The organism is Gemella sanguinis ATCC 700632 (genome assembly GCF_000701685.1).
Classification (GTDB): Bacteria; Bacillota; Bacilli; order Staphylococcales; family Gemellaceae; genus Gemella; species Gemella sanguinis.
Map to the genome: position 1 here is coordinate 115344 of NZ_JNJO01000003.1, position 57671 is coordinate 173014.

Here is a 57671-nt window from a genome sequence, read left to right on the forward strand (position 1 = left end):
TGGATGTTCCAGAAACAATTGAAATGCTTAAAGAAGTAATACCGAAAATTCCAATTTTTGGTATTTGTATGGGACACCAACTTATTTCTTTAGCGTCAGGTGCAAAAACTTATAAATTAAAATTTGGACACCGCGGAGCTAACCACCCAGTTAAAAATCTATTAACAGGAAAAGTTGATATAACATCACAAAACCATGGTTATAGTGTTGATATAGAATCATTAAAAGACACAGACTTAGAACTTACTCATTTATCAGTAAATGATAAAACTTGTGAAGGTGTAAGACATAAAAAATATCCAGTCTTCACAGTTCAATATCACCCAGAAGCATCACCAGGGCCACATGATCCTAACTATCTATTTGACCAATTTATAGATAATATGAAAGCTTTCAAAGAAAGTAAGAAAAAATAATAGTAAATAGATAAGTATAAAAGTTTAGTAGTAAGATAATAAGGAGAATAACAATGCCAAAACGTAATGATATAAAAACTATTTTAGTAATTGGTTCTGGACCAATTACAATAGGTCAAGCTGCAGAATTTGACTACGCTGGAACACAAGCATGTCTTTCATTAAGAGAAGAAGGATATGAAGTAATATTAGTAAACTCAAATCCAGCGACTATTATGACTGATAAAGAAATTGCTGATAAAGTATATATGGAGCCTCTTACTTTAGAGTTCGTTAGTAAAGTTATCCGCAAAGAAAGACCAGATGCGCTATTACCGACATTAGGAGGGCAAGTAGGACTTAACCTTGCTGTAGAACTTCACAAAAGTGGTGTATTAGACAGATATGGGGTAGAACTATTAGGAACTAAATTAAGTTCAATTGAACAAGCAGAAGACAGAGAACTATTTAGAAATCTTATGAATGAACTTAATGAACCAGTACCTGAATCTGATATTATTACAACAGTTGAAGAAGCTTATGAGTTCGTTCGTGAAATAGGGTATCCGGTAATTGTTCGTCCAGCATTCACAATGGGAGGAACAGGTGGAGGAATCTGCTATAACGATAAAGACTTAGAAGAAATCGTAAGTAGTGGACTACACTATTCACCAGTAACTCAATGTCTATTAGAAAAATCAATCGCAGGATTTAAAGAAATTGAATATGAAGTAATGCGTGACTCAAACGATACAGCAATCGTTGTATGTAATATGGAAAATATTGACCCAGTTGGTATTCATACAGGGGACTCAGTAGTAGTAGCTCCATCACAAACGTTAACTGATAGAGAATACCACATGTTACGTGATGTATCTTTAAAAATTATCCGTGCGCTAAAAATCGAAGGTGGATGTAACGTGCAACTTGCACTTGATCCAGAATCATTTAAATACTATATTATCGAAGTAAATCCAAGGGTTTCTCGTTCATCAGCTCTAGCTTCAAAAGCTACAGGTTACCCAATAGCGAAAATTGCAGCAAAAATTGCGGTAGGATTAACACTAGATGAAATTATAAACCCAGTTACTAAAAATTCTTATGCATGCTTCGAGCCAACATTAGACTATGTAGTAAGTAAAATTCCAAGATTCCCATTTGATAAATTCGAGAATGCTGATAGAAAATTAGGAACTCAAATGAAAGCAACTGGAGAAGTTATGGCAATGGGTAGAACTTATGAAGAAAGTTTACTAAAAGCTATTCGTTCTCTAGAATATGGTGTGCATCACTTAGGATTACCAAACGGTGATGATTTCACATTAGAAGAAATATTAGATAAAGTAAAACAAGCTGGAGATGAGAGATTATTCTTTATCGGTGAAGCTTTAAGACGTGGACAAAGTACACAAGATATTCACGATATAACTAAAATTGATATGTTCTTCTTAGAAAAAATGCAAAACATTATTGATATTGAGCATGAATTAAAAGAAAATGTAGGTAATACTGATTTATTAGAATACGCTAAAAAATATGGTTTCTCTGACAAAGTAATTGCACATAGATGGAATACTACAGAAGAAGAAATCTATAAACTTCGTCAAGAAAATAATATTGTACCAGTATTCAAAATGGTAGATACGTGTGCTGCAGAGTTCGTTTCTGAAACACCATACTTCTACTCAAGTTATGAACAAGAACAAGAGTCAATCGTTAGTGATAAGAAAAAAATTATTGTACTTGGATCAGGACCAATAAGAATTGGACAAGGGGTAGAGTTCGACTACGCAACAGTTCATGCGGTAATGGCTATTAAAGATGCTGGTTATGAAGCTATTATAGTAAATAATAACCCAGAAACAGTATCAACAGACTTCACTATTTCTGATAAACTTTACTTCGAACCACTTACTCAAGAAGACGTAATGGCAATTATTAACCACGAAAATCCAATCGGAGTAGTTGTTCAATTCGGTGGACAAACTGCAATTAACTTGGCAGATAAATTAGAAAAATATGGAGTGAAAATTTTAGGAACTGCATTAGAAGAAATTGATAATGCGGAAGATAGAGATAAATTTGAAGAATTACTTCATAAATTAGATATTCCTCAACCATTAGGAAAAACTGCATTTGATGTTGAAACTGCGGTTCAAAACGCTAAAGAAATCGGATATCCAGTATTAGTTAGACCATCATACGTACTTGGTGGACGCGCGATGGAAATAGTTTACGAAGAATCAGAATTACGTCGCTATATGAAAACAGCGGTTAAACTTACTCCAGAGCACCCAGTATTAACAGACCGTTACCTAGTTGGTAGAGAAATAGAGGTTGATGCAATTAGTGATGGAGAAACAGTAATTATTCCAGGTATTATGGAACATATTGAAAGAGCTGGGGTACACTCAGGGGACTCAATCGCAGTATATCCTCCTCAAACACTGACAGAAAGTGAAAAAGAAAAATTAATTGAATATACAATAAAACTAGCAAAAGGATTAAATATTGTTGGATTACTAAACATTCAATATGTAATTAGTAAAGGAGAAGTATTCGTACTTGAGGTAAACCCACGAAGCTCACGTACAGTACCATTCTTAAGTAAAATTACAGGAGTTCCTATGGCGAAACTTGCTGCAGGAGCAATAATTGGAGAGACTCTAAAATCTAAAGGATACGAAACAGGCCTTCTACCAGAAAGCAAAAATGTTTATACGAAAGTTCCAGTATTCAGTTTCCAAAAACTTAAAGATGTAGATACTACATTAGGACCTGAGATGAAATCAACAGGAGAAGTAATGGGAAGTGATGTTACACTAGAAAAATCACTATATAAAGGATTACTAGCAGCTGGAATCAAAGTAAGTGATCAAGGAAATATCTTATTTACTATCAGTGATGATGATAAAGAAGAAGCGCTAAATATAGCTAAACGATTCTCTGATATCGGGTATAATCTACTTGCGACAGAAGGAACAGCTAAATTCTTGGAAAATAATGGATTAAGAGTAACTGCTGTTGGAAAAATTAACCAAAGCGACTATAGTGTGTTAGATGCAATCTATAAAGGAGATGTTGATGTAGTAATTAACACAACATCAAAAGATAAAGATGTTACAAAAGATGGATTCAAGATTCGTCGAGTTGCAAGTGAACAAGAGATTGTATGTTTAACATCATTAGACACTGCAGATGCATTATTAAAAGTATTAGAATCAATTTCATTCCACATTCTGCCACTTTAGGAGTTAAGTATGGATTACGTAAAAATTTTAAAGTATGGAAAGATAATAAATTTAACTTTTTATATAGAACATGATAAACCATTTGAAATTGGTGAAAAGATGAATGGAATATATGAAAAAGCATATATGAATGGTTATAACTGGGAAGCATTTCTAAATTATTATTTAGAGAAAAACTCTCCTGAAGTATTAGAAGGAATAGAGATGGATCCAGAAGTGGGAATCCTTACAGCATATTATGATAATACTTTAGGAAATGAAGAGAAGGCAGAAAAGTTAAAAAATATCATTATTGATCTAATTGAAAATGAAGAAAAGTTATACAAAGTATTAAAAGATGAAGGTTCAAAAATCAATTGGGATTAATACTTTAAAAAAGTAAAGATAGAAAAGGTTAGAAGTTATCAGTAATTAATAAAACTACTGAGATTAAGGTTAGTAAAAATACATAGGGAGGAATCTTAAAAATTGATGTTAACAATTATATTTTTAAGTGACTCCCTTTTTTAGAAAAAGGAGTGGGTTGATGGATACTTATTTAACGACAGTAGTAAGTAACGAACAAATTGCGGATAAAATTTTTAGAATAGAATTGCAAGGTGATATAGTTAAGGAAATGAATACACCTGGACAATTCGTTAATATAAAGGTAAGTAATAGTTATGAATTTTTATTAAGAAGACCTATTTCAATTTGTGAAATTAATAAAGAAAAAAATACTTTTGTTATGGTCTATAGAGCAGATGGTGCTGGAACAAAGAAAATTTCACAATTGAAAAAAGGCGAAGAAGTGGATGTCTTAGGTCCACTAGGAAAAGGTTATGATGTTTATACACTAAAGGAAGGTCAAACTGCATTACTAGTTGGTGGAGGAATAGGAGTGCCACCATTATATGAATTAGCTAAGCAGTTTAAAAATGAAGGAATTAAAACAATACATATTTTAGGTTTTAATAATAAAAAAGATGTATTTTATGAAGATAAGTTCTCTGAATTAGGGACAACATATGTAGCAACAGCAGATGGTACATATGGAGAAAAGGGATTTGTAACAGATGTTATAAAAAAATATGATATTGCATATGATAAATATTTTAGTTGTGGGCCATTTGCAATGCTTAAAGCATTAACAACAATGGATGAAGAAAAAATAGGGTATATTTCTTTAGAAGAAAGAATGGCTTGCGGTGTTGGAGCTTGTTATGCATGTGTCTGTGAAAAACAAGATGGAAGTATTTCACGTGTTTGTTATGATGGACCGGTATATGAATCAACAGAAATAGCATTATAGGAGGAAGTATGAGCGAAAGATTACGAGTAAAATTACCCGGATTAGATTTAAAAAATCCAATAATGCCAGCATCAGGTTGTTTCGCATTTGGCTTAGAATATGCTAATTTTTATGATTTAAGTCAACTTGGAGCGATAATGATAAAAGCTGCAACAAAAGAACCTCGATTTGGAAATCCTACACCACGTGTTGCTGAAACATCTAGCGGGATGTTAAATGCAATAGGATTACAAAATCCTGGAGTACATGAGATAATGGGAACAAAATTAAAAGAATTGGAAAAATATGATGTTCCGATAATTGCTAATGTGGCTGGAAGTGAAATAGATGACTATGTTTATGTAGCTGAGCACATTAGTAAAGCGCCAAATGTTTGTGCTTTAGAACTAAATATATCTTGTCCAAATGTAAAACATGGTGGTATTCAATTTGGTACAGATCCAGAGACAGCAAAAAATCTTACAAAAAAAGTTAAAGAAGTATCTAGTGTACCAGTATATGTAAAACTATCTCCTAATGTAACAGACATAGTCTCTATGGCTAAAGCAGTAGAAGAAGGTGGAGCTGATGGTATTACTATGATAAATACATTAGTAGGTATTAGACTAGATAGAAAAACTGGGAAACCAATAATAGCTAATGTAACAGGAGGTTTATCAGGACCTGCAGTAAAACCAGTTGCTATTAGAATGGTATATCAAGTATCTCAAGCTGTAAACATTCCTATTATAGGAATGGGTGGAGTAATGGATGAGTGGGATGTTATTGACTTTATCTCAGCAGGTGCAAGCGCAGTAGCTGTAGGTACTGCAAACTTTGCTGATCCATATGCTTGCCCAAAAATTATAAACAAACTTGAAAGTGCTCTTGATGAACTAGGAGTCGAGCACATACTTGATATTAAAGGACGAGCTTACAAATAATAAAACTATATTAAAGGAGACAAATTGATGAAAAAAGACGTAATTATTGCATTAGATTTTCCAACATTAGAGGATACATTAAATTTCTTAGATAAGTTTGATGATGAAAAACTATTCGTTAAAGTTGGTATGGAATTATATCTACAAAATGGTCCAGTAGTTCTTGAAAAAATTAAAGAATTAGGACATAAAGTATTTTTAGACTTAAAACTACATGATATTCCAAATACAGTCTACGGAGCTACAAAAGGGTTAGCTCAGTTCAAAGTAGATATTCTAACTGTGCATGGTGCAGGAGGATATGAAATGTTAGCTGCAGCTAAAAGAGGAATGGTAGAAGGTGGAAGCCCTGATACAAATGTAATAGCAATAACTCAGCTTACATCAACATCTGAAGAAGCGATGAAAGAAGAACAATTAGTAGCGGCTTCATTAGAAGAGAGTGTAATAAATTACGCAAAACTTGCTAAAAAAGCAGGACTTGATGGAGTTGTTTCATCAGTTTGGGAAGCTAGAATCATTAGAGAAAACTGTGGTGAAGACTTCTTAAAAGTAACTCCTGGTATACGTCTAGAGACTGATGAAGTAGGGGATCAAAAACGTGTTGCGACACCAACTGTTGCAGCAAGTGAAGGTAGTACACATATAGTAGTAGGCCGTTCAATTACAAAAGCTAAAAACCCAAGAGAAGTTTATAATCTAATTAAAGAACAATTTACTAAGTAATAAAATATAGAAGCTAAGGAGAATTAAAATGACTTTAGAAAGAAAAATAGCTAAAAACTTACTAGAAATAGAAGCAGTTGCCTTAAGACCAAATGATTATTTCACATGGACTTCAGGAATTAAATCACCTATTTACTGTGATAATAGAATAACAATGTCATATCCAAAAATCAGAAGAGAAATCGCTGCTGGATTAAGTGAAGTAATTAAAAAGAATTTTCCAGAGGTAGAAGTAGTAGCGGGAACAGCAACAGCAGGTATTCCTCATGCTGCATGGGTAAGTGAAGTGTTAGATTTACCTATGATTTATGTTAGAGACTCAGCAAAAAAACACGGTAAAACTAACCAAATCGAAGGAAGATTACTAGAAGGACAAAAAGTTGTTATTATCGAAGACTTAATTTCTACAGGATTATCTTCATTAAAAGTTGCTAAAGCACTAGAAGAAGCAGGTGCAGTAGTACAAGGGGTAGTAGCAATCTTTAGTTACGAACTTAAAAAAGCTCAAGATGCTTTTGCAGCGGACAAAGTAGAATACCACACATTAACTAACTATAACTTTTTAATTGAAGAAGCGGTAGCAAGTAATTACATTAAACAAGAAGATGTAGAAAAACTTCTTGAATGGAGAAATAACTTATAACATACTAAAAAGCACGTAAGGATTATATTACGTGTTTTTTATATTCATAAAAATAATGACTATCACTTTCACATATGATATAATTAAATAATATTATAAGGTAGTGAGGTATAGAAAATGGATAATATTATTGATGTAACAGTTCCAGTAGCAGAAGTTGTTGACAAACACCCAGAAGTTTTAGATATTTTAGTAGATTTAGGATTTAAACCATTAGCTAATCCAATAATGAGAAATACTCTAGGAAGAAAGACTTCATTAAAAATGGGTTCTAAGTTAGCTGGTATAAAAATAGAAGATATAGTTGCTACATTAGAAGCTAATGGATATGAAGTAGTAGGATTAAACTAATGACAAAAACAAGAATAGAAGTATTAAAAGATATTTTATTAAGATTGCATAACGGAGCAAGTGCGGATTCTGTACAAGATGAATTCAATGAACATTTTACAGGTGTATCAGCTATTGAAATAAGTTTAATGGAACATGAACTTATGAATTCTGATTCAGGTGTAACATTTGAAGATGTTATGAAATTATGTAATGTTCATGCAAATCTATTTAAAGGTGCTATTAAAACAGTAGAAGTAGAAGATAGTGAACACCCTGGTCATCCTGTGCAAGTATTTAAACAAGAAAATCTAGCGCTAAGAGCGGCTATTATTCGAGTAAGACGTATACTAGAAAACTATAAAAAGGTTGAAAACACACCATCTCAAGAAGCCGTGCTAAAAGGTCTTGGGCGTCAGTTAGCTCTGTTAGGACAGTTTGATATTCATTATAAGAGAAAAGAAGAGTTAATGTTCCCTATTATGGAGCGTTATGGTCATGATGCACCACCAAAAGTAATGTGGGGTGTGGATGATGAGATAAGAGACTTATTTAGTGACGCTCTACATGAAGCTCATAAACTACCTAATAGTGATATAGAAGTAGTTAAAGAAAAATTTGAGAAGTTTGTTAAAGAATTTGAGGAAATGATTTTTAAAGAAGAATCAATTTTACTTATGATTTTATTAGAAACATTTAATCAAGATGACTGGCTAACTATCGCAAAAGAAAGTGATGCTTATGGATATGCAATTATTACACCAACTGAAGAATGGGTACCTAAGAGAGAGGATTTTGAAGAACCTGTAGAAGAAATTTGCCAAACAGAAATAACTGAAGAAGGTGTAATGCAAAAAGTTATTACAACACCAGAAGGTGAGATAACTATTTCATTTAAACCAAATAAAAAAGAAGAAAAAGTAGTTGATAGAACTACTCCTCAAAAATTTGGTAAAGGATACTTATCTGTAGATCAAGCAGATTTAATATTAAATCATCTACCAATGGAAATCACTTTTGTTAATAAGGACGATATATTCCAATATTATAATGATCATTGTCCAGAACAAGATATGATATTTAAACGTACACCTAGTCAAGTAGGGAGAAATGTAGAACTTTGTCATCCACCAAAATACTTAGAAAAAGTAAAAATAATAATGCAAAATTTACGTGATGGTAAAAAAGATAAGTATGAAATGTGGTTCAAATCAGAATCTCGTGGGAAATTTGTTCATATAGTTTATGCTGCAGTTAGAAATGAGCAAGGTGAATTCGAAGGAGTTCTAGAATATGTTCAAGATATTCAACCATATCGTGATATAGACACAGATTTGAATAGAGACTTATAAGAAAAGAGCAACGTTAAAAAATTACTTAACGTTGCTTTTTAATTTAAAATATTTTGTCGAAAACTTGTTTTTTTGCTTTCATGCTAGTTAGAGTAATAGCAACTATAATTAATATCGCATAAATTACTCCCAAAATATGAGATATGTTTGGATACTCTAACAACAAGAAAATAGTAGCAGTATTTAATATTATTAGTCCAATAATACAAAAGAATGCAATTATCCCAAGTAATATCTGACTCATTCCTCGAGTACTAAGTTCAAGTATATTATTCCAGTTTAAATAGAGTTTATTAAAATCTCTAGTAAAACTATAAAATGCTATAGCTATACCGGTAATGATATATGAAAAAATAGTAATAATAAATAATTCAATTGATATTCCAGCCAATATAAGCATTATCATGAACATAATAACACCTAAAGAAATTTGAAGGAATGTACTTACAATAAATTTTGTTTTTATGTATTTTTTAAAATCCATCGGTAAAGATTTCAAGTGATAGTAATCTTGTTTTTCAAGAGAGATTGCAACACCTGTAAAACTGATAGGATTAAACATCATAAGTAAAGCCATTGAAAATCCAAAACAAATTGCAAAAGGATAGAATTCTATTCCAAGTTGGATTCCACCTTCACGTCTTATTTGTATTATAGCTCCGGCAAAAATTATAATAGATAATAGATAACTAGAGAAAATATTAGCAAGAAGTGTACCATGACTAAATAGATTAAAATTACGTTTGATTAATTTTGCATTTAGAGAGGTGTGTTTAGAACTCCTTTCTTTGTGTTCTTTTTGTTTTGAACTTAAAGTTGTTTTATGAACACCAGCTATTCTATGAATATCATTTAAATATTTTTTAGCCACTAAGGTATTCACTAAAATAACTATAACAATAGTAATGATAATCAAGATAAGTAAATTCATATAAGATTCTTTTGTTAGTATATCAAAGAAAAAGTCTCCTCTATATTTTGTTTGCAGTAACATTAAATCATTAGAAACAAGTTCTTTAGATAAGATAACATACCCTGCTCCTAATAGTAATCCGAAGATTATAATAATACCATTAATTTTATTTTTATTTTTTTCAAAATTAGGTATGTATGTAATTGTGGATAAAAGTAATGTTAGTCCTCCAGAAATAATAATAATTATGCATAATGAGTAAATAAGTGAAATTATAATCTGGATTAATGAAAATTCTGTATTAACTGCTATAATAAAGTTAATTACAATCACAGGGATAAATAATCCAGATAGTTGGAAAAGTAATACTAAAAATTTTCCAATAAATAATTCTTTTTCACTAACGGGTAACGGTAGTAAAGAATGGGTATCTTTACTTTCATAAAACATATTTAAAAATGTTGTTGATAGTGTTAAAGCAGTCATTATAATTAAAAATAATAATATGTATTTATAAGAAGGACCTTCTAGAACACTGCTAAACATTGAATTACCGAATAATATATAGAAGACGACTATATTAAGTATATTTAAAAGTAATAGATTATTAAATATTTTCTTTCTAATATCAGCAGTTCCCTTATATTTTTTTCTATATTTTGCTGTTTGCATAGGATTAATATACATTAAGTTAGTAAAAAATAAATTTTTTATGATATTCAAGCGCATATTAAACACCACCTAGATTATATCGATTAGAACTTTTGATTAGGTTAAGATAAATTTCTTCGAGTGAGTTTCCTTCGTGTTGTGCTCTTAACTCATCAAGTGTTCCGACAAAAATAAGTTTACCATGGCTAAGAATACCAATTCTATCACATAGATGTTCTGCAACTTCTAAGACATGTGTAGAAAATAATACGCTATGACCTTGTTTTGTATGTTCTTTCATAAGATTTTTCAAATCAAAGGATGCTTGTGGATCAAGTCCAGTCATTGGTTCATCCATTATCCAAAAGCGAGGGTTAGATAAAAGGGCAGCTATAAGAAAAACTTTTTGACGCATACCATGAGAAAATGAATTTATTTCTTGATGTTCAACACCTATCATGTTAAATAACTTAGAGTATTCGTATATACGCTCTTCTGTTGTTTTTTCATCAAGTTCATAAAGGTTGGCAATTAGAGACCAATATTCATATGGGGATAACGTTAAAAATATGTCAGGGCTATCAGGGACATAACCTATTTGCTTTTTACATTCTAGTCGATTATCACGTAAGTTCATATTATCAAAGAAAATATCTCCGCTACTAACTTCAATTATACTAGTTAAAGCCTTTATAGCTGTAGATTTTCCAGCCCCGTTGTGCCCTATTAGCCCAAATATTTCACCATCGTTAATAGCAAGATTAAGATTGTCTAATGCCAATTTAGAGTCGTATTGCTTTGAGACATTTTTGAATTCTATCATAAATGTATTTCCTCCTACTAAAATTAAGTATTTTAATTATAACAGTTATAAAGACTAAAAGATAGTATTTATAAGAATAACAAGCTTGTATTTTTTTAAATGATTTTTATAGAAGAAGGGGAAATAAATAGATAATTACATTCTAGATACACCTGGAAATGTGAGTTTGAAACTTAAAGTTTGATACACCTGGTAATGTGTAAAAATAAAAGCTTGAAATATAAAGGATAAAACATCTTAAAAAAATTCAAAAAAATACTTGACAATGAAAAACAAAAGTGTTATTATTTTAAAAGTGAGTGTTTAGGCACTCTGTGTAAAGCCGCTATGGCTTAAAATTTATTTTAAAAATATGAACCACCTGGATGAGTGATTCATAAAACTATCGAGGAAAGGAGGAAACCATAGAAATGCCAACTATTAACCAATTAGTTCGTAAACCTCGTAAATCAAAAGTATCAAAATCAGATTCACCAGCTCTTAACAAAGGGTATAACTCTAAGAGAAAGAAAGAAACTAACATTTCTTCTCCACAAAAAAGAGGAGTTTGTACTCGTGTTGGGACTATGACACCTAAAAAACCTAACTCAGCTTTACGTAAATATGCACGTGTTCGTTTATCAAACCAAATCGAAGTGACAGCATATATCCCAGGTATCGGACACAACCTACAAGAACACAGTGTTGTACTTATTCGTGGAGGACGTGTAAAAGACTTACCAGGGGTACGTTACCACATTATTCGTGGAGCTTTAGATACTGCAGGAGTTAACGACCGTAAACAAGGACGTTCTCTATACGGTGCTAAAAAACCAAAAGAGAAAAAATAATAAATAGAAAATAATTTGATAAAAGAATTTCGTGAAAGGAGGCAACATTATGCCACGTAAAGGTCCAGTTGCAAAACGTGATGTTTTGCCAGATCCAATTTATAACTCAAAATTAGTTACAAAATTGATTAACAAATTAATGCTAGATGGAAAACGCGGTACAGCTCAAAAAATCCTATATTCTTCATTTGATATCATCAAAGAAAAATCAGGACGTGATGCTATGGAAGTTTTCGAAGAAGCATTAAACAACATTATGCCTGTACTTGAAGTACGTGCTCGTCGTGTTGGTGGTTCTAACTACCAAGTACCAGTTGAAGTACGTGCAGAAAGAAGAATTACATTAGGTCTTCGTTGGTTAGTTAACTACTCTCGTTTAAGAGGAGAAAAAACTATGGAACAACGTTTAGCTAATGAAATTTTAGACGCAGCAAATAACACTGGTTCAGCTGTTAAGAAACGTGAAGATACTCACAAAATGGCTGAAGCTAACAAAGCATTTGCTCACTATCGTTGGTAATTATAAGGTGAATATCAAGCTATTTTATAGCTTGAGTTTTTCACTATAGAAGACAAATTACTCAAAAACTTTAAAAAATATGAAAGGAGAAAATTGACTCATGGCTAGAGCATTTTCTTTAAAAGATACTCGTAATATCGGTATCATGGCTCACATCGACGCAGGTAAAACTACTGCAACAGAGCGTATTTTGTTCTACACTGGGAAAATCCACAAAATCGGAGATACTCACGATGGTAACTCTCAAATGGACTGGATGGAACAAGAACAAGAACGTGGTATCACTATCACATCTGCTGCAACAACTGCTGAGTGGAAAAAACACAGAATCAACATCATCGATACACCAGGACACGTAGACTTCACTGTTGAGGTTGAACGTTCTCTTCGTGTACTTGATGGATCAGTTGCTGTACTTGATGCACAATCAGGTGTTGAACCTCAAACAGAAACTGTTTGGCGTCAAGCAACTACATATGGAGTTCCTCGTATCGTATTCGTTAACAAAATGGATAAAACAGGAGCAGACTTCCTATACTCTGTAGGAACAATCCATGACAGATTACAAGCAAACGCACACCCAATCCAACTTCCAATCGGAGCTGAAGATCAATTCGAAGGTGTTATTGACCTTGTTGAAATGAAAGCTATCTACAACGAAGGAAGCGTAGGGGAAAATCTTGTAGAAAAAGAAATTCCAGCGGAATTACAAGATCAAGCAGAAGAATACCGTGAAAAATTAATCGAAGCTGTTGCAGAATTCGATGAAGAATTCATGGAAAAATACTTAGGTGGAGAAGAAATTTCAGTAGAAGAGCTTAAAGCTGCTATTCGTAAAGCTACTTTATCAGTAGAATTCTTCCCAGTAGTATGTGGATCTGCATTCAAATATAAAGGGGTACAACCAATGCTAGATGCTGTAGTAGAATACCTACCATCTCCATTAGACGTACCAGCAATTAAAGGTATTGACCCATCAACTGATGAGGAAGTAGAAAGACATTCTTCAGACGAAGAACCATTCTCAGCATTAGCTTTCAAAGTTATGACTGACCCATTCGTAGGGAAACTTACTTTCTTCCGTGTATACTCAGGTATACTTTCATCTGGATCATACGTTAAAAACTCAACTAAAGGTAAACGTGAACGTGTAGGACGTATCCTACAAATGCACGCTAACACTCGTAACGAAATCTCTGAAGTATATGCTGGGGATATCGCTGCAGCTGTTGGTCTTAAAGATACTACAACTGGGGACACACTTTGTGATGAGAAAAACGAAGTTATCTTAGAATCAATGGAATTCCCAGAACCAGTTATCCAACTTTCAGTTGAACCAAAATCAAAAGCTGACCAAGATAAAATGGCTACAGCATTACAAAAACTACAAGAAGAAGACCCAACATTCCGTGCAGGAACAGACGAAGAAACTGGACAAGTTATCATCGCTGGTATGGGTGAGCTTCACTTAGACATTATCGTTGACCGTATGCGTCGTGAATTCAAAGTTGAATGTACAGTAGGTGCTCCAATGGTATCTTACCGTGAAACATTCAAACAACCAGCTCAAGTACAAGGTAAATTCACTCGTCAATCTGGTGGACGTGGACAATACGGGGACGTATGGATTGAGTTCACTCCAAACGAACCAGGTGCTGGATTTGAGTTCGAAAATGCTATCGTTGGTGGGGTAGTTCCTCGTGAATACATCCCAGCAGTAGAAGCAGGACTTAAAGATTCTATGGCAAACGGTGTATTAGCTGGATACGAACTAATTGACGTTAAAGCTAAATTATTCGATGGATCATACCACGATGTCGATTCATCTGAAATGGCGTTCAAAGTTGCTGCATCATTAGCTCTTAAAGAAGCTGCTAAAAAATGTAACCCAGTAATCTTAGAACCAATCATGAAAGTTGAAGTAGTTATGCCTGAAGAATATCTAGGAGATATTATGGGTGATATCACTTCACGTCGTGGACGTGTTGAAGGTATGGAAGCTCGTGGTAACGCACAAGTAGTAAGTGCTCAAGTACCACTATCTGAAATGTTCGGATATGCAACTTCTCTACGTTCTTCAACTCAAGGACGTGGTACTTACTCAATGGTATTCGACCACTACGAAGAAGTACCAAAATCAATTTCTGAAGAAATTATCAAAAAAAATAAAGGATAATTAAAAATTATTCTTTATAGTTGCAATTTTTGTTGTAACATTATAAAATATAGTTATCATAGATTGCTATGTGACTGATTTTAAAAAATAAATTTTATTAATTTGAAGGAGACATTTTTAAAATGGCAAAAGAAAAATTCGACCGTAGTAAAACACATGCGAACATCGGAACAATTGGTCACGTTGACCACGGTAAAACAACTTTAACAGCAGCTATCGCTACTGTATTAGCTAAAACTTATGGTGGAGAAGCTAAAGACTACGCTTCAATCGATAACGCACCAGAAGAAAGAGAACGTGGTATCACAATCAACACTTCTCACATCGAGTATGAAACACCAACTCGTCACTACGCACACGTAGACTGCCCAGGACACGCTGACTATGTTAAAAACATGATCACTGGTGCTGCGCAAATGGACGGAGCTATCTTAGTAATCGCTGCTACAGATGGACCAATGGCTCAAACTCGTGAGCACATCTTATTATCTCGTAACGTTGGAGTACCAAAAATTGTTGTATTCTTAAACAAATGTGACATGGTTGATGACGAAGAGTTATTAGAATTAGTAGAAATGGAAGTTCGTGAACTATTATCTGAATACGGATTTGAAGGAGACGATCTACCAGTAATCAAAGGTTCTGCTCTTAAAGCTCTTGAAGGTGACGCTGATGCTGAAAAAGCTATCATCGAACTTATGGAAACAGTTGACGAGTACATCCCAACTCCAGAACGTGATAACGCTAAACCATTCATGATGCCAGTTGAGGACGTATTCTCAATCACTGGACGTGGTACAGTTGCTACAGGACGTGTTGAACGTGGACAAGTTAAAGTTGGAGACGTAGTAGAAATCGTTGGATTAACTGAAGAACCAGCTTCAACTACTGTAACAGGTGTTGAAATGTTCCGTAAATTATTAGATTACGCTGAAGCAGGAGATAACATCGGTGCATTATTACGTGGTGTTGCTCGTGAAGATATCGAACGTGGACAAGTTTTAGCAGCTCCTAAAACAATCACTCCACACACTCAATTCGTAGCTGACGTGTACGTATTATCTAAAGAAGAAGGTGGACGTCACACTCCATTCTTCACAAACTACCGTCCTCAATTCTACTTCCGTACTACTGACGTAACTGGTGTAGTTACTTTACCAGAAGGTACTGAAATGGTAATGCCTGGGGATAACGTATCAATCAACGTAGAACTTATTTCTCCAATCGCGATCGAAGAAGGAACTCGTTTCTCAATTCGTGAAGGTGGACGTACTGTAGGTTCAGGTGTTGTAACTTCAATCGTTAAATAATTTTAATTGATTAAAATAAAAACAAGGTGATTTTTCACCTTGTTTTTTTATGCTTTAAAAATGTAATTATTGGTTGTATATTTAATAAAAATATGGCAATTGTGTTATTTTGAATAATCTATTGCACAAAAATTATCACGGGTGTATAATAAAAGTGTAAATGGTATTAATAGGGGAGGATGATACTATGGACGCGATATATTCAATAATAGCTACCGCTGTGTATATAGCTATTATAGCATTACTCACTCCGAGTTTTTCTAGGGAAAGGGAGTAAAAATTTTAAATCGAGGTTAAGAAATTAGCCCCGATTTATAATTTATAAAAAAAAAAATTAAAAAAGTTGTTGACAAGTAGTAAAAGATATAATATAATTAATAACGTAGCAAATAAATATAACAAATGCGGGTGTAGTTTAGTGGTAAAACCTCAGTCTTCCAAACTGATGTTGTGAGTTCGATTCTCATCACCCGCTCCATTTTTTTATATAAAGGATTTTTCCACAGTAGCTCAGTTGGTAGTAGCATCTGACTGTTAATCAGAGGGTCGTAGGTTCGAGTCCTACCTGTGGAGTAAAGTACGGCTGTGTATGCAGCCGTATATTTTTTTGTAAAAAGCTATAAATAAGTATTATCAAAACTGATTTTATGGTATAATTAATCATGATATGTCTATAGAAACAGTATGATAATACTAATAAAAAAAGAAGAAATATAAAGAAAATTATAATAGGAGATTAATATGTTTTTAGATGAGGTAAAAATATACGTCAGATCTGGTGACGGTGGTAATGGACTTGTAGCCTTTAGGCGTGAGAAGTACGTACCAAAAGGTGGACCAGCTGGAGGAGACGGTGGACGTGGAGCTAATGTTGTCTTTATAGTAGATGAAGGACTTAGAACTTTCATGGATTACCGTTATCAAAAGAAATTCGTTGCACCAAATGGTGAGAATGGAATGAGTAAAGGAATGCACGGTAGAAAATCAAAAGATTTATACCTAAAAGTACCACCTGGAACTGTTATTCGTGATACAGATACTGGTGAAGTACTAGCTGACTTAGTAGAACATGAACAAGAAGTAATAGTTGCTCGTGGAGGACGTGGAGGACGTGGAAACTGTCGTTTCGCAACACCTTCAAACCCAGCACCTGAAATAGCTGAAAATGGTGAACCAGGAGAAGAAAGAAACTTAACACTTGAGCTTAAATTAATGGCTGATGTTGGGTTAGTTGGATTCCCATCAGTAGGTAAATCAACATTACTATCAATAACTTCAAAAGCAAAACCAAAAATTGCGGATTATCACTTTACTACTTTAGCACCAAACTTAGGTGTAGTAGAAACAAAAGATCACCGTAGTTTTGTAATGGCTGACTTACCTGGACTTATTGAAGGAGCAAGCCAAGGTGTAGGATTAGGGCACCAATTCCTACGTCACATCGAAAGAACTAAAGTAATAGTTCACGTTATTGATATGTCTGCAACAGACGGTCGTGATCCTTATGAAGATTATAAAGTAATTAACGCAGAGCTAGGTGAATATAATATGCGTCTACTAGAACGTCCACAAGTAGTAGTAGCTAATAAGATGGATATTCCAGTAGCTAGTGAAAACCTAGTAGAATTTAAAAAACGTCTAGCTGAAGACGGAGAAGATGTTGATATCGTAGAAATTTCAGCATTTACAAGAAATAATATAGATAACTTATTATATAAAATCAGTGATATTTTAGATAACACAGATCCAAATACGCTTTACGAATTAGATACTGAAGAAGAAAGCATGGAAAACCGAGTTATTTATAAACATAAACCAAAAGATGAAACATTTAAAATTACTCGTGATGATACAGGAGCATATGTTGTTAGTGGACCTGGTATCGAACGTGCATTCTTAATGACTGACTTTAACCGTGATGCATCTGTAAGACGTTTTGCTCAACAAATGCGTTCTATGGGAGTAGACGATGCTTTACGCGAACGTGGATGTAAAAATGGAGATACAGTTAAAATACTTAAAGGTGAGTTTGAATTTGTAGAGTAGGAGAAATACCATAATGGATAATGAAAAAGTATATTACATAATTAGAGAAGATGTGCTTCCTGAAGCTGTAAAGAAGACTATAATTATGAAAAAAGCTTTAGAAGAAAATCCAAAATTATCAATTTTGGAGGCATCAAAAAGATTTGATTTAAGTAGAAGTGCTTTTTATAAGTATAAAGATACTATTTTTCCAATTCAAGAATTACAAAGACAATCTATATTATCACTTTCAATAGATGTTGATGATATACCAGGAATTTTAGGAAGAGTGCTTTCAGTAGTAAATGAAGAAAAATGTAGTGTACTTACAATTCACCAAACAGTACCGATTAATTCTCGTGCTACTATTATTATCTCACTAGAAATTGATCCTGTTCACACAAATATAGAAAAACTAACTAAGAGAATACAAAATCTTGAATTTGTCAATAAAATTAAAGTTATTGGCGTTAGTATGTAAAAAATATAATAAAGTATATAAAAAAATAGGAGAACTGGAGAGGAATGTAGTTTCCTAGTCAGTTCTCTTTTTTCGTTATAAAAGGAGAATATATGCAGAAAAATGAAATATTCACTGGAAAAGTTATTGATTATACTCATGATGGTTTAGGAATTGTTAAAATCGATAGTTTTCCAATCTTCATTGAAGATGTCATTGAAGGTGAAGAAGTAGAATTTAAAATTATTAAATTAAAAAAGAATCTTGGTTATGGTAAAGTACTTAAGATTATTGAAAAATCAAGTAATAGAGTAGAAGGTATTCCAAAAACTTCAGGAGCTAATTTAGTACATATGAGCTATGAAGAGCAGCTAAGATTTAAGACGAAAAAAGTTCAAAATGTTATGAATAAAACATTAGGACAAAATAGTGTTGAAGTATTAGAAACACTAGGAATGAAAGATGGATATCATTATAGAAATAAATCTGTTATTCCAGTTCAAAAAGTAGATAATGAAGTAAAAATGGGTTACTACAAACCACGTAGCCACGATGTAGTTAATATAGAGAAGTGTTTTATTCAATATGATGAACACAATAAACTTATGAACTATACTAGAGATTTAATTGCTAAAATGAATCTTTCTATTTATGATGAAAAAACACATAAAGGTGCGATTCGCCATATAATGTTTAGAACGAATTCTAATAAAACTGAAATAATGGTTGGGATAATAGTAAAAGAAGTATTCCCAGGCCTTGATGAGTTTGTTAAGAAGATAACTGAATTTGATTCAAGAATAATAAGTGTAATGCTGAATACTAACAATAAAAAAACAAATGTAATTTTTGGGGATAAAACTGAAAACTTATATGGAAAAGATTATATAACTGATACTTTAGGAGGAATAGAATTTAAGATTTCTTTACGCTCATTCTATCAAGTTAATCCAGTTCAAACAGGAGTACTATACAGTAAAGCATTAGAATTAGCAAAATTAAATCAAGATGACACTATAATAGATGCATACTGCGGAATAGGTACAATAAGTTTATTTGCAGCACAAAAAGTGAAAAAAGTTTATGGTATTGAGATAGTAGAAGCAGCAGTATTAGATGCACGTGAAAATGCGAGAAATAATAATATAACTAATGCAGAATTTTTACTAGGTAAAAGTGAAGATGTCATTAAAGATTTAATTTCAAAAAATGTGGAAATCGATGCAGTAATAGTTGATCCACCACGTAAAGGATGCGAAGAAAGCTTCTTAAGAGACTTAGCTTCTATAGGAATAGAAAAGATAGTTTATGTGAGTTGCAATCCAGCAACTCTAGCACGTGATATGGAAATTATGAGAGATCTTGGTTATAAACTTGGAGCGGTTCAACCAGTGGATATGTTCCCGGGAACGTATCATGTAGAGACGGTAGCACTTTTGTCCAAACTTGATGTCGATAAGCACATAAGTGTTGAAATTGAGTTGGATGAGATGGATTTGACAAGTGCGGAGAGTAAAGCAACATATGCTCAAATCAAAGAATATGTTTGGAATAAATTTCAATTAAAAGTTTCAACATTATATATTGCACAGATAAAAAGGAAATGTGGAATAGAATTACGAGAACATTACAACAAGTCAAAAAAGGAGAAACAAATTATTCCACAGTGTACACCTGAAAAAGAAGAAGCCATCATGGATGCTTTGAGACACTTCAAAATGATTTAATAGAAAAGAATGACAGCATATGACTTTCTGCATTTATTACATTCCTACTTGGTATTGGAACGGCGTTGTTGTATATCATTATGGTGTTCTGCTTATTTTGGGCGTTAGCTTCTTTTATTGCAAGTTTAAGAGTAAGTTAACATATTTTTAGAAGTGTAAGTTGAATGATTGGTAAAATAGCAGGTATATATCTCTAAGTGTTATAATATATTATTAAGATGAAATATATTAGTTATTTAAAGATAAGAGAAACGAACGGGCAGAGGGGGGGAATTAAAACAAAATTATATTAAAAGAACACGCTAATTATGAAACTGGGATTTGTTATGAATCCCAGTTTAATTTTTGACTTTTACATGATTTATACATGTGATATTATCAAAAATGTTGTTTATAAGGTTATTGATAAGGAGTTGACCACATGAGTGATGTAATAAGCTGTTAGATGAAGCTATTAAAGAAACCGAAAACTTGTACGAAGGAGAAGTCTTTATTTTTAAGGAATTGTTTAAAGGATATGTATGGAACAGGATACCGAGAAAGGAGTGTACTAATGTCTTAGTAGGTGTTTTTGAGATATTTTAAATAATATAAAAAACACTTGAATAAATGCTCATATAACTATTGACACAAGAGAAAAATAATAATATAATAAATATACAACGTATGAATGCTTGTCCAAGTAATCAGATGAAATGATTTAAAAAGAGGTGATAATATGACTAAAAAATTTAATTCAATTGAAAGATGTGACTGCAATGCAATTCATGAGGATATTGTAAATCAAGTTAGAGATAAAATGCCTCAAGAAGAAAGCCTTTATGATCTAGCAGAATTATTTAAAGTATTTGGAGATTCAACACGAATCAGGATATTATGGGCTTTACATGAAGCTGAAATGTGTGTTTGTGATATCGCTGTATTACTTAACATGACACAATCAGCAATTTCCCATCAGCTGAGAGTCTTAAAACAAGCTAATTTAGTGAAAAACAGAAAAGAAGGTAAAGTAGTATATTATTCATTAGTTGATGATCATGTAAGAGAAATATTTGACCAAGGTCTAATTCATATCAACGAGAAGTAGTAATGCGGTAGAATAGAATATTTTTTGAAGATATTTGGGCATATATTTAAGTCTTCATTTCAAATGAGCAATGCTTCAAGAAAATTTGAAAAAGACTTGTAGTATTCAAAATAAAATTACAAATAATATTTAGGAGGATTTAATAATGAAAAAGAAATTTATACTTGAAGGTTTAGATTGTGCAAATTGCGCGGCAAAAATGGAAAAGGCTATTAATGAGCTTGATGGAGTGAAAGAAGCTACTGTTAACTTTATGACCACAAAACTCGTTATTGATGGTGAGGATGAAAAAATGCCAACAATAATAGCAGAGGCCGAAAAAATAGTTAAAAAAATCGAACCCGATACAACTATGAAAAAGGCTTAAAGGAGGCTATTTAGTATGACAAAACGACTATGGCGAATAATTATTGGTGCAGCAGTGTTAGCTACAGCAGTATTGCTTAGTTTAAATAACGAATGGTTACAGATTGCTCTCTTTATAATAAGTTACATTATTGTAGGTGGAGATGTTGTAAAAAGAGCTGTAAAAAATATTTTTAAAGGTCAAGTTTTCGATGAAAATTTTTTAATGAGTATTGCAACAATTGGTGCATTTTTTATTGGTGAGTATCCTGAAGGTGTTGCAGTTATGCTGTTTTATCAAGTTGGAGAACTGTTTCAAAGCTATGCAGTTGGCAAGTCGAGAAAGTCAATTGCAAGCCTTATGGATATTCAACCAGATTATGCAAATGTTAAAAAAGGTGATGAACTTGTCAAAGTTGACCCAGATGAAGTACAAATTGGAGATATTATTGTAATTAAAGCAGGAGAAAAAATTCCTCTTGATGGCAAGGTAATTGAGGGAAGTTCAATGATTGATACATCGGCACTAACAGGCGAATCTGTTCCTCGTGAAGTAGAAGTTGGAAGTGATATCCTAAGTGGGTGCATCAACATTAATGGGGTTATTACAGCAGAGGTTACCAAGGAATTTGGAGAATCTACTGTAAGTAAAATTCTTGATTTAGTTGAAAATGCAAGTAGTAAAAAATCCAATTCAGAACAATTTATTACGAAGTTTGCGAGATATTATACACCGGTTGTGGTTATAATTGCAGTTTTTCTAGCTATTATACCACCTCTTGTTATAGACGGGGCGACTTTTAGTGATTGGATATATAGAGCGCTAGCATTCCTTGTGGTATCCTGTCCGTGTGCTTTAGTTATTTCAATTCCTTTGAGTTTCTTCGGTGGAATAGGTGGAGCCTCAAAAAAAGGTGTTTTAGTCAAGGGTAGTAATTATTTAGAGGCATTAGCAGAAACTGAAATTGTTGTTTTTGATAAAACTGGAACACTAACGAAAGGTGTATTTAATGTACAGGAAATTCATCCAGAAGGAGTTTCCAAAGAAGAGCTACTAGAATTAACTGCACATGCGGAAAGCTATTCCAATCATCCGATTTCACTTTCACTGAAACGTGCATATAGCAAAGAAATAGACAATGGACGTATTTCAGATGTAGAAGAGATATCAGGTCATGGTGTTATTGCAACAGTAGATGGCAAAAAGGTTATGGCAGGAAATATCAAACTTATGAAAATGATGGATATCCCTTATTTCAAGGGAGAGCTGATCGGTACTATTGTACATGTTGCTGTTAATAACAAATATATAGGTTACATTGTAATTGCCGATGAGGTAAAGGAAGATTCAGCACAAGCAATCAAGGAACTTAAGGCAGCTAATATTAAACAAACAGTTATGTTGACAGGTGATAATAAAAGTATTGGTTCAAAAGTTGCTAAAGAGCTTGGTCTTGATAAGGTTTATGCAGAACTGTTGCCAGCAGACAAAGTTGAAAAACTAGAAGAATTATTTTCGCAAAAATCTAAAAAAGGTAAACTTGCCTTTGTTGGTGACGGAATCAATGATGCACCTGTATTAGCTCGTGCAGACATTGGAATAGCAATGGGTGGTTTAGGTTCTGATGCGGCCATTGAAGCTGCTGATGTTGTAATTATGACTGATGAGCCATCGAAAATTGCTACTACAATGAAGATTTCTAAAAAGACACTAAAAATTGCACATCAAAACATAGTATTTGCAATTGGAATAAAAATAATTGTTCTTATTTTGAGTGCTTTTGGAATAACTACTATGTGGGCAGCTATATTTGCAGATGTAGGTGTAACTATCATCGCAGTATTAAATGCTTTTAGAGCTTTGAATGTAAAGAATCTATAAACTATTTTTCCTATTCACCCCTTGAATGATACCGATAATTGACGATACAATCAAGGGGTATTTTTTAATTTAAAAACTATAAATGAAAATTGGTTGGGATTTACCTTGAATTAAATGGTTTTAAAGATATGGAGGTTATGTAATTGAAAGTTATTGATGAATGTTGCTGTGAATGTATCACACAAAATTTAAATAGAACAAAGGAGAGTTGCCCTGTCTGTAATAATGAAGGAGTAACAGTTAGTAGGATAACCGTTGAACACTTGGTGACAGATGTTTATCGTAATGCCGTTGATGGAGATCAATATAAGATATGCATGAATGAGGACTGCGACGTTATTTACTATAACTTAGATAAAGAAATAAAATTCTTAAAAGACCAAGTTAGGGTTCCTATCTGGTTTAAGAAAGATGCAGATCCTAAGTATGCTTGTTATTGCAGCAAAGTCACAGAAGATCAGGTAATTGAAGCAGTTGTAAAGCATGGTGCGAAAACCGTTAAAGAAGTAAATGCCATAACTGGAGCAATGAAAAATTCGCTTTGTAAGGAAAACAATCCTTTGGAGGTATGTTGTCATAAGATTATTCAGGAAGCCATTGATAAGGGATTAACCATGAAATGATTTGAGTTGATATGTTCTCACGAACAGACAAAACCGTTGATATCTTCCCACAAACGAGAGCCAATGTTGGATATGTTTCCAACTACGAGTGTGGATATGTTCCCCTTAACCATAGGGGTTGAGGCGATAACACTTCTTGAACGAACTAATTAGAGAAGTAGAAGAATATTTTATACTCTAGGATAGAACTCGTAGATAGAGGAGAGAAACCTTAGCCACTGTACTTGATCATGAACTTGTCACATAGTTTTCTAAAGAGTTTATAGAATTGTATAATGGGATTTATTTTTAAACGAAGACAAATTGAAATTTTTGGAGGTGAAGGGTATGGCTTCAAGGAAAGAATATTTAGATTTTATTTTAGAACAACTATCTGATTTGGAAGAAATATCATATAAGTCAATGATGGGTGAATATATAATTTATTATCGTGGAAAAATTGTTGGTGGAATTTATGATGATAGGTTTTTAGTGAAGCCTGTTAAATCTGCAATAGCATACATGCCAAATGCAAAGTACGAGTTACCATATGATGGAGCAAAGGAAATGTTATTGGTAGATGATGTTGATAACAAAGAATATTTAACCGGATTATTTAATTCAATGTATGATGAGTTACCTGCACCAAAACCAAAGAAAAAGAAATAATAAAATCTCAGTTTATCAAGGAAATACCATTTAACGATAACCTTATGCTATAGTTAAATGGTTTAGTGGTTATAGTCCCAGATATAGACAGGTTCACTTGATATACTTAGTGTTCACTCATTTCATGTTGAAGCAGTAACAGTTTTTGAACGTGCTGATTAATTAGAAAAGTAGAAGAATATTTTATACTCTGGGATAGGACTCGTAGAATGAGGAGTGAAACCTTAGCCGCTGCGTTTGATTATTAACTTGTCACATAGTTTTCTAAAGAGATTATGGAATTGTATAATGGGATTTATTTTTAAACAAAGACAAATTAGAATTTGTTGAATTTAGCAAGGTATAAATTTCTATGAAATGAGACCTATAAAACTTGTACGGATATTGTAGGGTAGGAAAAGAAATCTTCCTCTATACTAAAATAAACTGAAGGAAAGGGGGAATCTAAATGAATATTATCAAGTCGTTTAACGATACGATTGATTATCTTGAAACAGTCCTTGATGATGAAATTGATGAAAAGAAAGTAACTCAGTTATCCGGATATTCGTATTCAATGTTCAGTCGCTTGTTTTCTATTCTGACTGAAACAACGCTTTCAGAATATTTAAGAAGCAGAAGATTGACGGAAGCAGCCGTTATATTAAGAAATACGGATGAAAAAATTATTGATGTTGCTTTCAAATTTGGATATGAGTCATCCGATTCATTTGGAACAGCTTTTAAAAATTTTCATGGATTTACTCCTTCTGAGGTAAGAAATGGAAAACCATTCAAATTAGTATCACGAGTGCAGTTAGCACTAAGTGTAAGAGGAGGAAGAAGCATGAACATTACAATTCAAAAGAAACAAGCATTTACAGTTGCAGGGGTAAATGAACAAAGCATCAATTCATCATTATGTCCGAGTGTATGGAATAAGCTATATAAAAAATTTAGCCACGATGAACTTGCAAGTTTGGGAAGCGATCAAAGTATGGGCGTTTGCCATGATGTGGAAAATTCAAGCACAATAAATTATATGGCTGGTTATATCGTTAATGATGTAGATAAAGCCACAAGTATGGGCTTAGATGTTTTGGAAGTGGAAGAAGCAGAGTATGCAGTTGTAGAATTAGTAGGAAGTGTTCCGGAGTGCATTCATAACGGGTGGAAATATGCAATGGAAGTATTCTTCCCTGAGCATGGCTATATTCATTCAGGAAAAACTGACTTTGAATATTACTATGAAGGTGATATGCACAGCAAAGACTACAAAATGGAACTTTGGATTCCGATAACTAAAGCTTAAAAACCAGCTTGTCGAGCTGGAAAATTCTAGTTTGCCGAGGTAATACCTTTTAACGATAACCTCAAGCTATCGTTAAATAGTTTAGTGGATATGTTTCCGCATACAACTCAACTACTTGACATACTTGGTGTTCACTCGTTCCATGTTGAAGCGGTAGTTCTTCTCTCAAAAATAAAGGATTAAAACTGTATAAAAGTTTTGAAATTAAGGGATTTATATAAATATACCATTTAATAGAATCTATTTTTTATTTGATATTGTAAGATAAAGCGAGGTTGCGAGAGGTATAGAGTTTGATAAACTCTAGGGTTTATGAATTAATAAATTAATGGTATAATAGTATATAGATCAAAGATTTCAGATCTGATAATATAATCAAAGATAAAAACGCAATGTACATTGTCTAATGTGCTAGAACTGGTAGGTAGCCCAGTCGTCATAGAATTTCTATGGTAAGTAACCTTCCCCTCCGGGTTGTCCATTCTTTGTTAATTAGTTTTTTAATGGAGGGATTATTATGTACAAAATTAGCGGCAAATTGACAGTATATTTCGAGAACCCATTTTGGGTTGCTGTGTTTGAGCACATTGAAGATGGGCTGTTAAGTGTTTCTAAGGTAACGCTTGGTGCAGAACCTAAGGATTATGAGATATACGATTTTGTTTTAAATCGTTATAATGATTTGCAATTTAGTTCAGCGGTAGCAGCTGTTATAAAAGAAGAGAAAAAGAACCATAAAAGAGTACAGCGTGAGTTAAGAAGACAAGCAAAGGAAATGGGAATTGGGACTAAATCTCAAAATGTTCTAAAACTTCAACAGGAACAGAACAAGCGGGAAAGAAAATCTATAAATCGAGAAAAGAAAATTGCAGAGAAGGATAGAATATTTGAACTGAGACAGCAAAAAAAGAAAGAAAAACATAAGGGGCATTAAATCCCTTATGTTTTTCTTTCAATATATATTAAAAAATTAAGTTTAGACATCTACAAAAAAAGTAGGTGTTTTTCTTATGCTCATTTTTATGGAAAAAGGGGTAAAAGTAGTTAAAGAGATTATCATATTTCTTCTGCGTTTTCTCAATTTACCTACTATGCTTTAACAAAATATATAAAAATGAATAAAAGATGATAGTATTAATTTTAGAAAGATTATTTTGTATCATAACTTGAATTGAGATTAAAAATAGAATCTTAAAAAACAACAGATAACTTGACATTATTAGTTTTGTACATTATAATAAAAACACATACCGCCGGTATGATTGAAAGGAGATATAATGGCAAGAAACAGAAACTCACATGAAACTAGAAAAAAAATACTAGAAGTTTCTAAAGAATTATTTTTAGAAAAAGGATTTGATAATACCTCAATACAAGATATAATCGATGGATTAGGCGGAATGACGAAAGGTGTTATCTATCATCATTTTGAGTCTAAATATGAAATATTACAATCAATCATTAGAGAAAATAATCAAGAAATTTCAAATTATAATTGGAGGGGAGATACTGGACTAGAAAAAATACAAAATTCTTTGATGGATTCTTTTTCTAATTTTGAACACCAAAGACTAGTATATTCAGCTTCAATTATGCTAAGAAGTCCACGCTTGTTAGGAGAACAGTATCTAGGTTTATTTTCTGATTTTTTACCAGAAATTAGAGAAAGAGTTTACGAAGGTGTTAAAGATCAGTCAATTAAAACAGAATATCCAGAAGAGCTAGCAGATTTAATTGTTTTAACTTTAAATATTTGGATTGGATTCCAAATTTCTGTTTTTTCAGTAGAGGAATTAAAGAAAAAGATGAATTTTATTAAGCTTACTTTTGATGGATTAGGGGTACAGTTGATTTCTGATGAAATGATGGAGGTAATTTTTAAATTATTTGACCACTTAAAAAGGATAAATAAATAGTTTTATGAGATTTTTGTTATTAATAATTTTTTTATTGATATATTATTAACTAACTTAATCAATGTACAAATTTAATTTATTCTAGAATATATTTTACATATTTAATATTTTATTAACAACATACTATCAGTATGTTTTTAAAAACTCTATTTACATACCGATAGTATGTTAGTTTTTTTAATTTTACATACCAAGAGTATGTTAATTTTTAACTCTGTTACATACCGCTGGTATGTGTTTTGATCTGATTTTTAAAAAATGTTATTTTAAATATTTATTGAGAATAGTTTGAATAATATTAACTATATTTACTTTTTGGAGGAAAATCTATGTTATTACTTATTAAAATTGAAATAAAAAAAATTTCAAAATCTAAATTATTTATAGCCTGGTTAGTTACTATATTTATAGTATTAGGTATTACGGGAATCATAATCATGGGTTTAGGTACAGATAATAAATTGGGAGAGTTTGTTGGACAGGGTACCAATGATGTTGGAATTACTGGTAAATGGGGAGGTTGGGCAATTGCAGCATCATTATTTTCAGCTTTATTTACTAAAGCAGCATTTTTGATTTTTGAATCTTATTTATTGTCTTCGATTATTATTGATGAATTTAAACGAAAAACAAGTTTTCAGTTGTTTTCTTATCCTATTTCTAAAATAAAATTACTATGGGGAAAAGTTCTATCAGTAATTCTAATATCATTTATTGCTCAGTTTACTGCAAATTTAGTTATTCAATTATTAATTAAATTAGTAGCAGTTTTAACTGAATCAAATTATATCTTAGTAGTTAATCAACTGATTAACCTAGCTGGAATCACATTTGGGATGGTATTAATTGGAGTATTACCATTTGTTTTAGGAATGATTAGGTATTCAACTCCTATAACAATGCTTTCAGGACTTGGTTTAGCTGCATTACTTTCTAATGTATCCCCAGGGAACTTAACTAATAATTTTGTTGATAACTCATTATTTTTAATATTAACTAGTTTAATAAGTCTAATTATTGTTTCATTCTCAATTTATAATATTTCAAGGGAAGATATTAAGATTAAGTAGCATATTTGATTTTAATTGAATAGAATGTTTTCTCTTGTCCAGAAAAAAGAAACTATAAAAAATGGGGTAGAAATAATTCTTTCATAACTTTTATAAAAAAGAGATTGTATGAGTTAGATTTTATGCTTTTGAAGAGAAAAATTTCAATTTGAAAGCTGATATAGAAAGAGAGGTATAAAAATGGGAAATATTGTTGAAATAAAAGAACTTTTTAAAACTATTGATAAGGATGAAATTTTGTGTGGTATTAATCTTCAAATCTCTGAAGGAGAAATTTATGGTTTTTTAGGTCCAAATGGTGCTGGAAAAACAACTTTAATGAAATGCATATTATCCTTATCAACTATTACATCGGGGAGTATTGAAATTTTTGGAAAAAATTTACAAATACATAGAGAGGAAATTCTAAGCCAGATTGGTAGTATTATAGAAACACCAATTTTTTATGAAGACTGTACTGCAAAAGAAATTTTGGAAATTCACGCTCTTTATATGAGAAAAAATATTACAGAGTCAGATATAATAAGAGTCTTAAGAATGGTTGGATTGAAAAATACGACTAAAAAAGTAAAAGATTTTTCGTTAGGAATGAGGCAGAGGCTCGGTTTAGCTCGTGCTTTTCTAACAAAACCTAGATTTTTAATTTTGGATGAACCAATCAATGGGTTAGATCCAGTTGGAATTCAAGAGATTCGAAATCTTTTACTGTCTCTTTCTAAAGAACATGGAATTACAATACTAATTTCAAGTCATATTTTGTCAGAAATTTCACAGATAGCAGACAAGATTGGTATTATCAAAAATGGAAAAATGATTGAACAGGTGTCTATGAAAGAACTTGCGAGAGAGGATGTTGATTTAGAAGAGTACTTCATGTCACGTTTTCTAAATAATAGTCAAGAATAGTGAGGAGATTAAGAATGAAACAATTGATAAAAAACTATCAGAAGGCTTTTTATGCTTTTATGATTTTTAATATACTGGTCCCTTTAAGTAATATTGCTTTTGCTTATTCTATTAAAGATATTATTGATAGTGGAATGTCAAAAAATAGAGAAGCCTTAACCCAATCAGTACTATTAGGAGTGGTTGTTATTTTCGTCTATGCAATCCTCAACTTTATATCCCTTAGATTTAGAAATAAACTTGTTAGGCAAATTATGTCAAGTTACAAAAACAAGGTTTTCCAATCTATTTTAGATAGGGATTATAGAGAATTTTCTAAGGAAAAATCTGGGAAATTTATTTCAATATTGACTGAAAACATGAAGAAAATTGAGCAGGATTATTTGCACCAATATTTTAATATTTCAAAAAATCTTTCCTTGATGATTTTCTCGTTATTAGCGATGTTTGTAGGCAATTGGTTTTTAACATTATTGATTATCGTTGCCAGTATTATTCCTATGATGATATCAGGATTTATTGGACAAAAATCAGCTTCTCTACAAAATAGCTCCATGATTGCCGATCAGAAATATTTAGCCAAAGTTAAAGATATTTTAGCTGGTTTTCTAATTATTAAAAGTTTTAATGTGAAGGAGGTTATCCGTCAGGATTATAATCATGAAAGTGAAAAATTAGATGAGGTATATTATATAAAAGGAAAATTTGATGTTTTGGCCAACGTTATTTCTCAGCTTTCAGGGATGATTGTTTTTTTGATAGCCTTTGGAGGAGGAATGTATCTCGTTTTTAATGGTCAAACCACAATTGGAAGTGTAACAGCTATTGTTCAACTAGTTAACTTTGTAGTAATGCCACTAAATGAAGTAGGTATTGGAATGAGTAAATTCCGTGAAGGTCAGGCAACGCTAGATGCATTTGAGGTAAAAGATGTAATCGAACTTAAAACTGGAAAAACCAAAGAATATTTTGATGAGGTTATTTCTTTTTCTAATATAGACTTTTCTTACCCTAATGCTGAAGAAAAAATTTTTAATAATTTATCTTTGAAGATTCAAAAGGGAGAAAAAATTGCAATTGTAGGTATGTCAGGTAGTGGGAAATCAACTTTACTCAATCTATTGCTGCGTTTTTATGATGTAACAAGTGGTCATATCTCAATTGATAATCAAGATATACAAGCTATTTCATCAGAGAGCCTTTATAACTTAATGACTGTTGTTCAGCAAGATGTTTATATCTTTGATGATACTTTAAGTGCAAATATCACACTTAATAAACCCTTCAATGAAGAGAACATATGGCAAGCTGTACAGCAATCTGGTTTAGAAAGTTATGTTTTGGAAAATGAATCTGGTCTACAAGCGTTATGCGGTGAGAATGGCTCAAATCTATCTGGTGGACAAAAACAAAGACTTAGTATTGCGCGTGCCTTAATTCGAAAAACACCAATTTTATTATTGGATGAGGCTACCTCATCTTTGGATAATCAAGTAACTACTGAAATTGAAAATTCAATCTTAAAAATTCAAGATCTGACTGCTCTTGTTGTCACGCATAAGTTAAATGAGACCATTTTGAAAAAATACAATAGAATCCTCTTTATGAAGAATGGAGTTATTGTTGAAGATGGTTCATTTAGTGATTTAATGAATAAGAGAGGTGAATTTTATAAGTTGTTTGAGTTGAGTGTGTAATACTACTTTGTTTTATATTATAATTCTATAAAACACTCTATTATTTTCGTTCTATAATATAGATATTTGCTAGTACCACACGTTGAGGCGGTAATACTTCTTAAACGAGCTGATCAATTAGATAAGTAGAAGAAGATTTTATATTCTGGGAGAGGACTCATAGAATGAGGAGAGAAATCTTTGATATGAGAAGAAAGCCCGAAACAACGAGTGTGTTGTATTGGTATCAAGGGTTGTATCTACTAAGCAAATAAAGCGTAGAAATTAAAGACTTATTCTAATGTTATTGTTAAAAGGTATCTGTAGCTTGGGGTAAGCCCTTATTTTAATTTACTAAATCTAAGGAGTATTGTATAATAAATTAAATTAAGTTAATAAATAGTGAAATATATAATTAATGTTGTGGAGGTAAGTGTTTGATAGAAATTAGACCTAGTTTTAAAGATATTAAATCATTTGAAGAATTTAACAAATACTATTGGTATCGAGAAGAACTTTCACAAATATGTAAGTCTCTTGGACTAGAGTATAGATGTACAAAGAAAGAATTGAACTATATTATTGAACAATACTTTAAGGGGAATAAAGTAGAAAAATACGTGAGTAAAGGTAAGAAAAATCAAACCAAAGTTATAACATTAGAGACTCCGTTACTTAACTGTGGTTTTTCTTTTAACCAAAAATTTAGAGATTATTTTTCAGCTGTAACAGGAGTTAGTCCTTTTAAATTTAATGCTGATATGGCAACGGCATGGAGAAAGGTAAAAAGGGATAATGATATAAATTTTACAATCCAAGATATGATTAAAATATATTATGGAGAGTCAGATTACGCCAAGTATGATAATTCAGCTTGTCAATGGAATCAATTTCTAAAAGATTTTTGCGCGGATGAATCTAGTAATAATTATTCTAATAAATTAAAAGTTGCAGCTATCCTTTGGAAAGAAGTAAGAGACTCGAAGAGTGAAAAAAATTATTCAAAACAACTGCTTAATGAATATAAATATAAAGTAGAGGAGTATCGTAAATAAACATCTGTCTGATACTTTTAACGATAGCTCATACCTAAATAATAAAAATAATGGGAGATTATAAGATGAACAATTATATAAAACTAAATGAAGATAGATGGAATAATGTAAAAAATGACTATACTGAGCCATTGACACATGAAGAATTAGAAGAGGCTAGAAATAATCCAATTTCTGTTGCATTAACTGTTGGGAAAAAAGTTCCAAAAGAATGGTTTGAAAAAGCAAACGGAAAAAAATTATTAGGTTTAGCTTGTGGTGGTGGACAGCAGGGACCGGTTTTTGCTATAAAAGGTTATGATGTAACTATAATGGATTTTTCTAAATCACAATTACAAAGAGATGATATGGTTGCTAAAAGAGAAGGCTTAAAAATCAACACAGTTCAAGCCGATATGACAAAACCATTTCCATTTGAAAATGAAACATTTGACATTATTTTTAATCCAGTTTCAAATGTATATGTAGAAGATTTAGAAAATATATATAAAGAAGCCTCTCGAGTATTGAAAAAGGGTGGATTGTTAATGGTCGGATTTATGAATCCTTGGATATACATGTATGATGCTGACATTGTATGGGACAAACCTGATGAAGAATTACTTTTAAAATTTTCAATACCGTTTAATTCAAGAGAGCTTGAAGAGGAAGGCAAGATAATCATAAATCCAGAATATGGATATGAATTTAGCCATACCTTAGAAACTCAGATTAGAGGACAACTAAAAAATGGTCTTGCTATGATAGATTTTTATGAATCGTGTGATAAAAGACATAGATTATCACGTTATGGTAATGACTATATAGCTACACTTTGTGTTAAATTATAATGTTTTAGAACATACTTCAGGAGGATATCCCGTTTTATTTTCCGTAAGGGTTAAAATATAAATACCAGTTTGTCTAGGTAATGCTTTTAACGATAACCTTATGCTATTGTTAAAAGGTTTATAGACATGTTTCCACATACAGACAGATTCATTTGACATACTTAGCGTTCACTCGTTTTATGTTTAAGCAGTAACACTTCTTGAACGAACTAATTAAAGAAGTAGAAGAGGAGTATATTGGTATTAATGAATTAGTAACAAAGTAACGGTATGATTCGAAACATTTGTTTGTAATTTGTGGAGGAATATCAATATAGATGGAATAATGAAAGATTCTGAAAAAACGGCTAAACTAATGAAACAATTATGGTCAAAACTGACTAGTTTTAATCATGCGAATCTGAATCTACGAAACTAAAGTATTGACGAACGAAATATGTTACCAGTGAAATTTTCATTTAAATCTATAGAAGTGTTGTAAAGTAAATTGGAGGGGACCTAATGGAGTTTATTGGGAAGATAGACATAAATAAAGGCTGGTCAGATGATAAGAAATATTGTGTGACGGATAAGAATTATCAAAAATATTTCTTGCGTGTTTCTGAAAAGGAGAAGTTAGATTCTAAGAAATTTGAATTTGATATGATGGAGAAAGTAGCTTCTCTTGGAGTTTCTATGTGTAAACCGATTAAATTAGAGCTCTGTGGTGATGAGGTATATTCTATACACGAGTGGATAGATGGGAAAGATGCAAGAGAAACCATTTTAAATTATTCGAAAGAACAACAATATACTTATGGAGTAGAAGCAGGAAGTATACTTCAAAAAATTCATTCACTCCCTGCAACAGAAGTTCGTGAAGATTGGGAAAACTTTTTTAATAGAAAAATTGATGAAAAAATCGTAAAATACAAAGAGTGTCCCGTTCAATATGAAAATGGTCAGATCTTTATTGATTTTTTAAATGCAAATCGAGAATTGTTAAAAGATAGACCTCAGGTTTTCCAACATGGAGATTATCATATCGGGAATTTCATGATTGGTGATGATGGCGAAATTTATGTCATTGATTTTGATCGCTTTGACGTCGGAGATCCTTGGGAGGAGTTCAATCGACTTGTGTGGTCCGCTCAAGTCTCTCCTTCTTTTGCATCTGGTATGATAGATGGATATTTTGATCATAAGGTTCCAAATTTATTTTGGAAGCTTCTTGCAATTTACATTCTAAGTAACTTAGTTGGAGCTCTACCTTGGGCTGTACCATACGGAGCTGAAGAAATAGCAGTAATGAAAAATCAAGCTAAGGAAATTTTAGAATGGTATGATAATTTGAAGCAAATCATTCCTAGTTGGTACTTGAAAAAGAAGAAGACTGAATAATAAAAGGGTTTGAATATTAATTTTACAATCCAAGATATGATAAAAATATATTATAGCGAGTCAGATTATTCCAAGTATGATGATTCGACATGTCAGTGGAATCAATTTCTAAAAGATTTTTGTGCAGATGAATCTAGCAATAATTATTCCAACAAGTTAAAAGTTGCAGCTATCCTTCGGAAAGAAGTTAGAGACTCGAGGAAAGAAAAAAATTATTCAAAACAACTTCTGAACGAATATAAATACAAAGTAGAGGAGTTTGAGTATGAAATTTCATGAATTTGGTGATAAGAATTCACCTGATATTATTTTAATACATGGAGGAGGAAATTCATGGTGGAATTATCTTCGGCAAGCACGTATCCTTTCAGAAGAATACCATGTAATTTTACCAACTCTTGATGGACATGGTGAAGAATCTCAGGTAGATTATGTTTCTACTGAAAATTCTGCACTAGAAATTCTAGATTATATTAAAAAGAATTGTAACGGAAAGTTGTTTGCTATTGGAGGAGTTTCACTTGGTGGTCAAATTGTTATGGAAATATTATCACAAGATAGTGAAGTAGTTGAGAAAGCAATAATAGATGGAAGTATTTGTATTCCTCAACCAAAGTTAGCTAGAATAAGTATTTTACTTGTATCTTTATTTGGTAAACTGATGTTCAGTAAATTTGCTTGTAAAATTCAGCTAAGCTTAATGGATAAAATGTATCCAAAAATAGCATATCCTGATGAACTAAAAAGATATTATATGGAGGATATGCCAAGGACACCTGTTAAAACGCTAATAACCATATATAAAACATATATGGGACATTATAAGTTAAAAAGTACGATTTCTAGAAGTAAGGCAAAGGTTCTTTATATTTATGGTGAAAAAGAATTGAACTGTGTTAAAGAATCGGCAAGATTATTTCAACAGGTTCATCCAAATACTATTTTATACGAAGCAAGGGATTATAATCATGGATATTTATCAACATACTTACCTCAGGAGTGGGTAGAGTTGGTTTATCCATTTTTAAAGAACAATAACTAAAATCTACTTGTGGTATGAAATTAAAAAGGTATCGGTAAAATTTTAGTAACTTACAGTTTTTTTAAAGAAATATAAAAGGTAAGTACTTTTAAGATTAGTATTTAAGGAGGTTAGATAGTTGAAATATGTACTTTTATTACGTGGTATAAATGTAGGTGGAAAGAATAAGGTATCTATGAGTGAACTAAAAGAACAATTGTTAAGTATAGGTTTTGAAGAAGTTAGTTCATATATTAACAGTGGAAATTTGTTCTTTAGTAGTTTAGAAAATCATGAAATATGCAGCTCAAAAATAAGAGATTTGTTAGAAACTAATTATGATTTTTCAATACCTTTTTCTTTAATCACAAAAGAGGAATATTTAGAAGAAAAAGTGAGATTACCAGATTGGTGGAAGGAAGACTTGGCAAGAAAAGATGTACTATTCTTCTCGTGCAACTTTAATAAATCAAGTATTCTTGACTTTATAGATAAATCTATATTTCATAATGAAGTAGTGTATGTAGGAAAACATGCAGTATTTTGGGGTAAATATGATGAGTCAGAATATTTAAAAACTACGTATCATAAAAAATTAATAAAGCAAGATTTCTATAAAAAAATAACAATTAGGAATTCAAATACATTTGAAAAAATAGCTAAGATTTTAGAAGAAAAATAGAAGTATTTTAATTGAAAGAGGTGAATGTTTTATGGAAGGAATGTTGAAGTTATATTCTCCTATTAATGAATTAAAACAAATTGGTGAGGACATTTGGATTGTTGATGGAAATGAAATACATATGAGTTTTAAACTTTTTAAAGTTCCTTTTACAACAAGGATGACAATAGTTAAACTAGATAACAACAAATTATGGATTCATTCACCAATAGCTTTTAATAAGGAATTAAACGATAAAATAAAAGAACTAGGAGATATCGAGCATATAATTGCTCCTAATAAATACCATTATAGTTATGTATTAGATTGGTATAAACATTATCCAGATGCAAAAGTTTGGTTAGCAAAAGGAGTAAGTACCAAACTTAAAATTGATGAAAGAGAAAATTTTGTATCGCTAGATAATATTTCAAAAACTTCTTGGTCAGAGGAAATATACTTTACTCCATTTAGAGGAAGTATAGCTATGGAAGAGATGGTATTTTTTCATAAAAAGAGTTCAACCTTAATATTAACGGACTTAATAGAAAGTATAGAAGTAAACAAATTACCATTATTATATAAACTTGTATTTAAGTTTGGAGATAATAAGTATCCTAAGTTTCGAACGTCAAGAGATTTACGATCATCATTTATCTTTAAAAAACAAGCTAAAGATAGCTATTCTAAGATTGAAAGTTGGAAACCTGATAAAATTGTTTTCTCTCATGGAAAGATAATTTTAGAAAATGGTACGGAAAAATTAAAAGAAGCATTTTATTGGTTGAGAAAATAGTGTACTTTATGAGAAAATAATAATATAAGATTTAGAGAATAAACGAAAGGGAGTGATTAGGTATGACAATAGTAATAAAAAGAGTACTTGCCTCAACTTTGAAAGAGATGGCCGAAAAGAAATCATTATCAAAAATAACAATTAATGATTTAACTCAAGCTTGTGATGTTAGTCGTCAAACATTTTATAATAATTTTAAAGATATCTATGATTCGGTAGAATGGATATATCTTAAAGAGGTAGTGACTCCAATCGAAAGAGGGAAAATCTATGATAAATGGCAAGATGCTCTAACATCAATTTTCCAATATATCTCAGAAAATCATGTTTTTGTTTTAAATACCTATCGCTCTTTTGGAAAAGGATTTTTAGAAAAAGTACTAAGACAGGAGATTGAACTATTTCTAAGTAATCAGGTGTTCAAAAAAATCGAAGTAACAAAAGAAGAAGCTAAACAAGTAGAGTTTTCTTATTCTTTTTATACATATGCTTTGGTTGGAGTGGGGTTAGATTGGATAGAAAAACAAATGCCAGAAAGTGTTGAAGAACTAGTTGAAAGAATTGAAAGAGTTATGTTGGGTGAGATAATTTCTCTTCTTTAAATAAAGTTTAAGCTCTTTTACAATTAATTGAATTTGTAAAATAGTTAGGCAAAAGTAAAAAATTGTAAATTGTTTTATGGATATGGAAGGTGTATATTAATAGTGATATTAATATGCACTTTTTAGGAGGAGTTTTTATGTATTATTCAAACGGAAATTATGAAGCATTTGCTAAACCAAAAAAACCAGCAGGAGTTGATAAAAAATCGGCCTATTTAGTAGGTTCTGGACTAGCTTCTCTTGCGGCAGCAGCCTTTTTAGTTCGTGATGGACAAATGAAAGGGGAAAGAATCCATATTCTTGAAGAACTACCTATCGCAGGAGGTAGCTTAGATGGTATTATGAATCCAACTCGTGGATTTATTATTCGTGGTGGTCGTGAAATGGAAGATCACTTTGAATGTCTTTGGGATCTTTTCAGATCTATTCCTTCATTAGAGGTAGAGGATGCATCTGTTTTAGATGAGTTCTACTGGCTAAATAAAGAAGACCCTAACTTTTCAAAATGTCGTGTTATTGAAAATCGTGGACAACAAATTCCTGATGACGGACTTTTTGCATTATCTGATAAATCTAGTCAGGAATTAGTAAAACTATATTTAACTTCTGAATCAGAACTTCAAGGTATGAAAATAACAGATTTCTTTAGTAGTGAATTTTTTGAGTCTAACTTTTGGACTTATTGGGCAACAATGTTTGCTTTTGAAAAATGGCACTCAGTTGCCGAAATGCGTCGATATATGTTGAGATTTATTCATCATATTAAAGGTCTTCCTGATTTATCAGCACTTAAATTCACTAAATATAATCAATATGAATCATTAGTTTTACCATTAGTTAAATATTTAGAAGATCATGGTGTAACTTTTGAGTATAATACTGTAGTTAAAGATATTAAAGTTGAAAAACAAGGAAAAGATTTAGTAGCTAAACATCTAATTTTAGAAGTAAACGGTGAACCTGTTGTTAGAGAATTAACTGAAGATGACCTAGTATTTGTTACAAATGGTAGTATCACAGCATCTACAACATATGGTAACAATGATACTTCAGCACCTGTCAGCAAAGAACTTGGTGGAGCTTGGCAACTTTGGAAAAACTTAGCTAAACAAGATGAACGTTTTGGACGTCCAGAAGCATTTTGTGAAAATCTTCCTGATCAAAGCTGGTTTGTTTCAGCTACAACGACTGTAACAGATAAAAGAGTTGCAGAATATATAGAAAAAATTTGTAAACGTGATCCTTATGCAGGTAAAGTAGTAACTGGTGGTATAGTAACAGCACGTGATTCAAATTGGATGATGAGCTTTACACTTAACCGTCAACCACACTTTAAATCACAATCAAAAGATGAATTAGTAGTTTGGATTTACGGATTATATTCAAATATTTCAGGTAACTATATTAAAAAACCAATAGAAGCTTGTACAGGTATTGAAATCGCAGAAGAATGGCTTTACCATATTGGTGTTCCTGAACAATTTATTCACGAATTTGCTAGTAAAGGTTGTAGCACAGTTCCATGTTATATGCCTTATATAACAAGTTACTTTATGCCAAGACATGATGGTGATAGACCATTAGTTATCCCAGAAGGTTCTAAAAACTTAGCATTTATAGGTAACTTTTCTGAAACACCACGTGACACTGTCTTCACTACAGAATATTCTGTTCGTACAGCTATGGAAGCAGTCTACACATTACTAGATGTTGATAGAGGTGTGCCTGAAGTATTTAATTCTGCATATGATTTACGTGTAATGACTAAATCAACTAATCGCCTAATGGACGGTAAAAAACTTGAAGAAGTTAAACTACCTTTATTTGCCAAAGCAATTAGTAAACGCGTATTGAAAAAAATCAAAGGAACATATATTGAGGAAATCCTAAAAGATGCAGGATTGATTTAGATATAATGTTCTAAGAAAATAGTTAAAATATAAAATAGTTGTTAAAGACGATAGTGAATACTGTCGTCTTTTTTGGTAAAAAGTAAAAATCATCATATTAATTTGAGTTTTATATTATTAAAAATCTTATTATAGAATAACTAAAAAGTCAAATAATTATTCTATGGAAAATAATTATATACTTATGGTAATTACTATGGTATTTAATATAAGAATAAATCCTAAAGAAACTAAGATAAGTAGCTCAATGTATTTGATTTATCTAATATATTAGATAAATATCAAATTATTTTAAAAATATTTTTTAAAAAATTTATAGATAGACAGTATTTGTCCACTGAATATGGTAAAATATAATTGTTGAAAACATCAACAAATAAAAATAGAGTGAGGATAAAGTTATGTTAGATAATAAAAAAAGGAATAAAGATAAGGATCAAGTAGAAAATAATAAAGAATCAGAACTTTTAAAAGATGCTATAAAAGAAGTATTCGAACATGCATTACTAGAAAAAAATATTTCTGAAGATAGATTTAACGAAGTAATAAAAAATAAAAATTTATTTTTAGAGATATTTAGTCCTTGGCATAAAGAAGATGAAGATGGAGGCTTAATAAAAAATTTTGTAGACCAAATTGATAAACAGGATTTTGCTAAAGATTTTTCTTGGTTAAATATTTTAGATAAAGATAGGCAGTGGGAGGAATCGGGTGTTGAAGAAATCAAAAAGGAAGTTAAAGATAAGAGTAAACATGTAAATATGCGTTATCAAATTCCAACCCATTTTCATGGAGATATTGACAATGCAGTAATCTTTCACTGTATGGAAAATCCTAGAGGGTATTTAGGAAGCTATGGAGATAATCAAATTGATAGTGGATTTGGTGAAACAAATTTAAAAGAGTATTATGGAAAATCTTATAAATTGTTAAATGAAGATAATAGTAAAAGAAAAACAATTAAAAAAATTAAAAGCATTTTAAGAGCTTATTCAGAAGATAAAGATGTTAAAGAAATTATACAAGAGAGATATCAACTAGAAGAAAATGCAAAAGAAGAGATTTCAATAGAGCACATAAAAAAAATTATCTATAGTGATACAGAGAGTGCTTTAGGCCGTGAAATTAATCATATTTATAGAAAAAATAAAAGTGAGGAATTTTGTAACTTTGACTTTGAAAATGAGGAGCAAAAAAGTAAAACAGTATTATTAAAAGATTACTACTATTTAAAAGAATATTACTCTCATCTTATTCAAACGAATCAAAAATTAGATTTTAAAAAACTAAAAGGTATGAAAGGTAAAGTTACGGCTATTGCTAAAAAAATTTGTAATTTAGAAATTTATCCTTTTTCATGTGCTCAGCCAAAATTAGCCGAAGAAGGAGTTGGAGAAAATATTCTTCTTCATTCAAATTTATCTCGTTTAGGTGCTTACATTATATTGAGAAGGATTTATATGTATTTAAGTAAAGAGAAACATACTGAAAAACCAATTTTTGTTTTCCGTAAATATAATATAGCATGGGAGAAATTATTTAGTAGAATATTCTCTAAAATAACTACTGGTGATTATAATACTAAAGAAGTCATGAAGATACTAGAAAAAAAATTTTTTTACTGTCAGTTAAGACCTGTAGGTGGAGGTATTACATCTGGTAATGTGATTTCTGTTCCTAATTATAATAAATATTTAGAATTAAAGTCAGATTCATTAAAAAATGAATTAGAATTAGGTAAAAAGTATAAAAAATGGAAAGAAGAAGCTTTTAAGGAAATTTCTGACCTATTACCACGAATTGATATTGATAAAATTAATGTAAAAGAATCAGGTAATGAATGATGAATTCTCAAGAAAGACTAATAACAATTTTTCTTCGCCTACAATATGGGAAACGATTATCTAAAGCTCAATTAACTAGGGAGTTTTCTGTAAATCCAAAAACTATTCAACGTGATATTAGTACACTAAGGAGAATAATAGAAGAACAGCATCTTTCAAACTATAAAATAGTATATGATAATTCAGATAATACCTATCGTTTTTTAGGGAAAACTACTTTTAATAAAAAATATATCTTGATTATTTCAAAGATACTTTTAGAAAATAGAGCACTGAATAAATCAGAGATGGATTCGTTGCTAGAAAGCCTTTTATCATTACTTTCGAGTGGAGAAATGAGAGAGGTTAAATCTATTATAGAAAGTGAACATTTTAATTATAAGTCATTAACAAATGAAAAAGATAGAATTGAAACTGTATGGTTTATATCTGAAGCAATTCGAAGTAAACAAATGCTTGAAATAGATTATAAGCCACCTTTAAAGGAAAAGAAAACTCATATTATTTTTCCGGTTTCTTTATACTATGATGCTCATTATTTTTATTTAGTTGCCTACTATCCAGAATATGAGGATTACGCTACATTTCGAATTGATAGAATAGATAGGTTTAAAACATCTAGCGAAAAGAAACCTAATATATCTTATGGGAAAGAGTATCGCGATGGAGAAGTACGAAATCAAAAGGTGGATGCTTTTGAAGGTAGTAGGATTAGAATTACTTTAATATATAAAGGAAATTCAGAAATTATTTTGGATAAATTTCCAAATCACACAATTCTTTCGGCAAAAAAAGATGAGATAAAGCTTCAAATAGATACTCAAAACACACCAGGGCTTAAAAGATGGATTTTAGGGCAAGGTGGAGAGGTGACTGTATTAACTCCTCAAAAGTTAGTTGAAGAGTTGCAAGAAATACTCGAAAAAACATTAAAAAATTATACAAAATAGAAGAGGTAGACAAAATAAGTCTACCTCTTCTATTATAATAAAGATATAAATAGTAAAAGGAGACAGGATAGAATGAAAAAAGTGGAAATAGAAAAAATATTTGAAATAGAAATTCTAACTAATATAAATGAAGTAATAGAATTTCACAATAGATATTATGGAGGACAGATGATTACATTATCTCTGTCAGATATAAAAGAATTAGCCGAAGGAAAGTATTTTGCTTGGTCATCAGGGGGAGGGGAATATTCAGAGGTGTTACATTTAGACGAAGAAGCTAAAGATATAATTAAGAAAATAATATAAGGAGAATTGTCATGACAGAAAAAAATATTATAAACTATAAAGTTAGTCGTCAACTAAAACATGCATTAGAAAGATTAAATAATCGTATATTAAAAAAAGAGTATAAAGTTATAGAAAGCCAAGATATCTTATTTAGTATATTAGACATTTGTGATACAGGTATGGGTTATGCTTTAGGATATTATTCTTTAACAAAAAGTAAACTATTAAAAGAATTTTCAAAAGGAATAATTCTTAGTGGTACAGAAAGAACTGGTATAAAGTTAGATGAATTAAATACATATACTATTAGGAAGACTATAGGTAATGCCATTACTTCTTCACCGGTAGAAATCATTAGAGAACCGTCTTCTTCATACTATCTTGCAGAATATGATACTTTTCCTATATCTGAATATATGAAATCTATCTTTGATTTTGCAGAAGAGATGCGTTTGCAAAATTCACCGGATGGTGTTATTGATTCTTATTGGATATTAAATGGAATTTCTCAAGAGAGGGAAACAAATGCAAATCAACTTATTTATAAACAATATCTCTTAGCAGGAAATATCCATACAGACGAATATTTACTAGATGTATTTAAAAATTCTAAGTTTTGGTATAAGGATTTTTTTGATGGTAAATTTGAGAGAGAAAAAGCTACAAAAATAAGAAAAGAAGCTCAAATTTCAGTTAAATTATCTAATCCAGACTACTCTTTATTAAATGATATTGCTACCGATATAACTTTAAAAGCACAAAATGGTGAACTGATGGAAGTAGTAGGACGAGATGAGGAAATACGTAAAGTTGAGATTGCACTAACACGTAGAGATAAAAATAATGTTGTTTTGATAGGGGATGGAGGAGTTGGTAAATCTGCAATAGTTGAAGGAATAGCGATGCGCATAGCTAGAGGCCAGGTAGCGTCACTAAAAGGGAAAAAAATTCTTCAGTTTAGTTTAAATGATTTAAAATCTACTCTAGGAGGATACACAAATGAAGGTATTAGTAGATTTATTGAAGAAATGAAGAGAGAAAAAGATATAATATTATTTGTAGATGAGATTCATATGTTAGGTTTGGTTAAAAGCCTAACAGACACATTTAAACCCTTAATGGCGCGTGGAGATTTTCGAATTATTGGTGCAACAACACCGACGGAATGGAATCTGTATATTTCAAGTGATACGGCATTAGTTAGACGTTTTGAAAAAGTTAAAGTGGATGAACCAAGTGTTGAAGATACTGTAAAAATTGTAGAAACTATATCTTCTGCGTATGAGAACTTTCATCAAGTAAATTATGATGAAGATACTATTGAATTAGCAGTAAGATTAGCTAAAAAATATCTTAAAGGAGAAAAATTACCTGATTCTGCTTTTACAGTAATTGATAATGCAGGAGCTTTAGTTAGGATTGAAGCAAAACAAGATATTGCAATGGTTAAAGATTATCAAAATAAAGTACATAAATTAAAGGAAGAATTGAAGGAAGTAGAAAAAACTGAATATAATGAAGTTGCCATTGAAGAAATAAGAAGAAAGCTTGAACTAGAAGCTAGTGATTTTCAAAAAAAACGTAATAATTTAAATTCAAATTATTATGAACTCAAAATTACAAAAGAAGATATAAAAAAAGCAGTTGAACAAAAAGCTGGTGTTAAAATTAGAGAGCAAGATTTGAAAGTTGGTAAAGATGTAGCTAAGGAAGAATTAAGTAGACTTTCTAATTTAAAAAATAATTTAGCAGAGAAAATTATTGGACAAATGGATGCGACAAATACTATAGCAGAGGCTGTTATTCGTTCAAAAACAGGCTTCAGAAATCCTAAACGTCCTATTGGAGTATTCTTGTTTCTAGGTACTAGCGGGGTTGGAAAAACAGAAACAGCGAAAGTATTATCAGAAGAACTAACAGGATCAGTAGATGATCTCATTCGTTTAGATATGTCAGAATATCAACAAGAGCATGAGGTAGCCAAACTAATAGGTGCTCCTCCTGGATATGTAGGTTTTAGAAGTGGAGGGATTTTGACAAGAGCTGTAAAAAACAATCCAAAATCTGTTGTGCTATTAGATGAGATTGAAAAAGCTCATCCTAGAATTTATGATTTAATGTTACAAGTTTTTGATGATGGAATTTTAACAGATGGTATGGGTGAAAGAGTAGATTTTTCAAATACAATTATAATATTAACTTCAAATTTAGGTTCGAATTTAATTAGAAAAGATAAGAAAGTTGGTTTTACGAGAGAAGGAACGGAACAGTTGATTCAAGAAAAAACAATGAAAGCAATTCAAAATTTTTTCCGACCAGAACTTCTAAATCGTATAGATGAGATTGTAATCTTTAAACCTTTCACAGAAGAGTCGATATTTAAAATTACTAGATTATTACTTGAAAAAGAAGTAGAAATCATAAAGAAGAGTGGTTATGAATTGAAATTTATGGAAGATGCAGTGAAATTTCTTGTTAAAACAACTCATAATTCAGAAAATGGAGCTCGAGCAATTCGTCGAGGAATTACTAATTTAATAGAATCCCCTCTATCAGAATTAATTGTAAATAAGTTCATTAGTAAAGGAGATAAGGTAGTAGTGGATTCGGATGGATTTAAATTATTATTTGAAGTTGTTAGCTAAAGGAGGATAATTATGGGACTTTCTTATGGACCACAGTATACTTGGACAGAACACTTTGGAAAAAGAGCACAAGAACGTTTTGGAGTGAATGAGGAACGGCTACCAAAGTGGATAGGTAGGCAAATCGGTAGTCTAACTGTTTATGATTCTAATGTTGAACAGCGACCTGAAGAAAGAAAATATGTTTCTGACTATGGAATTATTTTTGTATGTAATACAGTTGAACAAAAATTTATTACTTGTTATGAAGCAAAAGATATAATTATTGAAGGAAAGAAGGTTACAATTCATGATTATAATGTAGATTTGTTTAGGGAGGAAGTAGAAAATCTAGCAAGAAAATATTGCTTAAAAGATGCTAAGGAAATGTTATGTAGTGTAGAGGATCATATACATAAGTTTCACGTAATTTCTCAAAAATTAATCTCAGGAAGATTGACAAAACATAACTATAACCTTATTACTAATTTAATTGATGAATTTCATGTAATTAAGTCTGCAATTAGAGTTATAGAGACTAAACGTGGTGATTTTAAAATTTAATTTATAAATTTGAGTTTTCTAATAATTATTTTAAATCAGTTGTTTGAAAAGAAATATACAATAGTTTGATAATATGTTATAATTATAAAAAATAAAATGGATGTAATCTTTTTAAGGAGAGGAAAGTTAATGAAGGATTTTAAAAGTATTTATCAAGAAGAATATGAAAAACTAAATAAACAACAGAAACAAGCAGTCGATACAGTTGAAGGACCAGTGATGGTTATTGCTGGTCCTGGTACAGGGAAAACACAGATACTTTCTCGTCGTGTTGCGAATATCTTGACCAATTACCACACGAATCCAGAAGAAATTGTTTGTTTAACATATACAGAGGCAGGTGCATCTGAAATGTTGGATCGTTTGGAAGGATTGATTGGGGAAGAGGGGCGTAAAGTAAGAGTATCAACTATCCATGCATTTTGTAGTGAGTTGATTTTAGCAAACTCCAAGTTATTTGGTGAAGAGCCCAAAGTTATTACGGACGCAGTTAAGTATGAGATACTTAAAGAGATTATGGATGAGTATATCAAAGAAGATAGTCCGTTTTATAAGAATTATGGAAATCGTTATTCTTCTAAAGATCAGTTATTAGAACTCTTTACAAAAATAAAACGTGAGAATATAGATAAAGATGATTTTAAAATAATGATAGATGAATATTTTAAAATGATTGATTTATCTGTACCTGGAGAAGAATTGTATAAAAAATTCAAGTATACTAAAAAGTATAAAGATAAAAAACCAGGTGATTTTAAAGCTGAGTATGATAAAGAACGACAGAGAATGCAAAAGTTGCTAGCTGGGGTTGAAATTGTTGAAAAATACAAAAACGAAATCAATGAACATAATTATTTTGATTTTGATGATATGATTTTATGGACAATTAAAAAGCTAGAAGTAGATAATGATTTTCAAAGTAGTATTTCTAATTCTATAAAATTTTTATTTGTTGATGAATTTCAGGATACTTCAGTTGTTCAGAATAAACTTATAGATTTATTAGTAAAAGGGAAAACTAGTCCAAATATTTTTGTTGTTGGAGACGATGATCAAAGTATTTTTCGTTTTCAAGGTGTCAGTGCAAATAATATTCAAGATTTTGATAAGAAGTATCAACCTAGTAAAATTGTTCTCGAAGAAAATTATAGATCTTCCCAGGCTATCATTGATGCTTCAAGGCAACTAATCAGTCATAATCCAAGAGAAGAGAAAGTCCTTGTTGCAGCTGGCGATAATAAAGATTATGATTATCAATTGCCGATCTTGAAATCATATCCAAATGCAAAAGATGAAATGTTTGGTGTACTGAGTGAGATTAAAAACCTTATTAATTCAGGTGTATCACCTAATGAAATTGGAGTTATATACGGAAGGAATTCCTATGGAGAGGAGTTTGCAAAAATTCTTCGTGATAATGGTATTTTTGTTCAAATAAAAGAAAACCAGAATTTATTTGATGATTCCTTCTTCAAAAAAATATCAACTATTTTAAAATATATTTGTCAAAATTCAAGAGATGTTAGAGAGTTACGAAAAATCATATATTTTGATTTCTTTGAAGTAGGACTATCAGAAATAGCAACAATACGAAATCTCAAGAAGGATGAGAATATTTTAATTCCTTCTATTGAAAAAATTGATAAGAAATTAGAAAATATTCGTAAAAAGGTTAATAATTCAGAAAAATATTTATCTCCCATGAATGTTCTTAGCTATTTAGTGAAATCTCTAGAAATTGATGAATATATCATGAAATCAAAAGAAAGATATAACTTAGTTTCTGTTTTAAATGAGCTTTATAAATTGATGTTAACTGAATGTCAAATTCATCCTAATTTGACTATAAGGGGATTTTTAAATAAAATATCAGCCCTGCAAGAAATGAAAATTAATCTTCCAATTGAAACTATTTCAGGTGCTCCAAGCAACTGTATTCAATTAATGACAGCTCATGGTTCCAAAGGGTTAGAGTTTGATCATGTATTTATGATGAAATGTAATGATGGAAAGAGGGATGAAATGTGGCCTGGAGGAGAGAATAAATCTGATAAACTAACTTATCCGCCAGGTTTAGTCAGGGAAGATGAGGATGAAAAAGTTCTAAAAAAAGAAGAAAATCGTCGTCTATTTTATGTTGCTATCACTCGGGCAAAGAAGGTTCTTCATCTATCATACTCCAAGGAATTTCCTAAAACTCATTTTATTAATGATTTAGTGGGTATTATTGATGAAGTTGAAGTAGTTGGGTTACCAAAAAATCTCCAATCTAAGGAAGAAGTAGTTATATCAAAATTACCTGAGGATATTGTTGACGAGATAATGGACGGTTTTAGTCTAAGTGTCAGTACATTAAATGCTTTTCTTAAATGTCCTTTGAGTTTTTATTTCAACAAGGGATTAAAATTGCAATCTGAAACAAACGAGGCTATGGTCTTTGGTAGTATAATTCACGAAATCTTAGAACAAATATTTATATCTAAGGATGCTTCGCAAAGTTCAGAATTAACAGAAAAAACGGTTCTTTCCTTAGAAGAAACTTTAAAATTATTTGAAACTATATTTGAAGAAAAATCATGGCAATTCTCTTCAAACAGAATTAAGAGAGATAATTTTAATAGAGGTAGAAAGATAATTGAAAATCTTTATAATAAACCTGGTTACCTCAAAGAAGGTGTAATTGCAGTTGAACACGATATTAAGGGAGTTAAGTTAGGGAGTATATTAGATGACTCAGAAACGTTATCCAATATGGAGTTAAATGGGAAAATTGATAAAATCGAGTGTGAGGGTGATATAATCCGGCTTATTGACTATAAAACAGGAAATGCAAAAAATGCCAAAGAGAAATTAGCAGGACCAAACGAAAAAGAACCCGTTGGTGGTGATTATTGGCGTCAGGCAGTTTTTTATTATTTACTTTTTACAAATTCTGGTTTTGATATATCAAATAAAAAAGTGGTAGTTAAGTATGTATTTATTGAGGATTCAGATACAGAGGAGGGATTCACTGAGACACCAGATATTTTAATTTCTAAAAGTGATACGGATTTAGTGTTGGAACTAATAAAAGAGGCATTTATGAAATTAAAGAAGGGTGATTTTAATAGGGGATGTGGAGTTGTTAAAAGGCAAAGTCAAGTTTATCCTTGTGACCACTGTATTCGAGTATTGGATAATGTATTTCCTGCATTTGATAATATCAAAGAAATAGAGGTTGCCACATACATAAAATCACTAAATAAATATAAAAGTTTAAGCGTAAGTAAATTGAATAAGTTTTTAAACTGTCAGAAAAGTTTTTATTTTGATAATGTTCTTCAATTGACGGTTTCAGCAGGTTTATCTGCTAGTCCTAATGAAAAATATTCAAGAAGTACTTCAAGTGCCGTGCCAACAGGTCCTGTTTTTGGGATAGTAATTCATGAAACACTTGAAAAAATTTATAAATATAGCTTACAATTGGGAGATGCTCTTAATTATTACAATAATTCTTTACAACTTCACAAAGAAGAAATTAGTGGTGAAATGTCTATAAATGAACTAAGAGAATATGGCCAACAACTACTTAAGAAGCTTTATGAGAACTACATCCCTAATAGCTTAAAAGGTGAAAATGTTAGTTTAGAGAAAGAGATTAATGTTAAATTAGAAGGGGATTTCTTAATTAATGGCATTATAGATAAATTAGAATATGATAATGACATAATTAGAGTAGTAGATTATAAAACGGGTTCTGCAGAACGAGGAGTAGAGGAACTTGTGTTTGGTGGTAATTATTGGCGTCAAGCTGTATTTTATACTATTTTATTAGAACACTCGGCTGAAATATATACAAAAAATAAGAGAATTGAAATCCAATATATATTCCTGGATGATACAACAAATGATAAGGGCTACTCTATCCATACAGTAAATGTTACAAAAAAGGATATGAATTTGGTTCTTTCGCAAATTCATAACTTTTGGAAGTTAGTAAATACGGCTGATTTTACAGGCGGCTGCAATAAAGATGACTGTGACTATTGTCGCTTGGCTAAGTTTGTTGATTTTAAGTTGCTGAAAGACAACTTGGCTGAAAAATAGAAATTAAATAAAACAATTTGGAGAGTGAATAAAATGAGTTTTTTATCAACGGTTTGGCCAATATTACTATTATTTGTAGTTTGTATATTGCTTATAATAGTTAAGATAGTAAGAATGATAAGAATATCGAGGGATAAAACTAAGCGTTATAAAGGTGATTATATACTCTTAGGTTTGGTTATTGGTATGTCTATAGGTACTTTAATAGGAACTTTATATGATAGTAAATCAGGTATGGGTGTATCAATAGGAATGTCTCTAGGAACGATGGTTGGAATGACTATAGGAATGTTAATTCATAAGAAGTAGGAAATATAAATACACACAAAAAAGCAGAGAAATTAATATATTTCTCTGTCTTTTGTTTTTATAACTTAGCTTGATAACATTTTTTTAGAAATCCATTTCTTGCTTTTTCTTTTTTATCGTCACTTTCATCAAAACCATCATATGGTGCTTTTGGGTCATGTACTTTAGGTTTTCTTTTTAATGTATTACAAACTTCATCTATATGAGCAAAAGCAAAATTAAAGTCATCTGTCCATCCAGTATGTCCGGTAATTATTTTTAAGTTAAGATTTCTTTTTCTTAGTATTTCTTCTAATTTTTTTAGTGATTTGCATTGTAACTTTCTATCTTCAGCAAGAGTATTTAAAAATGCATAGCCACCATCTGCTCCAAACCAAATGGTATCACCTGTAAATAAATATGTGTCATCAATCAAATAGACAAGATGACCCCATGTATGTCCTGGAACTAGAAAGGCTTCTATCTTAATATTTTTAATATAGAATATTTCGCCATCATCAATTAAAGTTTTTTTATTTGTTATATTTACTTGAGGTAGTTTATATAAACCCCAATAAACTTTACGTCGTTTTCTTCCTTCTAAATATTCATTTTCAACTTTTCCAATATATATTTTTGATTCTTTAAATAAATTATCGCTATCTATTTCAATAGCACCAACATGATCGGTATCTTGATGTGTAATTAGTATTTCATTTATACATTTTGGATTAATATCCAGCCAATTCATTTTTTCTGCCAGTCTATCGTAGTTATATCCAGCATCAATCATGATTGTATAACCATCTTTTGTATAAAAGTAAATATTTGCGACATATTCCCTAATACAGCTCACTTTTTCATCTATATAACCTGTATTTAATGGCTTAAATATCTCTTTTCCCCTAAACATAAATGACATAAATTTTTGTTGATTTTTTGAATCTTTTTTTGACATAGTACGTTACCTTTAATTTCTTTCCCTACAGTATAGTAGATCTTATACTATCAATTATCTTAAGTGATAATTGAACTCCCTTTTTAAATTTTCCTAATTATTTAAATGTATATTAAATATCTCTATTTACTTTTATTATATCACGTTTATACTTCAATATAAATAACGCATTATATGATTTTATGTGTTATAATAGATTTAAATGTTTTTGAGAAAAGAAAAAAGTTTTGGAAGGTAAAATGTTAGTTAATAAGTATTTATAGGAGAAAGTTTATGAGCAAAAAGCAACTTACTGTAGATGAGAAAAAATTAGATTTAGACTTAACGATTATAGGAATTGTTACATTCTTAGTTTTTGGGATATTTGCATTATATGCAAAACAAATTAACGGTTTTATTTCTAATGGAAATATTAATGTTGTTTTAAGACTATTGTTAAATGCTGGGATACAATTTGGAGTTGCTGGACTAGGAATAGTTATTGTTATGTTTTTTAGGAAAGAAAGTTTTTCTAGTTATGGATTAAAGATGGATAATATTGTTAAATCAATACTAGGAACTATTGTTAGTTTTCTACCAGTAATTATTTATATTTTTGCTTCAGGAGGTTTTAAAGGTTATCATCCATTACATATTTCAATCACTAAAGATGTTATTGTTAGTGGATTTCCAATAAATATACTAGGTATGTGTTTAATTTTAATAGTTTGGGGATTTTTTGAAGGTTTTAACTATGCTGTTATAGCAGATAAAATCAATAAGCGCTATCCAACAAAGAGTACTTGGTTAAACTATGGAGCGATTACTTGTGCATTTATTTGTCTGTTATTTCATCCCATAAAAACAGACTTTTGGGGAATTATAGAATTAATTACAACATTTATTGCTATATATGGAATGTTGATAGTTAAAACTAAAACTAATAATGCTTGGGGAAGTGTCTTTGCATTTATATTTATTTGGAATGCATTGTAATCACTAGATAAAAAAAGAGTAGGAGAGTGTAATGTATTTATTAAAGAAGAAACCTATATTAAACTGTTTTATAATTTTTGCTATATGCTTGATTGCAAGAATATTAGAATACTTCGTGATTAGAACAGATGAATCAATTTTATCTGAAAATTTTTTACATAAGGTATTTGGAATAATCTTATTATGGATAATTCTTTATTATGCTAAATTAAAGTGGAGAGACATCGGATTTAATACTAATGATGTATTTTCTGGTATTGTAAAAGGTCTGTTATTTGGGTTTATATGCTGTGTTTTTGCATATGCAATAGAAGGTCTTATCTTATACAATATGAACCATAGTTTTAAATTATCGTTTTATGCAACTGGATTTTCTTTAAATAATGACATGAATCAGCAAACAGGTATAATTTTTATTTTTCTATGTATTATTTTTAATATAATCAATGTTTGGATGGAAGAAGGAATCTTTCGTGGTCTATTTACAAAGATATTAGAAGATATTTCTTACAATACGTCATTATTTTTAATAGCATTTTTATTTGGAATTTGGCATTTAGTTATGCCTTTTAGAGATTTTATAGAAGGTAAATCATCAATATCAAATCTTTTAGTAATGGGAATTGGTTATGTGATATTAGCAGGTATGATGAGTATAAAGTGGTCTTTATTGTATAGAATGACAGGATCATTATGGATTGGATTAGGAGACCATCTATTTAATAATGTTATTTCAAATTTACTTCATGTTGTTTCTAATAATGAAGTCGATAATATGCAGATAGTTAGAATACTAATATGGCAAATTTTATCATTTGTTATTGTCTTAATTATTTATAAAAAATGGAAAAGAGAGAAATTAATTAGTAATTAAACTATATGTTAGAGAATTATAATATAAAGTTAGGAGGTAAGGATGAATTCATTAAGAAGTAATGCTCTTAAGTTATATTTGCTAGGTACTTTAGGTCAAATAACACTCGTGTGTCTTGTAGTTTTCTTTTTACGTCAAAGTGGAACTACCGTAGACTACACAACAACTATTGGTATTGTAGCGATTATAGTTGGAGGGATATCATCAGCTCAATGGGGAACTATCGTAGCTATAAAATATAAGAAAATAGACTTTAAAACAGTCATATCAGATTTCTTTAGAGTGAAGCAAAGTTATAAAAATTATCTTTTAGCAATATTCTTCCTTTCTCTAAATTTTTTATATGTTTTATTTGGTGGGAATGTAACTGTAACACTTTGGTATATTCCAATAATAATGTTTCTTAAGCATATAGCCTTTGGAGGTTTAGAAGAAATAGGCTGGAGATATTTATTTCAACCATTATTACAAGAACGACTAAGTTATATTACCTCTACAGTATTAACATTTTTAGCTTGGGGAACTTGGCATTTTCTATTTTTCTATATAGATGGTTCCTTAGTACAGGTAAGTGTAATTCCATTTTTAGTAGGATTATTAACTAATAGTTTTTTATTATCGGCACTTTATAATAAAACAAATAGCCTTTGGATATGTGCAATGACCCATTCCCTAATTAATGTTTGTTCACAACTATTTGAAGGTGGGAATACAAATGTATCATATCTTTGTAAAGTAGTAGTTATTGTATTAGCGATAATACTGTCAAATAACGCTATAGAAAGAAATAATAGAATAAAATAATTAAATCCACGAATCAAGATAGTTTGGTTCGTGGAATTATTCTGAATCTAATATACTCTTTATCGTAATTCTATTTCCTTATTGTTCATATAAAGTAAATAGTTTATAATATTATTATTAGAATTTAATAATTTACAGTAATTATTTATATTTGAATAACTTAAAATTAAGGAGAATAGTGTGGTTAATTTATATTATGCTTTAATAGCAATTAGCGTATTGTTATTATTATTTTGTATAAGGTCTATTGTGAAAATTATAATAAATAAAGCAATTTGTGATTTGCCTAGTAATGAAAAAGAAACTACTTTTACAATAAGCGAATACGGGAAATATTCTATATGGTTAAAGGTAAATTACTCTATTAGGTTAATAAGTACGATTTTTGGTAAAACAAAAACTAGAGATTTAGGAATAAGTGTAATGAATCGATATACTGGAGAAAAATTACTTCTAAATGAAAGTAATATTCAAACAACAGTATCAGGCTTAAGAAGTCACAGAGAAGAGCGATATTTATTTGAGGCTCCGGCTGGAGAGTATATTATCTCTTATGGATGTGATGAAAGAGTCCGAGAACCATTAGATATATCTATTCAAGTACGTAAATATAACTCACCGTTTAAAATGGTTTTAGCGATATTTGGGATTATACTTAGTTTACTTATAATAATCACTATGTTTATAATGCTGCTTAGATACTTTGGTTAAAAATTAAAGGTCTATAATATATGAGTTTAAATAAGTATATAAAAAATATTGAGTGTATATTTATCTTAATATCTTAAGGAGATGAAGGTAGTTAATGAATCAAAAAACAAAAACATTTTTTATAGGTGGATTAGGTAGTAACTTTTATCACGCTAAAGATTTCATTGAAGAGCTTGATGAAAAAGTAGCATTTCTAAATCCGTATATAGAAAATTTAAAAAATGAGGAAGATTTACAAAACTGGTTTGAAAATGAAATAAAAGATTTTGAAGAGGTTTATTTAATTGGTCATTCACTTGGTGGGGATTTAGCTCGTTATCTAGCATCACAGTTTTCGCAAGTAACTAAACTTGTTTTATTAGATGGAGGTTATTTAAATCTAGACAAAATTATGCCTTTAGAAGATGAGTTAGCAGATACCAAAGGATATTTTAAACAACAAGTTTTTCATGATATAGAAGAAGTCATAGCTAGCGAAAAATCTCAGTCTAGTTATTGGTCAAAAAATCTAGAAGAAGCGGTAAGGAATTCATATCGATATAATAGTAAAACAAAAGAATTTGAGTTAAATTTAGATCTGGAGAAGATACTTAATTTACTTAGATTAAGACGAGTAATAAAACCTTTTGAAACAAATATAGATTCAAAAGATGTATTATTTATCGCACCGATTTATCAAGAAGAACCGGAGTGGAGAAAAGAAGAACTTAGTCAACTACCATTAAATTTTAATATTACAATGTTAGAAGATTGTGGCCATGAGCTTTATACACAGAAACCAAGAGGAATAGCAATAATAATTAACGATTGGATTAATAAGAAATAAGGTTTATAATTAGAAAAAAAGTACAGATAGGAGAAATTGATATGCTTTTACTAGGTGTAGAGAAAGAAAATGGATGGTTATTTGCCGAATATAGATTAACTTATAGAGTAGGTTGGGAACATATTTGCAAAGGTGTTAAATTAGCTTACGATTATTATGATAATGTAGAAGTTCTTGTTGATGATAAAATAGTAAATATAAACTCTAAAGAACAAGTTATGGAATTAGAAGAAGCTGGAAAGATGACGATACGTGGTATTTCTAAAATAATAGGTGTGCCATTGATGATAACTTTCTATAATCAACTCCAAGTAGTTAGATGCTCAGTAGGTTGTGTTACGGAGGAATTTCAAGTAGCTGATTATGAAAAATTTAATAAGTCATTGGCTCAATATATGGATAGTCTAGAGATAGCTATGTTTAGATAAGAAAGACTTTTATTTTGAAAGTCTTTTTTATTATATATTCTTTAGATAAATAATTGTATATTGAATATAAATATGATAACATTGTTATATGCTAGAGTAGTATAAAGTACTCTCATTATCCCTAATTATGGGATTATATATTATAATTTATAGCTTAAATAATATTGAAAGGAAGAAAATGAAAAATTTAAAATTTGATGGAACGCAGTTAAAATATATAGCTATAATTGCTATGACGATAGACCATTTAGCATGGTTATTATATCCTGGTTTAGTTAAAGAACCAATACCAGTACTTATGCATATAGTAGGACGCTTGACAGCACCAATTATGTGGTATTTTATCGCAGAAGGATGTTATTATACTAAAGATATTAAAAAATATTTCTTAAGACTTATGAGTTTTGCTGTTGTCAGCCACTTTGCATTTTGTTTTGGTTTAGGTATACCGTTTAATATTATGACAGGAAGTATATTTAATAAAACGAGTGTTTTATTCCCATTAGCGATGGCGGTATTATTAATTGCTATCTTTAGAAGTGAAAAGATAAGCAATACATTAAAGATTTTAGCAATTGTTGTTTTCTGTTTATTAACATTTGTAGCGGATTGGTCTACAATCGCTCTTATGATGCCATTCTTTTTATATAATCATAGAGGTAATAAAAAACAACAAATGCTTGACTATGTTATCTGGATAAGTGTTTATGCAGCTATTTATATTATCTTTATAGATGTATTTTATGGAGTATTGCAGTTTGCAACTTTATTCTCATTACCACTATTAATGAGATATGATGGTACTAGAGGTAAGCATATTGGTTCTAAATGGTTCTTCTACTATTATTATCCAATACATTTGGCAATTATAGGTATTTTTAGAATCATTTTATATGGAAATATTCCATTGGTATTTTAAAATTTATAATATTTGAGAAAGAAGTACTTTTAAAAGGTGCTTCTTTTTAATAATAAAATATTATGCATTATTTTAAATTATAATTTTTAGATTATAAAGATATATGTTATAATTATATTAATAATATAATATAATAGTTGATTTTGGAGGTAACTGTATGAAGAAAAATTTTTTGAAGATATCAGCAGCAATTCTGTTATCGATTAGTTTAGTTGGATGTGGGGCTAAACAGTCAACAGAAAATAAACAGACTGAACAAAAGGCTGCGACTCTAGAAGGACCAGGAAAAAATTTTGACTGGGATGCTAAAGTTGCACCAGTTGGGAAAAAGCGTACTTATACTGAAGAAAATTCTGGAAAAAGTTTTACTGCAGATCTTACTAAATTAGAAACAGCACAGAGTAAATTAGAAGAAAAGCGTAAGTCTATTACAGATAAAAAAGTTCAAGAAGCACTTAAAGTAGTTGACGCATTTTATGTTAATCAA

Annotated in this window: 52 protein-coding genes, 2 tRNA genes and 1 pseudogene (2 of these 55 cut by a window edge); 52 read left to right on the forward strand and 3 right to left on the reverse strand. The window is 30.7% G+C overall.

The annotated features are described in order from the left end of the window. The 9 genes from carA to T369_RS0102725 all read left to right on the forward strand — a co-directional run. Positions 1-416: the 3' portion of a glutamine-hydrolyzing carbamoyl-phosphate synthase small subunit gene (gene carA, locus T369_RS0102685; protein ID WP_031551410.1), read on the forward strand. Its footprint begins 679 nt before the window's first position; only the last 416 of its 1095 coding nucleotides appear in the window; the start codon falls outside the window, past its left edge; the stop codon is at positions 414-416. Between the two features lie 53 nt (positions 417-469). After that, positions 470-3646 carry a carbamoyl-phosphate synthase large subunit gene (carB, locus tag T369_RS0102690; RefSeq protein ID WP_031551413.1) on the forward strand — a complete coding sequence of 1059 codons (3177 nt, stop codon included), beginning with the start codon at positions 470-472 and terminating at the stop codon, positions 3644-3646. A gap of 9 nt (positions 3647-3655) precedes the next feature. Then, a complete protein-coding gene (locus T369_RS0102695) occupies positions 3656-4012 on the forward strand; it encodes an Imm51 family immunity protein (protein ID WP_031551415.1) in 357 nt (118 codons plus the stop codon). A gap of 127 nt (positions 4013-4139) precedes the next feature. Next, positions 4140-4937: a dihydroorotate dehydrogenase electron transfer subunit gene (locus tag T369_RS0102700; protein WP_311136342.1), complete on the forward strand. Its 798-nt coding sequence runs from the start codon at positions 4140-4142 to the stop codon at positions 4935-4937. 8 nt (positions 4938-4945) lie between these two features. Beyond that, positions 4946-5860, forward strand: a complete 915-nt coding sequence (locus tag T369_RS0102705; RefSeq protein ID WP_031551418.1) for a dihydroorotate dehydrogenase — start codon at positions 4946-4948, stop codon at positions 5858-5860. A 27-nt stretch (positions 5861-5887) separates the two neighbouring features. Next, on the forward strand, positions 5888-6586 hold the full coding sequence (gene pyrF, locus T369_RS0102710; protein ID WP_031551421.1) for an orotidine-5'-phosphate decarboxylase: 699 nt from the start codon (positions 5888-5890) through the stop codon (positions 6584-6586). Between the two features lie 28 nt (positions 6587-6614). Next, positions 6615-7229 (forward strand): orotate phosphoribosyltransferase, encoded by a 615-nt coding sequence (pyrE, locus tag T369_RS0102715; protein ID WP_031551425.1) that lies wholly within the window; start codon positions 6615-6617, stop codon positions 7227-7229. A gap of 117 nt (positions 7230-7346) precedes the next feature. Next, positions 7347-7580, forward strand: a complete 234-nt coding sequence (locus T369_RS0102720; protein WP_006364517.1) for a DUF1858 domain-containing protein — start codon at positions 7347-7349, stop codon at positions 7578-7580. After that, positions 7580-8911, forward strand: a complete 1332-nt coding sequence (locus T369_RS0102725) for a DUF438 domain-containing protein (RefSeq protein ID WP_031551428.1) — start codon at positions 7580-7582, stop codon at positions 8909-8911. The genes T369_RS0102720 and T369_RS0102725 overlap by 1 nt, the downstream gene beginning before the upstream one ends. Before the next feature lie 43 nt (positions 8912-8954). Here the strand turns inward: T369_RS0102725 and T369_RS0102730 are convergent, their stop codons facing one another. Further along, entirely contained in the window at positions 8955-10553 is a 1599-nt protein-coding gene (locus tag T369_RS0102730; RefSeq protein ID WP_031551431.1) for a hypothetical protein, read from the reverse strand. A 1-nt stretch (position 10554) separates the two neighbouring features. Then, positions 10555-11298, reverse strand: coding sequence for an ABC transporter ATP-binding protein (locus tag T369_RS0102735; RefSeq protein WP_006364514.1), 744 nt, complete (start codon positions 11296-11298; stop codon positions 10555-10557). Positions 11299-11708: 410 nt separating this feature from the next. Between T369_RS0102735 and rpsL the strand changes: the two genes are divergently transcribed. The 35 genes and pseudogenes from rpsL (at position 11709) to T369_RS0102930 (ending at position 50710) form a co-directional block, all read left to right on the forward strand. Then, a complete protein-coding gene (rpsL, locus tag T369_RS0102740; RefSeq protein ID WP_006364513.1) occupies positions 11709-12128 on the forward strand; it encodes a 30S ribosomal protein S12 in 420 nt (139 codons plus the stop codon). A gap of 49 nt (positions 12129-12177) precedes the next feature. Further along, complete coding sequence (gene rpsG / locus T369_RS0102745; protein WP_006364512.1) at positions 12178-12648, forward strand: 30S ribosomal protein S7; 471 nt, start codon at positions 12178-12180, stop codon at positions 12646-12648. Between the two features lie 100 nt (positions 12649-12748). Next, positions 12749-14824, forward strand: coding sequence for an elongation factor G (gene fusA / locus T369_RS0102750; RefSeq protein ID WP_031551436.1), 2076 nt, complete (start codon positions 12749-12751; stop codon positions 14822-14824). 122 nt (positions 14825-14946) lie between these two features. Next, positions 14947-16134: an elongation factor Tu gene (gene tuf / locus T369_RS0102755; protein WP_031551439.1), complete on the forward strand. Its 1188-nt coding sequence runs from the start codon at positions 14947-14949 to the stop codon at positions 16132-16134. A 404-nt stretch (positions 16135-16538) separates the two neighbouring features. Next, positions 16539-16612: transfer RNA gene (locus tag T369_RS0102765), tRNA-Gly, on the forward strand. Between the two features lie 21 nt (positions 16613-16633). Then, positions 16634-16707, forward strand: a tRNA-Asn gene (locus T369_RS0102770). Positions 16708-16875: 168 nt separating this feature from the next. Continuing rightward, the gene (obgE, locus tag T369_RS0102775; RefSeq protein ID WP_031551442.1) at positions 16876-18180 is read left to right on the forward strand and encodes a GTPase ObgE; all 1305 of its coding nucleotides are present in this window, start codon (positions 16876-16878) and stop codon (positions 18178-18180) included. A gap of 13 nt (positions 18181-18193) precedes the next feature. Continuing rightward, a complete protein-coding gene (locus tag T369_RS0102780; protein WP_035496322.1) occupies positions 18194-18640 on the forward strand; it encodes an ACT domain-containing protein in 447 nt (148 codons plus the stop codon). Between the two features lie 92 nt (positions 18641-18732). Continuing rightward, positions 18733-20346 (forward strand): 23S rRNA (uracil(1939)-C(5))-methyltransferase RlmD, encoded by a 1614-nt coding sequence (gene rlmD, locus T369_RS0102785; RefSeq protein ID WP_031551449.1) that lies wholly within the window; start codon positions 18733-18735, stop codon positions 20344-20346. 453 nt (positions 20347-20799) lie between these two features. Beyond that, complete coding sequence (locus T369_RS09075; RefSeq protein ID WP_459166228.1) at positions 20800-20931, forward strand: DUF1413 domain-containing protein; 132 nt, start codon at positions 20800-20802, stop codon at positions 20929-20931. A 133-nt stretch (positions 20932-21064) separates the two neighbouring features. Further along, positions 21065-21433 carry an ArsR/SmtB family transcription factor gene (locus T369_RS0102790; RefSeq protein WP_006364502.1) on the forward strand — a complete coding sequence of 123 codons (369 nt, stop codon included), beginning with the start codon at positions 21065-21067 and terminating at the stop codon, positions 21431-21433. A gap of 145 nt (positions 21434-21578) precedes the next feature. Further along, positions 21579-23660: pseudogene (locus tag T369_RS0102800) on the forward strand (heavy metal translocating P-type ATPase). A 143-nt stretch (positions 23661-23803) separates the two neighbouring features. Further along, positions 23804-24283 (forward strand): Csac_0668 family 2Fe-2S cluster-binding (seleno)protein, encoded by a 480-nt coding sequence (locus T369_RS0102805; protein WP_031551460.1) that lies wholly within the window; start codon positions 23804-23806, stop codon positions 24281-24283. Positions 24284-24610: 327 nt separating this feature from the next. After that, complete coding sequence (locus T369_RS0102810; protein ID WP_006364499.1) at positions 24611-24931, forward strand: TfoX/Sxy family protein; 321 nt, start codon at positions 24611-24613, stop codon at positions 24929-24931. Positions 24932-25379: 448 nt separating this feature from the next. Further along, a complete protein-coding gene (locus tag T369_RS0102815; protein ID WP_031551463.1) occupies positions 25380-26222 on the forward strand; it encodes an AraC family transcriptional regulator in 843 nt (280 codons plus the stop codon). A 517-nt stretch (positions 26223-26739) separates the two neighbouring features. Continuing rightward, the gene (locus T369_RS0102820) at positions 26740-27156 is read left to right on the forward strand and encodes a YjdF family protein (protein WP_031551467.1); all 417 of its coding nucleotides are present in this window, start codon (positions 26740-26742) and stop codon (positions 27154-27156) included. Between the two features lie 343 nt (positions 27157-27499). Further along, on the forward strand, positions 27500-28138 hold the full coding sequence (locus tag T369_RS0102825; RefSeq protein WP_031551469.1) for a TetR/AcrR family transcriptional regulator: 639 nt from the start codon (positions 27500-27502) through the stop codon (positions 28136-28138). A gap of 329 nt (positions 28139-28467) precedes the next feature. Then, on the forward strand, positions 28468-29208 hold the full coding sequence (locus T369_RS0102830) for an ABC transporter permease (RefSeq protein ID WP_031551472.1): 741 nt from the start codon (positions 28468-28470) through the stop codon (positions 29206-29208). Positions 29209-29388: 180 nt separating this feature from the next. Next, the gene (locus tag T369_RS0102835; protein WP_031551475.1) at positions 29389-30114 is read left to right on the forward strand and encodes an ABC transporter ATP-binding protein; all 726 of its coding nucleotides are present in this window, start codon (positions 29389-29391) and stop codon (positions 30112-30114) included. Between the two features lie 14 nt (positions 30115-30128). Continuing rightward, positions 30129-31811 carry an ABC transporter ATP-binding protein gene (locus T369_RS0102840; protein ID WP_031551478.1) on the forward strand — a complete coding sequence of 561 codons (1683 nt, stop codon included), beginning with the start codon at positions 30129-30131 and terminating at the stop codon, positions 31809-31811. A 419-nt stretch (positions 31812-32230) separates the two neighbouring features. Beyond that, positions 32231-32845, forward strand: coding sequence for an SAP domain-containing protein (locus tag T369_RS0102845; protein WP_455334924.1), 615 nt, complete (start codon positions 32231-32233; stop codon positions 32843-32845). A 65-nt stretch (positions 32846-32910) separates the two neighbouring features. After that, positions 32911-33675, forward strand: a complete 765-nt coding sequence (locus T369_RS0102850; RefSeq protein ID WP_031551484.1) for a class I SAM-dependent methyltransferase — start codon at positions 32911-32913, stop codon at positions 33673-33675. 501 nt (positions 33676-34176) lie between these two features. Then, on the forward strand, positions 34177-35055 hold the full coding sequence (locus T369_RS0102865) for an aminoglycoside phosphotransferase family protein (RefSeq protein ID WP_031551488.1): 879 nt from the start codon (positions 34177-34179) through the stop codon (positions 35053-35055). A gap of 265 nt (positions 35056-35320) precedes the next feature. Beyond that, on the forward strand, positions 35321-36097 hold the full coding sequence (locus T369_RS0102875) for an alpha/beta fold hydrolase (protein WP_031551494.1): 777 nt from the start codon (positions 35321-35323) through the stop codon (positions 36095-36097). 118 nt (positions 36098-36215) lie between these two features. Then, on the forward strand, positions 36216-36758 hold the full coding sequence (locus T369_RS0102880; protein ID WP_031551497.1) for a DUF1697 domain-containing protein: 543 nt from the start codon (positions 36216-36218) through the stop codon (positions 36756-36758). Positions 36759-36789: 31 nt separating this feature from the next. Continuing rightward, on the forward strand, positions 36790-37533 hold the full coding sequence (locus T369_RS0102885; protein ID WP_031551500.1) for a DUF4336 domain-containing protein: 744 nt from the start codon (positions 36790-36792) through the stop codon (positions 37531-37533). Positions 37534-37595: 62 nt separating this feature from the next. Then, positions 37596-38135, forward strand: coding sequence for a TetR/AcrR family transcriptional regulator (locus T369_RS0102890; RefSeq protein ID WP_031551503.1), 540 nt, complete (start codon positions 37596-37598; stop codon positions 38133-38135). Between the two features lie 137 nt (positions 38136-38272). Next, a complete protein-coding gene (locus tag T369_RS0102895) occupies positions 38273-40045 on the forward strand; it encodes an oleate hydratase (RefSeq protein WP_031551506.1) in 1773 nt (590 codons plus the stop codon). A 401-nt stretch (positions 40046-40446) separates the two neighbouring features. Beyond that, the gene (locus T369_RS0102900; RefSeq protein ID WP_031551509.1) at positions 40447-41889 is read left to right on the forward strand and encodes a hypothetical protein; all 1443 of its coding nucleotides are present in this window, start codon (positions 40447-40449) and stop codon (positions 41887-41889) included. After that, entirely contained in the window at positions 41889-42839 is a 951-nt protein-coding gene (locus T369_RS0102905; protein WP_031551512.1) for a helix-turn-helix transcriptional regulator, read from the forward strand. Before T369_RS0102900 ends, T369_RS0102905 begins: the two co-directional genes overlap by 1 nt. Before the next feature lie 72 nt (positions 42840-42911). After that, a complete protein-coding gene (locus tag T369_RS08840) occupies positions 42912-43145 on the forward strand; it encodes a hypothetical protein (protein ID WP_051618957.1) in 234 nt (77 codons plus the stop codon). Positions 43146-43156: 11 nt separating this feature from the next. Further along, positions 43157-45772 (forward strand): AAA family ATPase, encoded by a 2616-nt coding sequence (locus T369_RS0102915; RefSeq protein ID WP_031551589.1) that lies wholly within the window; start codon positions 43157-43159, stop codon positions 45770-45772. A gap of 12 nt (positions 45773-45784) precedes the next feature. Then, positions 45785-46315, forward strand: a complete 531-nt coding sequence (locus tag T369_RS0102920; RefSeq protein WP_031551515.1) for a hypothetical protein — start codon at positions 45785-45787, stop codon at positions 46313-46315. A gap of 129 nt (positions 46316-46444) precedes the next feature. After that, a complete protein-coding gene (locus tag T369_RS0102925; protein ID WP_031551518.1) occupies positions 46445-50401 on the forward strand; it encodes an ATP-dependent helicase in 3957 nt (1318 codons plus the stop codon). Positions 50402-50434: 33 nt separating this feature from the next. Continuing rightward, entirely contained in the window at positions 50435-50710 is a 276-nt protein-coding gene (locus T369_RS0102930; RefSeq protein ID WP_031551521.1) for a hypothetical protein, read from the forward strand. Between the two features lie 58 nt (positions 50711-50768). On the opposite strand, the gene T369_RS0102935 is transcribed toward T369_RS0102930, so the two are convergent. Continuing rightward, positions 50769-51545, reverse strand: a complete 777-nt coding sequence (locus T369_RS0102935; protein WP_233417874.1) for an MBL fold metallo-hydrolase — start codon at positions 51543-51545, stop codon at positions 50769-50771. A gap of 375 nt (positions 51546-51920) precedes the next feature. Between T369_RS0102935 and T369_RS0102940 the strand changes: the two genes are divergently transcribed. The 8 genes from T369_RS0102940 to T369_RS0102975 form a co-directional block, all read left to right on the forward strand. Continuing rightward, positions 51921-52622, forward strand: coding sequence for a hypothetical protein (locus tag T369_RS0102940; RefSeq protein ID WP_031551527.1), 702 nt, complete (start codon positions 51921-51923; stop codon positions 52620-52622). A 31-nt stretch (positions 52623-52653) separates the two neighbouring features. Further along, a complete protein-coding gene (locus T369_RS0102945) occupies positions 52654-53496 on the forward strand; it encodes a CPBP family intramembrane glutamic endopeptidase (protein WP_031551530.1) in 843 nt (280 codons plus the stop codon). A 42-nt stretch (positions 53497-53538) separates the two neighbouring features. Then, positions 53539-54300, forward strand: coding sequence for a CPBP family intramembrane glutamic endopeptidase (locus T369_RS0102950; protein ID WP_031551533.1), 762 nt, complete (start codon positions 53539-53541; stop codon positions 54298-54300). Positions 54301-54480: 180 nt separating this feature from the next. Continuing rightward, positions 54481-55011, forward strand: coding sequence for a hypothetical protein (locus T369_RS0102955; protein WP_031551535.1), 531 nt, complete (start codon positions 54481-54483; stop codon positions 55009-55011). A gap of 94 nt (positions 55012-55105) precedes the next feature. Further along, entirely contained in the window at positions 55106-55837 is a 732-nt protein-coding gene (locus T369_RS0102960) for an alpha/beta fold hydrolase (RefSeq protein ID WP_031551538.1), read from the forward strand. Between the two features lie 41 nt (positions 55838-55878). Continuing rightward, complete coding sequence (locus tag T369_RS0102965) at positions 55879-56265, forward strand: hypothetical protein (RefSeq protein WP_031551540.1); 387 nt, start codon at positions 55879-55881, stop codon at positions 56263-56265. 178 nt (positions 56266-56443) lie between these two features. Next, positions 56444-57184, forward strand: a complete 741-nt coding sequence (locus T369_RS0102970; protein ID WP_031551543.1) for a TraX family protein — start codon at positions 56444-56446, stop codon at positions 57182-57184. A gap of 157 nt (positions 57185-57341) precedes the next feature. Then, positions 57342-57671, forward strand: the 5' portion of a protein-coding gene (locus T369_RS0102975) for a hypothetical protein (RefSeq protein WP_031551546.1). The gene runs 606 nt beyond the window's last position; 330 of the gene's 936 nt are visible here — the first part of the coding sequence; the start codon lies at positions 57342-57344; the stop codon falls past the right edge of the window.

Coding starts and splice junctions, on each gene's coding strand:
- carB (WP_031551413.1), top strand. CDS start 470: ATGCCAAAACGTAATGATATAAAAACTATTTTAGTAATTGGTTCTGGA.
- T369_RS0102695 (WP_031551415.1), top strand. CDS start 3,656: ATGGATTACGTAAAAATTTTAAAGTATGGAAAGATAATAAATTTAACT.
- T369_RS0102705 (WP_031551418.1), top strand. CDS start 4,946: ATGAGCGAAAGATTACGAGTAAAATTACCCGGATTAGATTTAAAAAAT.
- pyrF (WP_031551421.1), top strand. CDS start 5,888: ATGAAAAAAGACGTAATTATTGCATTAGATTTTCCAACATTAGAGGAT.
- pyrE (WP_031551425.1), top strand. CDS start 6,615: ATGACTTTAGAAAGAAAAATAGCTAAAAACTTACTAGAAATAGAAGCA.
- T369_RS0102720 (WP_006364517.1), top strand. CDS start 7,347: ATGGATAATATTATTGATGTAACAGTTCCAGTAGCAGAAGTTGTTGAC.
- T369_RS0102725 (WP_031551428.1), top strand. CDS start 7,580: ATGACAAAAACAAGAATAGAAGTATTAAAAGATATTTTATTAAGATTG.
- T369_RS0102730 (WP_031551431.1), bottom strand. CDS start 10,553: ATGCGCTTGAATATCATAAAAAATTTATTTTTTACTAACTTAATGTAT.
- T369_RS0102735 (WP_006364514.1), bottom strand. CDS start 11,298: ATGATAGAATTCAAAAATGTCTCAAAGCAATACGACTCTAAATTGGCA.
- rpsL (WP_006364513.1), top strand. CDS start 11,709: ATGCCAACTATTAACCAATTAGTTCGTAAACCTCGTAAATCAAAAGTA.
- rpsG (WP_006364512.1), top strand. CDS start 12,178: ATGCCACGTAAAGGTCCAGTTGCAAAACGTGATGTTTTGCCAGATCCA.
- fusA (WP_031551436.1), top strand. CDS start 12,749: ATGGCTAGAGCATTTTCTTTAAAAGATACTCGTAATATCGGTATCATG.
- tuf (WP_031551439.1), top strand. CDS start 14,947: ATGGCAAAAGAAAAATTCGACCGTAGTAAAACACATGCGAACATCGGA.
- obgE (WP_031551442.1), top strand. CDS start 16,876: ATGTTTTTAGATGAGGTAAAAATATACGTCAGATCTGGTGACGGTGGT.
- T369_RS0102780 (WP_035496322.1), top strand. CDS start 18,194: ATGGATAATGAAAAAGTATATTACATAATTAGAGAAGATGTGCTTCCT.
- rlmD (WP_031551449.1), top strand. CDS start 18,733: ATGCAGAAAAATGAAATATTCACTGGAAAAGTTATTGATTATACTCAT.
- T369_RS0102790 (WP_006364502.1), top strand. CDS start 21,065: ATGACTAAAAAATTTAATTCAATTGAAAGATGTGACTGCAATGCAATT.
- T369_RS0102810 (WP_006364499.1), top strand. CDS start 24,611: ATGGCTTCAAGGAAAGAATATTTAGATTTTATTTTAGAACAACTATCT.
- T369_RS0102815 (WP_031551463.1), top strand. CDS start 25,380: ATGAATATTATCAAGTCGTTTAACGATACGATTGATTATCTTGAAACA.
- T369_RS0102820 (WP_031551467.1), top strand. CDS start 26,740: ATGTACAAAATTAGCGGCAAATTGACAGTATATTTCGAGAACCCATTT.
- T369_RS0102825 (WP_031551469.1), top strand. CDS start 27,500: ATGGCAAGAAACAGAAACTCACATGAAACTAGAAAAAAAATACTAGAA.
- T369_RS0102830 (WP_031551472.1), top strand. CDS start 28,468: ATGTTATTACTTATTAAAATTGAAATAAAAAAAATTTCAAAATCTAAA.
- T369_RS0102835 (WP_031551475.1), top strand. CDS start 29,389: ATGGGAAATATTGTTGAAATAAAAGAACTTTTTAAAACTATTGATAAG.
- T369_RS0102840 (WP_031551478.1), top strand. CDS start 30,129: ATGAAACAATTGATAAAAAACTATCAGAAGGCTTTTTATGCTTTTATG.
- T369_RS0102850 (WP_031551484.1), top strand. CDS start 32,911: ATGAACAATTATATAAAACTAAATGAAGATAGATGGAATAATGTAAAA.
- T369_RS0102865 (WP_031551488.1), top strand. CDS start 34,177: ATGGAGTTTATTGGGAAGATAGACATAAATAAAGGCTGGTCAGATGAT.
- T369_RS0102875 (WP_031551494.1), top strand. CDS start 35,321: ATGAAATTTCATGAATTTGGTGATAAGAATTCACCTGATATTATTTTA.
- T369_RS0102885 (WP_031551500.1), top strand. CDS start 36,790: ATGGAAGGAATGTTGAAGTTATATTCTCCTATTAATGAATTAAAACAA.
- T369_RS0102890 (WP_031551503.1), top strand. CDS start 37,596: ATGACAATAGTAATAAAAAGAGTACTTGCCTCAACTTTGAAAGAGATG.
- T369_RS0102895 (WP_031551506.1), top strand. CDS start 38,273: ATGTATTATTCAAACGGAAATTATGAAGCATTTGCTAAACCAAAAAAA.
- T369_RS0102900 (WP_031551509.1), top strand. CDS start 40,447: ATGTTAGATAATAAAAAAAGGAATAAAGATAAGGATCAAGTAGAAAAT.
- T369_RS0102905 (WP_031551512.1), top strand. CDS start 41,889: ATGAATTCTCAAGAAAGACTAATAACAATTTTTCTTCGCCTACAATAT.
- T369_RS08840 (WP_051618957.1), top strand. CDS start 42,912: ATGAAAAAAGTGGAAATAGAAAAAATATTTGAAATAGAAATTCTAACT.
- T369_RS0102915 (WP_031551589.1), top strand. CDS start 43,157: ATGACAGAAAAAAATATTATAAACTATAAAGTTAGTCGTCAACTAAAA.
- T369_RS0102920 (WP_031551515.1), top strand. CDS start 45,785: ATGGGACTTTCTTATGGACCACAGTATACTTGGACAGAACACTTTGGA.
- T369_RS0102925 (WP_031551518.1), top strand. CDS start 46,445: ATGAAGGATTTTAAAAGTATTTATCAAGAAGAATATGAAAAACTAAAT.
- T369_RS0102930 (WP_031551521.1), top strand. CDS start 50,435: ATGAGTTTTTTATCAACGGTTTGGCCAATATTACTATTATTTGTAGTT.
- T369_RS0102940 (WP_031551527.1), top strand. CDS start 51,921: ATGAGCAAAAAGCAACTTACTGTAGATGAGAAAAAATTAGATTTAGAC.
- T369_RS0102945 (WP_031551530.1), top strand. CDS start 52,654: ATGTATTTATTAAAGAAGAAACCTATATTAAACTGTTTTATAATTTTT.
- T369_RS0102950 (WP_031551533.1), top strand. CDS start 53,539: ATGAATTCATTAAGAAGTAATGCTCTTAAGTTATATTTGCTAGGTACT.
- T369_RS0102960 (WP_031551538.1), top strand. CDS start 55,106: ATGAATCAAAAAACAAAAACATTTTTTATAGGTGGATTAGGTAGTAAC.
- T369_RS0102965 (WP_031551540.1), top strand. CDS start 55,879: ATGCTTTTACTAGGTGTAGAGAAAGAAAATGGATGGTTATTTGCCGAA.
- T369_RS0102970 (WP_031551543.1), top strand. CDS start 56,444: ATGAAAAATTTAAAATTTGATGGAACGCAGTTAAAATATATAGCTATA.